The 57671-nt window shown below is 57.5% G+C and carries 49 protein-coding genes (2 of these 49 cut by a window edge); 26 read left to right on the forward strand and 23 right to left on the reverse strand.

Annotation, left to right across the window (positions count from 1 at the left end):
* Positions 1–58, reverse strand: partial view of an excinuclease ABC subunit UvrA gene (uvrA, locus tag M2416_RS13590; RefSeq protein WP_041143606.1) — the start only. Its footprint begins 2768 nt before the window's first position; only the first 58 of its 2826 coding nucleotides appear in the window; the start codon lies at positions 56–58; the stop codon falls past the left edge of the window.
* Positions 59–310: 252 nt separating this feature from the next.
* Between uvrA and ssb1 the strand changes: the two genes are divergently transcribed.
* From ssb1 to M2416_RS13610, 4 genes are all read left to right on the forward strand, one after another.
* The gene (ssb1, locus tag M2416_RS13595) at positions 311–847 is read left to right on the forward strand and encodes a single-stranded DNA-binding protein SSB1 (RefSeq protein ID WP_045853449.1); all 537 of its coding nucleotides are present in this window, start codon (positions 311–313) and stop codon (positions 845–847) included.
* Positions 848–1298: 451 nt separating this feature from the next.
* The gene (locus M2416_RS13600) at positions 1299–2387 is read left to right on the forward strand and encodes a cellulase family glycosylhydrolase (RefSeq protein WP_259224751.1); all 1089 of its coding nucleotides are present in this window, start codon (positions 1299–1301) and stop codon (positions 2385–2387) included.
* A 45-nt stretch (positions 2388–2432) separates the two neighbouring features.
* Positions 2433–3827: an MFS transporter gene (locus M2416_RS13605; RefSeq protein WP_259224755.1), complete on the forward strand. Its 1395-nt coding sequence runs from the start codon at positions 2433–2435 to the stop codon at positions 3825–3827.
* 275 nt (positions 3828–4102) lie between these two features.
* Positions 4103–5446 (forward strand): carbohydrate porin, encoded by a 1344-nt coding sequence (locus tag M2416_RS13610; RefSeq protein WP_076947862.1) that lies wholly within the window; start codon positions 4103–4105, stop codon positions 5444–5446.
* 85 nt (positions 5447–5531) lie between these two features.
* Here the strand turns inward: M2416_RS13610 and M2416_RS13615 are convergent, their stop codons facing one another.
* Both M2416_RS13615 and M2416_RS13620 read right to left on the reverse strand, forming a co-directional pair.
* Positions 5532–7082: an MltF family protein gene (locus M2416_RS13615; RefSeq protein ID WP_259224757.1), complete on the reverse strand. Its 1551-nt coding sequence runs from the start codon at positions 7080–7082 to the stop codon at positions 5532–5534.
* 83 nt (positions 7083–7165) lie between these two features.
* Positions 7166–7516 carry a helix-turn-helix transcriptional regulator gene (locus M2416_RS13620; RefSeq protein ID WP_076947860.1) on the reverse strand — a complete coding sequence of 117 codons (351 nt, stop codon included), beginning with the start codon at positions 7514–7516 and terminating at the stop codon, positions 7166–7168.
* A 649-nt stretch (positions 7517–8165) separates the two neighbouring features.
* Between M2416_RS13620 and bamA the strand changes: the two genes are divergently transcribed.
* Together bamA and iraM are read left to right on the forward strand one after the other, a co-directional pair.
* Positions 8166–10589 carry an outer membrane protein assembly factor BamA gene (gene bamA, locus M2416_RS13625; RefSeq protein WP_259224758.1) on the forward strand — a complete coding sequence of 808 codons (2424 nt, stop codon included), beginning with the start codon at positions 8166–8168 and terminating at the stop codon, positions 10587–10589.
* A 443-nt stretch (positions 10590–11032) separates the two neighbouring features.
* Positions 11033–11383: an anti-adapter protein IraM gene (gene iraM / locus M2416_RS13630; RefSeq protein WP_041143614.1), complete on the forward strand. Its 351-nt coding sequence runs from the start codon at positions 11033–11035 to the stop codon at positions 11381–11383.
* Positions 11384–11394: 11 nt separating this feature from the next.
* Here the strand turns inward: iraM and M2416_RS13635 are convergent, their stop codons facing one another.
* A complete protein-coding gene (locus M2416_RS13635; RefSeq protein WP_139339476.1) occupies positions 11395–11862 on the reverse strand; it encodes a hypothetical protein in 468 nt (155 codons plus the stop codon).
* 21 nt (positions 11863–11883) lie between these two features.
* The gene (locus tag M2416_RS13640; RefSeq protein ID WP_259224784.1) at positions 11884–12762 is read right to left on the reverse strand and encodes a winged helix-turn-helix domain-containing protein; all 879 of its coding nucleotides are present in this window, start codon (positions 12760–12762) and stop codon (positions 11884–11886) included.
* 470 nt (positions 12763–13232) lie between these two features.
* On the opposite strand from M2416_RS13640, the gene M2416_RS13645 reads away from it, so the two are divergent.
* The 6 genes from M2416_RS13645 to M2416_RS13670 all read left to right on the forward strand — a co-directional run bounded on the left by M2416_RS13645 (position 13233) and on the right by M2416_RS13670 (position 20131).
* Positions 13233–13808 carry a LuxR C-terminal-related transcriptional regulator gene (locus tag M2416_RS13645; RefSeq protein ID WP_076947857.1) on the forward strand — a complete coding sequence of 192 codons (576 nt, stop codon included), beginning with the start codon at positions 13233–13235 and terminating at the stop codon, positions 13806–13808.
* A gap of 140 nt (positions 13809–13948) precedes the next feature.
* Complete coding sequence (gene ecpA, locus M2416_RS13650) at positions 13949–14533, forward strand: common pilus major fimbrillin subunit EcpA (protein WP_076947856.1); 585 nt, start codon at positions 13949–13951, stop codon at positions 14531–14533.
* Positions 14534–14591: 58 nt separating this feature from the next.
* Positions 14592–15260, forward strand: a complete 669-nt coding sequence (locus M2416_RS13655) for an EcpB family pilus assembly chaperone (protein WP_076947855.1) — start codon at positions 14592–14594, stop codon at positions 15258–15260.
* Positions 15261–15284: 24 nt separating this feature from the next.
* On the forward strand, positions 15285–17813 hold the full coding sequence (locus tag M2416_RS13660) for a CS1-pili formation C-terminal domain-containing protein (protein WP_259224790.1): 2529 nt from the start codon (positions 15285–15287) through the stop codon (positions 17811–17813).
* Between the two features lie 40 nt (positions 17814–17853).
* On the forward strand, positions 17854–19446 hold the full coding sequence (gene ecpD / locus M2416_RS13665; RefSeq protein ID WP_076947886.1) for a fimbrial adhesin EcpD: 1593 nt from the start codon (positions 17854–17856) through the stop codon (positions 19444–19446).
* Positions 19436–20131, forward strand: coding sequence for a fimbria/pilus periplasmic chaperone (locus tag M2416_RS13670; protein ID WP_374761792.1), 696 nt, complete (start codon positions 19436–19438; stop codon positions 20129–20131). Before ecpD ends, M2416_RS13670 begins: the two co-directional genes overlap by 11 nt.
* Here M2416_RS13670 and M2416_RS13675 read toward each other — a convergent pair.
* From M2416_RS13675 to M2416_RS13685, 3 genes are read right to left on the reverse strand one after another with little or no spacing between them, the layout of a single operon-like run.
* Entirely contained in the window at positions 20128–20889 is a 762-nt protein-coding gene (locus M2416_RS13675; RefSeq protein ID WP_259224792.1) for an inositol monophosphatase family protein, read from the reverse strand. The genes M2416_RS13670 and M2416_RS13675 overlap by 4 nt on opposite strands.
* 10 nt (positions 20890–20899) lie before the next feature.
* Positions 20900–21919 (reverse strand): LacI family DNA-binding transcriptional regulator, encoded by a 1020-nt coding sequence (locus tag M2416_RS13680; RefSeq protein ID WP_259224796.1) that lies wholly within the window; start codon positions 21917–21919, stop codon positions 20900–20902.
* On the reverse strand, positions 21916–22686 hold the full coding sequence (locus M2416_RS13685) for an MBL fold metallo-hydrolase (RefSeq protein WP_259224798.1): 771 nt from the start codon (positions 22684–22686) through the stop codon (positions 21916–21918). Before M2416_RS13685 ends, M2416_RS13680 begins: the two co-directional genes overlap by 4 nt.
* Before the next feature lie 172 nt (positions 22687–22858).
* On the opposite strand from M2416_RS13685, the gene M2416_RS13690 reads away from it, so the two are divergent.
* The 4 genes from M2416_RS13690 to M2416_RS13705 all read left to right on the forward strand — a co-directional run bounded on the left by M2416_RS13690 (position 22859) and on the right by M2416_RS13705 (position 26833).
* On the forward strand, positions 22859–23908 hold the full coding sequence (locus tag M2416_RS13690) for an ABC transporter ATP-binding protein (protein ID WP_259224800.1): 1050 nt from the start codon (positions 22859–22861) through the stop codon (positions 23906–23908).
* A gap of 29 nt (positions 23909–23937) precedes the next feature.
* A complete protein-coding gene (locus tag M2416_RS13695; RefSeq protein WP_076947848.1) occupies positions 23938–25077 on the forward strand; it encodes an ABC transporter substrate-binding protein in 1140 nt (379 codons plus the stop codon).
* 68 nt (positions 25078–25145) lie between these two features.
* On the forward strand, positions 25146–25976 hold the full coding sequence (locus tag M2416_RS13700; protein ID WP_259224801.1) for an ABC transporter permease: 831 nt from the start codon (positions 25146–25148) through the stop codon (positions 25974–25976).
* A 14-nt stretch (positions 25977–25990) separates the two neighbouring features.
* On the forward strand, positions 25991–26833 hold the full coding sequence (locus M2416_RS13705) for an ABC transporter permease (protein WP_115194031.1): 843 nt from the start codon (positions 25991–25993) through the stop codon (positions 26831–26833).
* Positions 26834–26886: 53 nt separating this feature from the next.
* Here M2416_RS13705 and M2416_RS13710 read toward each other — a convergent pair whose 3' ends face one another.
* Positions 26887–27168 carry a YjcB family protein gene (locus M2416_RS13710; RefSeq protein ID WP_041143628.1) on the reverse strand — a complete coding sequence of 94 codons (282 nt, stop codon included), beginning with the start codon at positions 27166–27168 and terminating at the stop codon, positions 26887–26889.
* Positions 27169–27713: 545 nt separating this feature from the next.
* Here M2416_RS13710 and M2416_RS13715 point away from each other — a divergent pair.
* Entirely contained in the window at positions 27714–29318 is a 1605-nt protein-coding gene (locus M2416_RS13715; protein WP_259224806.1) for an EAL domain-containing protein, read from the forward strand.
* Here the strand turns inward: M2416_RS13715 and soxS are convergent.
* On the reverse strand, positions 29303–29632 hold the full coding sequence (gene soxS / locus M2416_RS13720; RefSeq protein WP_041143630.1) for a superoxide response transcriptional regulator SoxS: 330 nt from the start codon (positions 29630–29632) through the stop codon (positions 29303–29305). The genes M2416_RS13715 and soxS overlap by 16 nt on opposite strands.
* 86 nt (positions 29633–29718) lie before the next feature.
* Between soxS and soxR the strand changes: the two genes are divergently transcribed.
* The 4 genes from soxR (at position 29719) to M2416_RS13740 (ending at position 34645) form a co-directional block, all read left to right on the forward strand.
* Positions 29719–30177 (forward strand): redox-sensitive transcriptional activator SoxR, encoded by a 459-nt coding sequence (soxR, locus tag M2416_RS13725; RefSeq protein ID WP_041143631.1) that lies wholly within the window; start codon positions 29719–29721, stop codon positions 30175–30177.
* 259 nt (positions 30178–30436) lie between these two features.
* Positions 30437–31105, forward strand: a complete 669-nt coding sequence (locus tag M2416_RS13730; RefSeq protein WP_259224821.1) for a glutathione S-transferase family protein — start codon at positions 30437–30439, stop codon at positions 31103–31105.
* Between the two features lie 395 nt (positions 31106–31500).
* The gene (locus tag M2416_RS13735; RefSeq protein ID WP_045853429.1) at positions 31501–32850 is read left to right on the forward strand and encodes an NCS2 family permease; all 1350 of its coding nucleotides are present in this window, start codon (positions 31501–31503) and stop codon (positions 32848–32850) included.
* Positions 32851–32998: 148 nt separating this feature from the next.
* Positions 32999–34645 (forward strand): Na+/H+ antiporter, encoded by a 1647-nt coding sequence (locus tag M2416_RS13740; protein WP_041143634.1) that lies wholly within the window; start codon positions 32999–33001, stop codon positions 34643–34645.
* Between the two features lie 86 nt (positions 34646–34731).
* Here the strand turns inward: M2416_RS13740 and M2416_RS13745 are convergent, their stop codons facing one another.
* On the reverse strand, positions 34732–35616 hold the full coding sequence (locus M2416_RS13745) for a LysR family transcriptional regulator (protein WP_076947844.1): 885 nt from the start codon (positions 35614–35616) through the stop codon (positions 34732–34734).
* Positions 35617–35719: 103 nt separating this feature from the next.
* Between M2416_RS13745 and M2416_RS13750 the strand changes: the two genes are divergently transcribed.
* Positions 35720–36130: a CidA/LrgA family protein gene (locus tag M2416_RS13750; RefSeq protein ID WP_041143636.1), complete on the forward strand. Its 411-nt coding sequence runs from the start codon at positions 35720–35722 to the stop codon at positions 36128–36130.
* A complete protein-coding gene (locus tag M2416_RS13755; protein ID WP_041143637.1) occupies positions 36123–36812 on the forward strand; it encodes an LrgB family protein in 690 nt (229 codons plus the stop codon). The genes M2416_RS13750 and M2416_RS13755 overlap by 8 nt, the downstream gene beginning before the upstream one ends.
* A 33-nt stretch (positions 36813–36845) precedes the next feature.
* Here the strand turns inward: M2416_RS13755 and actP are convergent, their stop codons facing one another.
* From actP to acs, 3 genes are all read right to left on the reverse strand, one after another.
* Positions 36846–38495, reverse strand: a complete 1650-nt coding sequence (actP, locus tag M2416_RS13760; protein WP_076947842.1) for a cation/acetate symporter ActP — start codon at positions 38493–38495, stop codon at positions 36846–36848.
* A complete protein-coding gene (locus M2416_RS13765) occupies positions 38492–38806 on the reverse strand; it encodes a DUF485 domain-containing protein (RefSeq protein ID WP_076947841.1) in 315 nt (104 codons plus the stop codon). Before M2416_RS13765 ends, actP begins: the two co-directional genes overlap by 4 nt.
* 187 nt (positions 38807–38993) lie before the next feature.
* Positions 38994–40952 (reverse strand): acetate--CoA ligase, encoded by a 1959-nt coding sequence (gene acs / locus M2416_RS13770; protein ID WP_259224840.1) that lies wholly within the window; start codon positions 40950–40952, stop codon positions 38994–38996.
* 414 nt (positions 40953–41366) lie between these two features.
* On the opposite strand from acs, the gene gltP reads away from it, so the two are divergent.
* Positions 41367–42677, forward strand: coding sequence for a glutamate/aspartate:proton symporter GltP (gene gltP / locus M2416_RS13775; protein ID WP_076947839.1), 1311 nt, complete (start codon positions 41367–41369; stop codon positions 42675–42677).
* A gap of 966 nt (positions 42678–43643) precedes the next feature.
* Here the strand turns inward: gltP and M2416_RS13780 are convergent.
* Together M2416_RS13780 and fdhF are read right to left on the reverse strand one after the other, a co-directional pair.
* On the reverse strand, positions 43644–44327 hold the full coding sequence (locus tag M2416_RS13780; RefSeq protein ID WP_076948240.1) for a tetratricopeptide repeat protein: 684 nt from the start codon (positions 44325–44327) through the stop codon (positions 43644–43646).
* 188 nt (positions 44328–44515) lie between these two features.
* Positions 44516–46663, reverse strand: a complete 2148-nt coding sequence (fdhF, locus tag M2416_RS13785) for a formate dehydrogenase subunit alpha (protein ID WP_259224855.1) — start codon at positions 46661–46663, stop codon at positions 44516–44518.
* Between the two features lie 273 nt (positions 46664–46936).
* Here fdhF and M2416_RS13790 point away from each other — a divergent pair, with 273 nt between their 5' ends.
* The gene (locus M2416_RS13790; RefSeq protein WP_259224857.1) at positions 46937–47668 is read left to right on the forward strand and encodes a response regulator; all 732 of its coding nucleotides are present in this window, start codon (positions 46937–46939) and stop codon (positions 47666–47668) included.
* 53 nt (positions 47669–47721) lie between these two features.
* Here M2416_RS13790 and M2416_RS13795 read toward each other — a convergent pair whose 3' ends face one another.
* Genes M2416_RS13795 through M2416_RS13805 form a run of 3 tightly spaced genes read right to left on the reverse strand, consistent with a single transcriptional unit; the run spans position 47722 to position 51218 of the window.
* Positions 47722–48663 (reverse strand): ABC transporter substrate-binding protein, encoded by a 942-nt coding sequence (locus M2416_RS13795; protein WP_076947085.1) that lies wholly within the window; start codon positions 48661–48663, stop codon positions 47722–47724.
* Between the two features lie 36 nt (positions 48664–48699).
* Complete coding sequence (locus M2416_RS13800; protein WP_076947084.1) at positions 48700–49701, reverse strand: ABC transporter permease subunit; 1002 nt, start codon at positions 49699–49701, stop codon at positions 48700–48702.
* Entirely contained in the window at positions 49698–51218 is a 1521-nt protein-coding gene (locus M2416_RS13805) for a sugar ABC transporter ATP-binding protein (RefSeq protein ID WP_259224859.1), read from the reverse strand. Before M2416_RS13805 ends, M2416_RS13800 begins: the two co-directional genes overlap by 4 nt.
* 185 nt (positions 51219–51403) lie before the next feature.
* Here M2416_RS13805 and M2416_RS13810 point away from each other — a divergent pair, with 185 nt between their 5' ends.
* Entirely contained in the window at positions 51404–54010 is a 2607-nt protein-coding gene (locus M2416_RS13810) for an ATP-binding protein (protein ID WP_259224874.1), read from the forward strand.
* On the opposite strand, the gene alsK is transcribed toward M2416_RS13810, so the two are convergent.
* The 4 genes in view from alsK to alsA are tightly spaced (at most 10 nt apart) and all read right to left on the reverse strand, a layout consistent with a single transcriptional unit that may run on beyond the window.
* Entirely contained in the window at positions 53922–54869 is a 948-nt protein-coding gene (alsK, locus tag M2416_RS13815) for an allose kinase (RefSeq protein ID WP_259224877.1), read from the reverse strand. The genes M2416_RS13810 and alsK overlap by 89 nt on opposite strands.
* Positions 54853–55548: a D-allulose 6-phosphate 3-epimerase gene (gene alsE, locus M2416_RS13820; protein ID WP_041143651.1), complete on the reverse strand. Its 696-nt coding sequence runs from the start codon at positions 55546–55548 to the stop codon at positions 54853–54855. The genes alsK and alsE overlap by 17 nt, the downstream gene beginning before the upstream one ends.
* Before the next feature lie 10 nt (positions 55549–55558).
* Positions 55559–56539 (reverse strand): D-allose ABC transporter permease, encoded by a 981-nt coding sequence (gene alsC, locus M2416_RS13825; protein ID WP_041143652.1) that lies wholly within the window; start codon positions 56537–56539, stop codon positions 55559–55561.
* Positions 56518–57671, reverse strand: the 3' portion of a protein-coding gene (gene alsA, locus M2416_RS13830; RefSeq protein ID WP_123709964.1) for a D-allose ABC transporter ATP-binding protein AlsA. Its footprint extends 379 nt past the window's final position; the window shows 1154 of its 1533 coding nt (coding positions 380–1533); its start codon lies beyond the right edge, outside the window — the gene reads right to left on this strand; it ends in the stop codon at positions 56518–56520. Before alsA ends, alsC begins: the two co-directional genes overlap by 22 nt.

Here is a 57671-nt window from a genome sequence, read left to right on the forward strand (position 1 = left end):
CGAGGTTGATGTTTTTGAGATTATGGGTGCGGGCGCCCCGAACTTCGATCTTATCCATTCACCTTTCCCGGTAGGTAGATACACGGATTGCCTGGTTTGTATGAAGAACAAACGGCGGAAACGGCTAATTATGGCACAATCCGACCTGTTTGAATATACAGTATTGGAATGGCAGCCGGGGTTGATGGTGAAAAATTGTATAGCGATAAGATGTTTACTGGAATCGACGTCCCAGCTATCTAAAAGGGCCTTTGTGGTGTTAGAATTACCGGTTTACACTTATTAAGAAACGTATTCAGGAGATTCGATCATGGCCAGCAGAGGCGTAAACAAGGTGATTCTCGTCGGTAATCTGGGGCAGGACCCGGAAGTACGCTACATGCCAAGTGGCGGCGCCGTCGCCAACTTCACGCTGGCGACTTCCGAATCCTGGCGCGATAAGCAGACCGGCGAAATGAAAGAACAGACCGAATGGCACCGCGTTGTGCTGTTCGGCAAGCTGGCTGAAGTGGCTGGCGAATATCTGCGTAAAGGTTCGCAGGTTTATATCGAAGGCCAGCTGCGTACCCGCAAATGGACCGATCAGTCCGGCGCTGAGAAGTACACTACTGAGATCGTGGTCAACGTTGGCGGCACCATGCAGATGCTGGGTGGCCGTCAGGGCGGCGGTGCTCCGGCAGGCGGCGGCCAGCAGCAGGGCGGTTGGGGTCAGCCTCAGCAGCCACAGCAGCAGCCGCAGGGTGGCAACCAGTTCAGCGGCGGCGCGCAGTCTCGTCCGCAGCAGCAGGCTCCGGCAGCACCTTCTAATGAACCGCCGATGGATTTCGACGACGACATCCCGTTCTAATCAGTACGTATTGAGAACGGTCGTCTCAGAATCATAAACCCTGCTTCGGCAGGGTTTTTTTATATGACCGTGGCCCGCCTTCCTGCCCTCTGTTTCCCATTTCCCGTTTCCTCTACTCTGCTTTCTGCTTTCTGCTTTCTGCTTTCTGCTTCCCGCTCCCATTTCCGGACTGAACAGACCGCCGCGCCTGACGTCAGGTGTAAATAAATTAGGTTTAATAAACAATAGATTAACCATTTTTCCTTCGTTCAGCCGCTTTCCCGTCCTCTGCCCACCGTCTTGCGAAACAGCCTTCCTATCCGGCCAGCGTCTTCTGCGCAGTCGATCACGTTTCATCGATGTCAGCGCGCCAGGTTTGTGAGAATTATCTCTTTTCTGCATGCCGCTATTTGCTCATTTATGCCAAAACTAATATTTATTAGCTAATTATTATCAGCAGTAAGGAGCAGTGATGAAACAGCAGTGGAGCAAAGAGCAGGCGCAGGCGTGGTATCAGCAGCAGGGTTGGCTTTGCGGGTTTAACTATCTGCCTTCGACGGCGGTTAACTGGACCGATATCTGGCAGGAGGAGACGTTCGATGCGCCAACCATCGAACGTGAACTGGGCTGGGCGGCGGAGGCGGGCTACAACACGCTGCGCATCAACCTGCCGTTTATCGTCTGGGAGGCCGATCGCGATGGCCTGATGGCGCGCATCGAGCGTTTCCTGACGATTGCCGATAGCCGTGGCTTTAGCACCATGCTGACGCTGATGGACGACTGCGGCTTTTCGGGCGACGAACCCTACCTTGGGCCGCAAAAACCGCCGGTACCCGGCAAGCATAACAGCCAGGCGGCGGCGAGCCCCGGGCGGGACAAGGTTTGCGACCGCGACAGCTGGCCGCAGATCGAATGCTATATCCGCGACGTTATCCGCCAGTTCCGTGACGATAAGCGCGTTCTGCTCTGGGATCTCTATAACGAGCCGGGCAATCGCGGCATCTTTGCCACCGGCACGGTTGAGGTGCTGTACGACGAAAAGCTGGAAACCTATGCTCAGGAGCTGATGGAGCTTGCCTTCCGCTGGGCGAGGGAAGAGGACCCGACGCAGCCGCTCACCGTCTGCGCGTGGCGCCTGCCGGAGGAAGTTGAAGGAGAGGTGTTCTACCAGCATCCGCTGGATCGGGCCGCGCTGGCGCTTTCGGACGTAATCAGCTATCACGCCTACACCAATACCGCCCGCATGACGGCGATTATCCAGCAGCTTCAGCAGCTGGAGCGGCCGATTTTTTGCACCGAATGGCTGGCTCGCCACGTCGGCAGCACCATCGAAGAGCAGCTGCCGCTGATGTATATAGCGAACGTTGCGCCTTATCAATGGGGTCTGGTGCGCGGGAAAACCCAAACCTGGCTGCCGTGGCCGGTGGTGATGAAGGAGTCTGCCGATTACTGCCGCCTCTGGTTCCACGACGTCTTTGAAGAGAACGGGATCCCGTTCTCCCGTAAAGAGATTGCGCTCATCCGCAGGCTTCGTCACATCGCCCAGCCGTCACGGGCATAATAATAATATATCCGGCGGTACGCCGCCGGGATTAGGGTACGCACTATGGCAACGACAATGAAAATACCGTCTCGGGAGTTGTGGTCTTATTTTGGCTATGGTTTAGGTCAGTGTTTTAGTTTTGGTTTAGTGGGCTCGTTTATTAACTATTTTTATACCGATGTGCTGGGGATCTCGGCGCTGGCGGCGAGTACGATTTTCCTTATCGCACGCGCGTGGGATGCGGTTCACGACCCGCTGTTCGCCAGCATCATGGATACTATTAACAGCCGCTTTGGCAAGTTTCGTCATTTCCTGCTGATTGCGCCGCTGTTAATTACCGGGGTCACGCTGCTGGCGTTTTATAAAATCGAAGCCGATATGACCACCATGATTATCTACGCCGGGGTGACCTATATACTGTGGGGCACGCTGTACGCGATATCAGATATTCCGTTCTGGTCGATGTCCTCGGTGATGACCAACGACTCCGGCCAGCGCACCCGTGCGGTGACGGCGGCAATGCTCGGCGTCAATGCCGGTATCGCCTGCGCCAATATCTTCTTCCCCAAGCTTGCGGCCTTCTTTGCCCAGTACAGCAACGATAAGGGCTATTTTATGGCGGCGCTGGTGATGATGATGGTCGGCCTGCCGCTGATGCTGAACGGCTTTTTCCAGATTAAAGAGCGCGTGCAGGCCGGACCGGAAAAGGTCACCATGCGCGATACCTTCCATAATCTGCGGCAAAATAAGCCGCTATTTATCGTCCTGCTGTCGTTCTTTTTCTGCGTATTCCACAACGTCGCCGGCGGGATTTATATCTATTTCTTTATCTACAATATGGGCGACGGCGGGCTGCAGATGGCGATCGGTATTATGGGGATTGTCGCCGCGGTGCTGTGTCTCGTCGCCCCGATGCTGACGCGCAGAATGCAGAAGCGAAAGCTGTTTATGATCCTTTGCGGGCTGGATATCGCGGTGCGGGTGGTGATGTGGTTCGTTGGCTATCAGCACGCGGCGCTGCTCTTTATTCTGCTGGGCCTCAGCACGCTGTTTATCATGATGAGCAATATCCTGACCTCATCGATGATTGCCGACACCATTGAATACGCCGAATATCACACCAACAAGCGCTGTGCGGCCATCACCTTCTCCGGACAAACGTTTACCGGAAAAATGTCGGTGGCCGTCGGCGGAGGCTTAATTGGCGTATTTCTGACCCTGATAGGCTACGTGCCGCAGGCGGCCAGCCAGAGCGAGAGCGTGCTGAACGGGCTGTTCTTCGGTATCTGCCTGCTGCCCGCATTTGGCTCGCTGATCAGGATGGGCTGTATGTCGCGCTATACCTTTACGGAAGAAAAGCATGCGGAGATTTGCGCGTTACTGGCGGAGCGCCGACAGGTTGCGCGTCCGGAAAACGATAGTGAGGACAATCTGAAGCAGCCGCTGCCGATAAACTAGCTACGCCGATAAAATATACCGTCCGGGGAATCATTGATGATATTCCTGTGCGGAGATAGATCCCCAGGAGAAAATAGACAGGCAGGCCTGAATAGCCCTGAGATTATATCGCCGTGGGGTGCTGGCGCCGCCGTCCGGTCGCGAGAATAATATTGTTACTGTTGTTAATAACCCGTCCGTGACGATGGGCGGGTTATTATTGTCACTATCGTCATGCTTTATTCATAAACCCTAAAAATAAACTCTAGTTAATTAAATAATAAAAGGCTCTACCGATGAATAAATTCTGGGTCGGCTGTTTTTTGACGTCTTTATTTACCCCTGTGGTCAATGCGCAGGCGCCGTTATCCCTTGAGGAGCGTCTGGCACAAATGGAACAACGGCTGAAGGCGACCGAGCAGCGGGCGGCCAGCGCGGAGGCGGAGATCGACGAGTTAAAACGTCAGGATACGCCCGCGGCGGTCGCCAGCGCCGCGCCGGCTAAACCCGCGTTACAGCTTAATGATTATGGCGATATCAAATTCTACGGCGACGTTGAGTTTAATATGGACGGCGCCAGCCGCACCGGCAGCCTGACCTCGATAAAAACCAGCGCCAATAAAAACTGGGCTCCGGGAGATAAAGAGCGCTGGGATATTAACGGACGGATTCTGCTGGGCTTTGATGGATTGCGGAAAGGCGCTAACGGTAAATACGCCGGGTTTAGCGTGCAGCCGCTGGCGGATATGAACGGCAAAATGAATCTTGATGACGCGGCGTTTTTCTTTGGTCAGGAGGATGACTGGAAAATTAAAATCGGTCGCTTCGAAGCCTACGATATGTTCCCGCTTAATCAGGATACGTTTATTGAATATTCCGGCAACACGGCCAACGACCTGTACAGCGACGGCTACGGCTATATCTACATGATGAAAGAAGGGCGCGGGCGCAGCAGCAGCGGCGGCAACTTCCTGCTCAGCAAAAACCTTGATAACTGGTATTTTGAAGTCAATACGTTGGTGGAGGACGGCAGCTCGCTGTTTGTTGACCAGAGCTACCACGGCAATGCGCTGGATAATCGGAAAAACGCGGTTTACGTCCGTCCGGTGGCGGCGTGGCGTTCCGGCGCCTGGTCGGTCGCGGCGGCGCTGGAGAGCAACCTCGTGAATAACGCCTACGGTTACCAGAACCAGGAGGGCCGCTGGGTCGATCAGTCCAGCCGTACCGGCTACGGTATGACCCTCAGCTGGAATACGCAGAAGGCCGACCCGCAGGATGGGGCGGTGGTCAATCTGAGCAGCGCCTATCTGGATGCGGCGGACGAAAAGGACTTTAGCGCCGGTATTAATGCGCTATGGCATCGCGTGGAGCTCGGCTATATCTACGCGCACAACAAAATCGACCAGTTCAATATGTCCGGCGTGAGCGCGGAGTGCGACGGCGACTGCGCGATTCTGGCGCCGGGACGCTATGATATCCACACCCTTCACACCTCGTGGCAGCTGCCGAATATCATGGATATGCCGAACTTTAATATCTACCTCGGGGCCTACGCGTCGTGGCTGGACTCGTCGGCAGCCAAAACCGGCAATACCGATGAGCGCTACGGCGCGCGGGTGCGTTTCAAGTACTTCTTCTGATCGGGTAAAGGGCGCGCGTTGTGGAATGCGCCGTCCCGGCTGACGAAAACCCCGCTCCGGCGGGGTTTTTTGGTACCTCAGCGCCTTACTGCATCGCAGGGACGTCGCCCGTCTTGAGCGGCGTCTCCTCGCGCCGGGCGTCGGCGGTGGCCTTCTGCTTGCGCGTCATCTCATCGATAATCAGCCGATAGGCGATGTAGTACTTATAGATATTGCTGACATAGGTGACGGTCTCGGAGCCGATTTTCTCCGCGGCCAGGTACTCCACGTTGCCAAACCAGATATTAGGGTCAAAGCCGCGCTTTTTGGTTTCAACCCGCAGGCGGGCGATCCTCGCCGGTCCGGCATTATAGGAGGCGAAGGAGAACAGCGCCTTATCGAGTTGGGTCATCGGCTCGTCGCCGTAGTACTGGTCTATCATCCAGCGCATATACTTCACCCCGGCGTGGATGTTGGGATCGAGCTTGCTGATATCACCGACCTTCAGCTCCTTACCGGTGCGCGGCATAACCTGCATCACGCCTATCGCCCCGACGTGGCTGCGCACCGACTGATTGAGGCGCGACTCCTGATAGCCCTGGGCCGCCATCAGCAGCCAGTCGACGTCATAGCGATCGCCGTACTTACGGAAGATCTCCACCATCGCTAAAAATTTCTGCCGCTCCTTTTTCGCCGCCGCATTTTTGACGTATTTAGCGTCTTTCAGGTAGCGCAGCAGGATGGTATTCCCCAGCCTGCTGCCCTGGCTATTCGTCTTCACAAACTGATTAAGCGAAGCGAGCAGCTGGGGGCTATCTTTGCGCACCGCCCAGGCGATGCTGCCATCGTCGCGCAGGACGATATTCTGGTGTACCTCGATTTTAGGGAATACCTGTTTCCAGAACAGCGCCTTATGGCGATCGACCACGGTCAGGGGGATAAGGCCGGCGTTGAGCATCTCAATCAGGTCCTCATCCTCAAGCGATTCCGGAGCGGCATCAACGATCACCGGCTGGCGCGACTCTTTGATAAAGCGCGCGTTTAGTGCGATCAGACTCTGGTAATAGCTTGAGGAGCGGCGCACGAACACCGTCTTGCCCGAAAGCTGGTCGATGTCGGCGACCGCGGGAGAGCCCGGCCCCGAAAGCAGCAGCTCCTGAACGTGGGTATAAATCGGCGCGCTGAAGGCGACCTGCTGCTGGCGCTCGGGGGTGATGGTGAGGTTCGCGGCGACGATATCTCCCTTACCGGCATTGAGGGCCTCGATCAGCTGGTCGCGCGCCACCGGAACGAAAACGATCCGTACCTTGAGGTGACGGTGCCGGAGCTTTTTCTCCTTCATCAGCTGACGATTCAGGTCGCGCTCGTACTCCATGAAAATGTCGTGGGTGGCGCCGCGCTGGGTGCCCTTATCGATAAAGAAAAAGGTTTTGCTGTAGGTGGTCAAAACCCGGATGGTCCGCCGGTCGAGCATGCCGGAGAGATCCCCCTGCCAGGGTTTTAGCATCTCTTCGGTATTGACCTCCAGGGTCTCCCGTGGCTCGGGCGCCGGAGGTTTTTTCTCAGCGGAAGCGGCATAAACGAAGCCAACAAACAGCATCGCGAGGAGGCAGGTAGACCAGGCGATAAATAATCGCGGCAAACAGAGGATGTTCATGGCGCGGCGCTCCGCAGGGACATCCTTTTATTTTAGTCAACTCTGCCGGGTTAGCGTGTCGGCCAGGCGCCAGGACTGTGGTTTTATGCCGCTGAAATTTTACGGAACTGGCTGGGCGTGACCGAATAGTATTTTTTAAAGGTCCGGTTAAATGCGCTGATATCCTCATAGCCGGCCATAATGCAGATATCGACGATGCGAAAGGCCGGTTTTATCTGCAGCAAATCCCGGCACAGCAGCATCCGCTGTCGCCTGATGTATTCCATCGGTGACATCTGGAAGTATTGCTGGAAGAGGCGAAACAGGTGCCACTCTGAATAGCCGGAAAAAACGCTTAGCGCATTGACGGTAAGTTTTTTCTCAAGATTATTTTTTATCCAGCGCACCAGTTCGTGCAGCACGGCCTGTTGGATCCCATTTTTACGCTGATTCATGCCGGTTCCAGAACGATGGCGCCCGTCGCGTCATGGCGCGGGCAGAGGGTGACGTCACGGCCAGGTCGCCGCCCGGCATGGCTCTTTGCCCGGCCTCGGTGTCCAGCGCCGCCGCGGGAAAATGCCTTACCGTCCCTGGCAAGGCGCCACTACTTTGCTTTTGGATATCGCAATCGGCTTTCGATGATGCTCCCATAAGCCTCTGCGACCATATCCTGTCATTTTGAGGAAAATATGAAGAATCTGGATTAAGATCCCTGCTGATATATTTTGCGCATACGTGATGGTCGCTCTGCATAATTTTTTCAATATCTCTTCATTTTATCTGCGGTATTTTAAGCTAACTTTTGCGTGTTCCTGGTCAACCCCAGAGAGCATCATTCCTAACAAGATCTTTCCCCCTTTCAACCAATGCGAAAGGGGGCTTTTTGTTTTTTTGATTCATTAAAAGTGCGCTATATATTACTACCTGACCCTCTCAGACCGAAAAAACAGGCGCGAGTTCCGCTGATAAATGTTTTTATTTACGGTTCTTTAAGATCCATTTTTTCTCCATTGTTTCACCATAATTAAGTGCAATTCTGCGCCTCGCTTAGGTTAATCCCAGCAGACTCCTGCTATTTCTAAATCTCTTTTAAATAAAACGCCCATGCTAAAGAAAACAAATATCATTGCCGGATTATTGATTTCACCCTTAACGCTTTATGCCGCGACTTCGTACACTATTGATGATATTCGCTTTGAGGGCCTGCAGCGCGTTACCGTAGGAGCGGCACTGTTGAACATGCCCGTTCACCCGGGAGAAGAGGTCTCGAACGACGATATCAGCGACGCGATACGCGGCCTGTATGCCAGCGGCAACTTTGAGAACGTGCAGATCCTGCGCGATGGCCGTGCGCTGGTGGTGCAGGTTAAAGAGCGTCCGACCATTGCCAGTATCAGCTTCGCCGGCAATAAATCGGTGAAGGACGAGATGCTGAAAGAGAACCTCACCGCCAGCGGCGTTGATGCGGGTAGCGCGCTGGATCGTAACGCTCTCAGCGAAATAGAAAAGGGGCTGCAGGATTTCTATTACAGCGTTGGGAAATATAGCGCCACGGTCCATGCGGTGGTGACGCCGCTGCCGCGCAACCGCGTGGATTTAAAATTTGTCTTTCAGGAAGGGAAGTCGGCAACCATTGCCCAGATTAATATTATTGGCAATAAAGCGTTTAGCGAGGAAACGCTGCTCGACCAGCTTCAGCTCCGCGATCGGGTTCCGTGGTGGAACGTTATCGGTGATAAAAAATACCAAAAACAAAAAATGGCGGCGGATCTTGAAACGCTGCGCAGCTATTATCTCGATCGCGGCTATGCGCGTTTTGCCATTAATTCCAGCCAGGTCAGTATTACCCCGGATAAAAAATCGCTCTATCTTACGATCGACCTTGCAGAGGGAGAACGCTACAAGGTCAGCCGCACCGTGGTGACGGGTGAGATGGCCACGCACGGCCAGGAAATTGAGGCGCTGGCCCAGCCGCTGTCCGGCAGGGGATATAGCGGAGCCGAGATTACCGCCGTCGAAAATGCGATTAAAAAGCGCTTCGGTAAATATGGCTATGCCTGGCCGCAGGTGACGACGCACGCCGACATTGACGATCGGCAGAAAAGCGTCACGCTGCGTATTAGCGTCGATGCCGGGCGCCGCTACTCCGTACGCCAGATTCGTTTTATCGGCAACGATACCTCGCGCGATGCCGTGTTACGCCGCGAAATGCGGCAAATGGAGGGCGCGTGGCTCAACGATGAAAAGGTGCAGCAGGGAAAAGAGCGTCTTGACCGCACGGGCTATTTCGAGAGCGTTGATAAAGAGATAACCCCGGTTGCCGGCAGCCAGGACCAGGTTGACGTCGTCTATAAGGTGAAAGAGCGCAATACCGGCTCATTTAACGTTGGCCTGGGCTTTGGTACCGATAGCGGCGTCAGCTACCAGCTGGGAGTGACCCAGGATAACTGGCTGGGTACCGGCAACAGCGTCAGCTTTAACGGCACCCGCAATAGCTATCAGTCCTACGTTGAGCTCGGCGCGACTAACCCCTATTTCACCGTCGACGGCGTGAGTCTGGGCGGCAAGATTTTCTATAACAGCTATGACGCCTCCGATGCCGACTCCGGCAGCTATAACCAGCAAAGCTACGGCCTTGGCAGTAATCTCGGCTTCCCGATTAGTGAAAATAACTCGCTGAATCTGGGCGTTGATTATGTCCACAACCGCCTGACCAATATGGATCCGGAGCTCACGACCTGGAATTACCTTAACTCGCGGGGAATTTATCCGCAGGTGGTGACCAAAGATGGCGACAGCGGGGCGGAATACAGCGCCAACGATTTTTTTGTCAGCCTCGGATGGAGCTATAACGATCTCGATCGCGGGTTTTTCCCCCGCTCCGGCAATAAAAGCAGCCTGAGCGGCAAAGTGACCGTCCCGGGATCGGATAACCGCTATTACAAGCTCACCCTTGATAGCACCCAGTATGTGCCGCTAAATGAAGGCCAAAGCTGGGTATGGATGGAGCATCTGAAAGCGGGCTATGCCGGCGGCCTGCAGGGGAGCACGGTGCCCTTTTACGATAATTTCTACGCCGGGGGATCGTCATCGGTGCGCGGCTTCTCCTCAAATACTATCGGCCCGAAGGCGGCCTACTATCGCTGTAATGGCTCCGAAAGCAGCTATAGCGGCTGCCCGCTGGAGAGCTCTTCCGACGCGGTTGGAGGAAATGCGATGGCGGTGCTGAACAGCGAGTTTATTATTCCTACGCCGTTTATTAGCGACAAATATGCCGACAGTTTGCGAACCTCGCTCTTTGTCGACGCCGGCACGGTATGGAGCACCTCGTGGCAGAATAACGCCCAAACCCTGGCGGCGGGGATCCCGGACTATAGCGATCCGCTGCATATCCGAATGTCGGCGGGGATAGCGGTACAGTGGATGTCGCCGCTGGGGCCGCTGGTTTTCTCCTGGACTGAGCCCTTTAAAAAGTACGATGGCGATAAGGCCGAGCAGTTCCAGTTTAATATCGGCAAAACCTGGTAAGCGGGGGTCAGGAACCGCGCTACTACCGTCGCGCCGCCGCGTGAGAGATGACGCTCTGATGGCTATCATTCACGCAGTGGGCGCCGGGGCCTTTCTACTCCCATAACCCCCGGCGGCGAGCTGCCCGCCAGGGAAAAATACGCGCATAGACGGCAAAATAGTCTATTTTGCCGTTATGTCGTTGTTTAATCTGAATTCCATGATGATACTTTTTTGTAAAGTTATTTAGGGTTATTTTATGGTTTTCTGGCTTTACATATAAATATGTATTTTCAGCATCCATATCTACGTATTAAATATTATGGCGATTACTTATAAATAGCTAGATCGATTGTAAGCGATGTCCGTCTCATATCACATTATTGCGTTGAGGACTTGCGATTAATTATAATGTTTGCTATTTCTGAAGTCATGATTGCTGGCCAGGGATACAAGGATGAAACATGAAATGGACGGTGCTTAATACAATCATATGCCCGCATTCTGGCGTCGCATTCTCCAGTATTTGCGGACTGCGTTTTTTAAAGTTTATCATCTGGTATGAAGCGGATATTCTGTTGATTCCCGGTGAGTCAATGAAGCTGTACTCATCTAAGGTTCTGATAAATAATAAATATCATTTCTTTAAGGTTTACAATATTGCGACCTACAGCGATACGCAGTGGGAGTCGCTGAGAGAGCGGCCATCCTGCCCTCATGACTTTAGCGCAACCACCGCAGAGGGGTGCTGCTACCAGCCGCACTGCGTCATTAAGCGATGCCCTGGTAGCTATCATCGCCACGCCTTATGCTAAATGAGCGGCGATTAAGAACGGGTGTTTTCACAGACAAAGTAGGGCGTGTTTGTCGACATAAATACCCACGAATCTGGCTTTATTTTTATTATTTTAATAATAAAGTTATCTTCTTTGCTAATTTCAGTAAAGAACGGCGGGAGAATATCATCGAACTTTTCAGAGAATGCCGGTGAGCTGGTTCGCATGTTAGAATCATTATTTTTAAAAATATAGATATTGCTCTTGTTTTTAGTATAGGAGAAATATTTGCGAATGCTGATGTTATCCTGAGTATTTCCGGAATTGCCGGTAAAGGTGATCAGGCCATTGCCATTTTTAGTGAAAAAGGTAACTGAAAATGAGAAGGTTTCGTCATCATTGATTATCGAAAAGGCCGACGTACAGTCAATACTATCATCCTCTTCGCGGAAGTGAGTGTAATATACAGCACCGACGATGATAAGAACAATGATGATGAGGGTTATTATTTTCTTCATTTTATATGCCGAGATTGTCTTTTATTTTAAGTAGTAGGAGGAGGTACAGAATGATTTCTTGCTTGATTTGATCGGATAGCGACAAACAATCAGCGACGTTCTGCTCGATGGATAGTGATTGGTAATATATACCGTTTGGCCATCGGAACAGCTGATGTGCTTCTCCTGCATAAAATTAATAAAAAATTCATCAAATCTTAAGTCATCATTACGCAACACCTTGCAGGTACCGGGAGTGGCCAGCTCGGTATAAGAAGAGAAAGGCGTGCTGGTCTGTGGAAAATAATAAACATAGACCAACAGAACGATCGCCAGCAGGCTGGCGAAACCTGCAACTCTACAGGTTCCTTTTTCACTGTTAGCGAACCTGATGCCGGAAAGTATCCGCGGGACGAACGGGTCTTCGTTCACCGGCGGCGACGCCGATAGGTTATCCCGCGGCGGTTCCGGATCTGGCTGCTGCGGTTCGATACTTTCTACTGCCGGAGGTTGCTGTGGGTTATTAACCTTTTCCTCAACATTCGGCCCACTATCGTCTTCGGACCCCGGGTCGCTTTCAATATGCCGGGCCAAAATGGTGGTGTCATCGGCAATCATAAATCCCCGTTTCGGGATTGTTTGAATTATGCTGCCGTTAACGTGCAGGCGATTTAATGATTTACGCAGCAGAGAGATGTTTTGGTGTAGGGTATTTGGCGTAACGTTCATCCCTCTTTCTCCCCAGGCGTTATGCAACAGCTCTGCCTGGGTGACTATTCTGCCCTGGTTTTTAATTAATAAAATAAAGCAAAGGCTTGCTGGTATTGCCAGAGTGATACGCTCATTGCTTTCTATAGAATGGAGAGTATGCGCCGTAGGATTGAACCTGAGCGTGTTCTCGATAACGTAAATAGTGTCCATATATCGTGTCTTATCGTGAGAATAGTTACCGCTGCTGAAATTTATCTAAGATTTGATATTGAGATACTAGCATTAAAGCTTACTCCCGGCATTCATTCATAACTAAGAATTATCTTAATCCAATAGGATGTTTGTTATAAAAAGTCTCTTGTTTGTTAATTTTTTGGTATTTATATCATTAATTTCAGTTAGTTATGTTTTTACATAAAACCAACAAATGTGATTTCTTTACGCTTCATAACTTTATGAGTAATAAAATATGAGCACTACGATTATTATTGCTGCAACAAAATGTTACGGCCGTGACGTAACAAGATTAATAAAAGGATGTGGTTGTCCTGCGATAACAATGTTAATGAATGGCAGGGGCGTATCAGGCTATTGTTACGTACCGGTCATAATCAGTAACGAAGGCATCGTGGAGGTGTTTTTTCCGGACAGGTGGCCCAATGGAATAAAGGCTGGTTATTATGGCGGTACTGATTGTAACTGATAATTATTTCTTTATACAAGGCCTGAGCCATATGGCCGATGACTTCTGTTATATCGGTTGCGCCGGCAGTTTTGATAGCGAGTTGGCCCGTAGGCAATGTGCGGCGCTGAGCGCTGACGACTATGTGATTATCCATTTTGCACATTTAGATCATATATTATGTTTCTACCGATACTATCTGTCTAACAGCCTGGCGAAAGTTATTGTCGCCCCGGATGCAAAGTTTGTTAGCGACGTGTCGGACATTAATGATATTTATTTTCTCTCAGCCAATGCCAGCGTTAAATCGGTAGAGAATATGTTTAAGCTTAAAAAATATAAAATTAGAAAGCGAAGCCTGACTCCGCGCGAAGAAAAAATAATGTCATTAATGATTATCGGTAATTTGATTAATGATATTTCTCAGACGCTCGGCTTAAGCATTAAAACGGTTAGTTTACATAAAAGCAATACCAGCAATAAGGTCGGTTTGCTTAATAATAACAATATCACGATGCTGGCCCTGATGCGTTTTATTCTGCCGGCATCAAAAAACGGCCTGCGGCTTATTTAATCTGCCGCGGCAGCGCATTGTATCGATTTATTCAGGTATTTGTTTTTAAGGACTCAGGGTTCTTAAAGGCGATCATTCCATAAAGAACTATGGAACAGTACGGGCCATAAAAAGCCTCTTATCTTTATCAGGTGATAAATATGAAATTGAAAATGTTGGCAGCAGCTCTGATGACGACTCTCTGTGTTGGCGCTGTTCAGGCCGCTGATGTTACGGCTCAGGCAGTAGCGACCTGGTCAGCAACCGCTAAAAAAGATACCACCAGCAAGCTGGTCGTCACTCCGCTGGGCAGCCTGGCGTTCCAGTACGCTGAAGGGATCAAAGGCTTTAACTCGCAGAAAGGCCTGTTTGACGTTGCGATTGAAGGCGATGCTACCGCAACGGCCTTTAAACTGACTTCCCGTCTGATCACCAATACCCTGACTCAGCTGGATACCTCTGGCTCTACGCTGAGCGTTGGCGTTGATTACAACGGCGAGTCCGTAGAAAAATCGGCTGACACCATCATGATCGATACCGCTAGCGGCAAGCTGGGCGGCAACCTCAGCGCGCTGGCTAACGGCTACGACCAGGCCGGCCGTACCACCGCTCAGGATGGTTTCAACTTCTCTATCGTTAGCGGCACCACCGACGGTACCACGGCTGTAACGGATTACAGCACGCTGCCGGAAGGGATCTGGAGCGGCGACGTCAGCGTACAGTTCGACGCGACCTGGACCAGCTGATTTCCCTGTAGCACAAAGCAGGGGTTTCCCCCTGCTTTCTTTCACGGATTGAATTCCCATGAAAAACCACATTCTGGCTATTGGCCTCTGTTTATGCGCCATCATGCCGGCCCGGGCGCTGGACGTTGGCGATATCTCCTCGTTTATGAACAGCGACAGCAGCGTGCTCAGCAAAGAGATAAAAAATACCACCGACAGTGGACGCCTGATCAATATCCATATGGAGCGCCTCTCCTCGCCGCTCGATGGCGGTAACGTCATTGCGATGGAGAGCCAGGACGAAGTTTTGCTCACGCCTGCCAGCCTGCTGCTGCCGGCGAAAAGCAGCGATGTTATTCGCTTTTTCTATAAAGGCCCGACGGATGACAGGGAGCGTTATTACCGCATCGTCTGGTTCGATCAGGCGCTAAGCGACGCCCAGCGCAATGGCGCAGCCCGCAGCGCGGTGGCGACGGCATCCGCCCGTATTGGCACCATTTTGGTCGTGGCGCCCCGCAAGGTGAACTACCGCTATCAGTACGCCAACGGCACGCTGGTGAACAGCGGAAACGCCACGCTGCGCATTCTCGCCTACGGCCCATGCCTCAAGGCGGCGGATGGCAAAGAGTGTAAAGAAAATTATTACCTCATGCCCGGTAAAGAGCGCCGATTCACGCGCGTCAACGTTGCCGATAAAAAAGGACGGGTCGCGCTCTGGCAGGGCGAGCAGTTTGTTCCCGTAAAATAACAATTGTGCTGACGGGATAAGGTTATGCCGCGACTACGGATTTCCCCGGAGCTGAAAGCGCTCCTGGCCTACGGTATGGTTATTTTTTCTGTTCCGCTCAGCGTCAGCGCGGCGCCGGAGCAGATACCGCAAATCGGCGGCGTAATTATTCCCCAGGCGTTTAGCCAGGCCCTGCAGGACGGGATGAGCATCCCGCTCTTTATTCATCTGGAAGGCAGTACGGGCAACGGGGACGATCAGCGCCTCGGCAACGCCTTTATCTGGCTGGATGGCGGCGTGCTGCGCGTGCGCCAGATCCGCCTGGAGGAGAGCGATAATAATGCCACCGTGAGCGCCCAAACCCGGCAGACGCTCGCCTCCCTGGCGAACGAATCCTTCGACAGCGACCTGCGCATTAAGATCTCCGCCGACGCGCAGCTGCAGCTCAGCCTGCGCCAGCTTCTGCTCCAGCTGGTGGTGAAAAAAGAGGCCCTGGGCACCGTACTGCGATCGCGCAGCGAAGATATCGGCCAGTCCAGCGTTAACGCCCTCAGCAGCACCCTGAACTATAACCTCGGCGTCTATAACAACCAGATGCGCAACGCGGGGAACAGTACCTCCAGCTATCTGTCGATGAACAATGTTACCTCCCTGCGCGAGCATCATCTGGTGCTCGACGGCTCGCTCTACGGCGCCGGAACCAGCAATCAGGACAGCGAGATCTATAAGGCGATGTACGAGCGTGACTTCGCCGGTCACCGCTTTGCGGGCGGAATGCTCGATACGTGGAACCTGCAGTCCCTCGGGCCGATGACCGCTATTTCGGCAGGCAAAATTTACGGCGCCTCCTGGGGCAACCAGGCCAGCTCGACGGTCTTTGATAACTCCCAGTCGGCGACGCCGATTATCGCGTTCCTGCCTTCCGCCGGTGAGGTGCATCTGTCGCGCGACGGCCGCCTGCTGAGCGTGCAGAACTTCACGATGGGCAACCATGAGGTTGATACCCGCGGCCTGCCGTACGGGATTTACGACGTGAATGTTGAAGTTGTCGTCAACGGCCGGGTGGTCAGCAAGCGCACTCAGCGGGTGAACAAGCTGTTCACCCGGGGACGCGGCGCCGGCGCGCCTTTGGCCTGGCAGGTCTGGGGCGGAAGCTTCCATATGGACTGCTGGTCAGAGGGCGGCAAAAAGGCGCTCCCCGCCAAAGAGAGCTGGCTGGCCGGGGCTTCGGCGACGGGCTCGCTGGGCGCCTTCAGCTGGGCCGCAACCGGCTACGGCTACGATAACAACGCCGTCGGCGAGACCCGGCTAACCCTGCCGCTGACGCAATCTATCAACGTGAACCTGCAAAACATGCTGGCCAGCGACAGCTCGTGGAGCAGTATCGGCAGCGTCAGCGCCACGCTGCCCGGCGGCTTTAGCTCGGTTTGGGTCAACCAGGAAAAGACCATAATCGGCGACAGGCTGCGGCGCAGCGACGCCGATAACCGGGCGATTGGCGGGACGTTGAACCTCAGCCCGCTGTGGTCAAAGCTGGGCACCTTCAGCATCAGCTATAACGACGATCGCCGCTATAGCAGCCACTACTACACCGCGGATTACTATCAGACCCTCTACAGCAACGCCTACGGTTCGCTGGGCCTGCGCGCCGGGATCCAGCGCTTTAACAACGGCGACAGCAGCGCCAGCACCGGGAAATATATCGCGCTCGACTTTTCTCTGCCGCTCGGCAACTGGTTTAGCGCCGGGATGACCCACCAGAACGGCTACACCATGGCCAACCTGGCGGCGCGCAAGCAGTTTGAGGAAGGGAGCACCATTCGCACCGTCGGCGCCAATATCTCCCGGGCCATCTCCGGCGACACCGGGGATGACAAAACCCTGAGCGGCGGCGCCTATGCCCAGTTCGATACCCGCTACTCCAGCGGGACGCTGAACGTGAACAGCGGCACCGACGGCTACGTGAATACCAACCTCACCGCTAACGGCAGCGTGGGCTGGCAGGGGACAAATATTGCCGCCAGCGGGCGTACCGACGGTAACGCCGGGGTGATTTTTAATACCGGTCTTGAAGATGACGGCAAGCTCAGCGCCAGGGTAAACGGCCGGGTATTCCAGCTCTCGGGCAAACGCAGCTATCTGCCGCTCTCGCCCTACAGCCGCTACGAAGTCGAGCTGCAGAACAGCAAAAACTCGATCGACAGCTACGACATCGTCAGCAGCCGCAAAAGCCGTCTGACGCTCTATCCGGGCAACGTGGCGGTGATCGAGCCGGAAGTGAAGCAGATGGTGACCGTCTCCGGGCGTATTCGCGCCGAAGACGGCACGCTGCTGGCCAATGCGCACATTAATAACCACATCGGGCGTACCCGCACCGATGACAAAGGCGAGTTTGTGATGGATGTAGATAAAAAATTCCCGACCATCGACTTCAGCTACGGCAACAACCAGCGCTGCGAAGTGGAGCTTGAGATTAACAAAGCGCGCGGGGCGGTATGGGTCGGCGATGTGACCTGTAACGGCTTGAAAACCTACGCCAGCAACCTGGCGACGGGAGAGAACTATGCAGGCTAAATGGGGTGCGTTATTGGCGATTGTGCTCGCCCTGGGCGCAATGACGCGGGCCTCTGCGGCGGTGACCAAAACGAACTGGCCCGACGCGGCGGCGATGCAGTATGTGTTTGTGGAAAACAACTCTGACGATAACTACTTCGTCACCCCTGGCGGCGCGCTCGACCCGCGCCTGACCGGCGGCAGCCGCTGGACCGGGCTGAAGTATACCGGTACCGGCACTATCTATCAGCAGAGCCTGGGCTATATCGATAACGGCTACAACACGGTGCTAAACGCCAACTGGCAGTTCGACATGTGGCTGGAGAACTCGCCGGTATCCAACCCGCTGAGCGGCCTGCGCTGTATAAACTGGTACGTTGGCTGCGATATGGCAACCAGCCTGATTCAGGCGCCGGCGCTGGATGCGAGCGGTTTCTACGGCGTGACGGTGACCTCCGGCGGGGCTAAATGGATGCACGGGATGCTATCCGACGCCTTCTATCAGTATCTCCAGCAGATGCCGGTAGGCGGCAGCTTCTCGATGACCATCAACGGCTGTCAGACTTCCGTTAAGTACGATGCCAGCAGCGGGGCGCGCTGCAGGGATCAGGCTTCGGGGAGCTGGTATACCCGCAAGGTCACCCATACCAAGGCCGCCAACTTAAGGCTGCTCAATACCCACTCCCTTACCGAGGTGTTTATCAACACCGACGGAGTGCCGACGCTCGGCGAGGGGAGCACCAACTGCCATGCCCAAACCATCGGCACCCGCTCCGGCCTGAGCTGCAAGATGGTTAACTATGCTCTGGAAAACAACGGCCTGAGCAATACCTCTATCCATATTTTCCCCGCCATCAGCAATTCGTCGCTGGTCTCTGCGGTGGGCATCTATGATATGCAGTTCAGCCTCAACGGCAATTCGTGGAAGCCGGTAAGCGGCATCTCCTACTACTACAATTTCAATGAGATGAAGTCCTCTGACTCCATTTACATCTTCTTCTCGAATAACTTCTTTAAGCAGATGGTTGCGCTGGGGATCAGCGATATTAATACCAAAGATTTGTTTAACTTCCGCTTCCAGAACATTACGTCGCCGGAGTCCGGCTGGTATGAGTTTTCTACCTCCAACTCGCTGGTTATCAAGCCGCGTGATTTCAGCATCAGCATTATTTCCGACGAGTACACCAGCGCGCCGAGCCGCGAGGGCTACGTCGGCCAGGGCAAGCCCTCGCTGGATTTTGGCTATATCGTCACCACCAGCGGCAGGACCGCCGCCGATGAGGTGCTGATCAAAGTTAACGGCCCGGCGCAGACCATCGGCGGGCGTTCATACTGCATCTTCAGCTCCGCGGACAATACGACGAAAGTCCCTTTCCCGGCGACGCTGACCTTCACGACGCAAAGCGGCGGCAACAAAACCTACGATGCCGGCTGCGACGATAGCTGGCGCGACATGACCGATGCGCTGTGGATGAGCACGCCGTGGAACGACGCCTCCGGCGATCCGGGAGTGATGAATAAAACCACGGTCAGGTTCTCTATCCCGATGAATGACGCGATCTCGCTGAAAACGATCGACGATGACGGCTGGTTCGGTGAGGTGAGCGCTTCAGGTGAAATTCGGGTTCAGGCGACGTGGCGAAATGTTAACTAATACGATACGCGCGATGGCGTGGCTGCTGGCCCTCTGCCTGCCCGCGGTCGGAGAGGCCATATCGGTCGGTAACCTGACCTTCTCGCTGGGGGCGGAGGAGAGCTTTGCCGCCAAGCGGGTGCTGAATAATAACAAGAGCGCGCGCCTGTATCAGGTCTCGGTGGTCGGTATCGACCGTCCTGGCGGGAAAGAGGTTCGCTCCCGCCCGGCGGACGGCGAGCTGCTCTTTGCACCGCGCCAGCTGACCCTGCAGGCGGGGGAGGGGGAATATTTTAAGTTCTACTATCACGGGCCGCAGGACAACCGCGAGCGCTACTATCGGGTCTCGTTTCGTGAAATCCCTACCCGCAACCGCGTCGAGCGCAATACCGCCGGGGCGGCGGTGAGCATCGACCCGGTGGTGGTGGTAGAGACTATCCTGGCGGTGCGTCCGCGTCAGGTCGATTTTAAATGGGCCTTTGACCGCCAGGCGGGCACCGTCAGCAACAGCGGCAACACCTGGTTTAAGCTGCTGATTAAGCCCGGATGCGGGGCAACGGAAGAGGACGGCGACGCCTGGTACCTACGCCCTGGCGACGTGGTGCGCCAGGCTGCGCTACGCCAGTCTGGCGACAAGTACATAATTTACAACGATCAATTTATCAAAATATCCAACGACTGCCCGTCGCCATCGGCGGGCGGTTAGCTCTCGGTCAGGGCCATCAGGCGCGACTGAACCTCAGGGCAGCCGGCCAGCACCAGGTTACCGCTGAGCAGGCCGTCGTTGGCCAGAAAATCGCTGCTGCTCCCGCCCGCTTCGACGATCAGCAGGATACCCGCCAGCGCATCCCAGCTGTTCATATGCGCCTCATAATAGGCGTGCACCTGGCCGGCAGCGACGTGGGCCAGCATCAGCGCCCCGGCGCCAAAGCGGCGGTACTCCATGCCGGCGTCAATCACCCGCTCCAGCATGCGGGCGTAGTTTGCGGCAGGCGCCCGGCTGGAGCGCCCCATGCCAATCACCACCGTTTCCGGATCCGGCTCGCGTAGCGTCAGGCGCTTATCGTTGAGAAATGCGCCTTCGCCGCGGCGGGCAAAGAAAAACTCATTGCGATCCGGGGCGTAGATAATTCCCAGCTCCAGCGCGCCCTGGCTGACCCAGGCCAGAGAAATACACCAGTAATCCATGCCCAGAATATAGTTGGTGGTACCGTCGATAGGATCAATGACCCAGGTTCCCTGCTTCCCGGCCCGCAGGCCGCTCTCTTCGCCGAGAAAACCGTCCTCCGGGCGATGGGCCTCCAGCCAGGCCTTGATCTCCTGCTCGACGAAAACGTCGGCCTGGGAAACAAAATCCTGGCGCGCTTTTTTATCCACCTGCAGTCCCGCATCGCGCAGCTCCTGCGCGCGCGTCCCCAACTGGCGAATCAAACTGCATAGCGACTGCTGCTGTTCTTCGGTCATAGCCTGGCTCTTATGTGGTTGATGGCGACGTGCGCCGGTGAATTAAATCGACCTTCACCCACGTGGTGCGTGAAGGCTGGAGCGGATCGCTGGCCCTCTCCAGCAGGCGGGTGAGCGCCTGGCGGGAGATCTCCGCTACGTCCTGATGCAGAGTGGTGAGCCGGTAGCTGTACTGCGCCGTTTGCGGCGTGTTATCAAACCCGATGAGCTGAAAATCCGCCGGGGCCTCTTTGCCACGCTGGCGCATGCCGTCAAGAAAGCCGCAGGCCAGCTGCGCGTTGGCGCAAAAAATCCCCTCCAGCGCATCGTCGGCATCGGCGGCGGCCTGCAGCCCGCCCTCGTAGCCTTCGAGGGTGGCAAAAAGAGGCTGAAGATCGCGCCGCGTATCCACCCCAAGTTCGCTGAGCGCCTGATAGAACGCTTCCCCGCGCATTTGTCCGGCCCAGGTCGAGTGGCGATGGTTTAGCCAGCCAAAGCGGCGGCAGCCGGCGGTTACCAGCTGCTTCGCAGCCAGCGCCGCCCCGGCTGCATTATCCGAGCAGACGTAATCGACGCCGGGAATATTGGGCTGGCGGTTAATGCCGACGACCGGAATTTGCTGCTGGGCGAACTCGTAGACCAGCGACTCGGGCGGCTGGCCGGAGGTGACGATCGCCCCGGAGACGCGAAACTGCGCGAAGCGGCGAAGGGTCTGGGCCAGATCCTGCTCGCTGCGGATCTCGCTGACCAGCGCCTGAAAATCGTGGCGCTGGATCTCGCTCAGCAGCCCGTCGAGCAGGCTGCTGCGAAACGGATCGTTGATGCGGGAAACGATCACCCCGATCAGGTGGCTGCGCCGGCGGTTAAGCCCCTGGGCGAGGAAGTTGACCTGATAGCCCAGCTCTTCTGCGGCGCGCAGCACCCGCTCGCGGGCGGCGGGCGAGATGCTGCCGTTATTGCTCAGCGCGCGGGAAACGACCGCGCGCGAGACCCCGGCGCGGCGGGCAACGTCCTCGGCGGTAATGCTCTGTTTTCGGGGAAGTGCGCTCATGCCGGGCTTTCCTCGCCGCTGCGCGGTGGCTGATGAAGATCGTATTGTAAGCCGTCCTGGCTGACGAACAACCCGTTCCACGGCCGGCAGGCTACCCGCAGCGCCGGCAGGATCGCGTCGTAGCAGTGATAGAGCCCCATGGCGGGCAGCGCCAGCCTTTGAAACAGCGCCAGGCAGGCCGGGAAATCGCCGTGGGAGGCGTCGTCGCTCAGGGCGGTGAGCGAGGCGCACTCCTGGAACGCCAGGTCTGCCCCCGCCATCAGCGCGATCGACTGCGCCGTCGGCCGGCCGTCGCCGCTGTAGAACAGGCTTTTCCCGGCTAGGGTGATGCGAATTGCGCGATTGCTGAGCTCATGCTGGGTTTCGGCGGTGCGGATCTGCCAGTCGTGCCAGGTCCACGTCGGGGTGACGTCGCGCCACTCAATCGCAAAGCACAGCGCGGTGTCCGGCCAGTTTGCCAGCTGCGCCAGCTGCATCAGCACCGGACGCTGCTGCGGCTGGCTGTAGATAATCAGCGGCTTGTGGCGGGAAAAGCTTTTCCAGTAGTTGAGCAGCGCCGTCAGGCCGGTACAGTGATCCGGATGGACGTGGGTGAAGTAAATGGCATCGATATCGTTAATATTGCCCCCGCGCTGCCACAGGGCGCGCGGGATAGTGGGGCCGCAATCAATCAGCCACTGGCGATTGTTATTATCAATCACGCGCAGCGCAGAGGTATTTTGGCTCTCTGAGAAGGCGCTGCCGCAGCCGAGAACGTCTATTTTCATTTACCCTCGCCAAAAAATTTTCGCACTTAATTAAATTGTCACAAATACCCGACAAAGTAGGCTCACATCATGTCGAGTTAAAGTTGCATTTTTTTTACAGCCAAATGAACACGTGTTCATACCGGCGCGAATAAATAAAAAAATGCCTACAGAAGAGTTTTGGATACCGAATATGAGCTATCTGCACATTGCCAGCCTGAGAATTCGCTACGGCGATAAGGTTGTCCTGCATAATATCGACCTGGCGGTAGAGAAGGGGGAGATGATCGCCCTGCTGGGGCCATCGGGCTGCGGGAAAACCACGCTGCTCAATGCGCTCTGCGGTTTTATCCCGGCGCAAAGCGGGGAGATCGTCGTCGCCGGCAGGGATATTACCCATAGCCCGCCGGAGCAGCGCAATATTACGATGGTTTTTCAAAGCTATGCGCTGTGGCCGCACCTGACGGTGGCCCGCAATATCGGCTACGGCCTGAAGCTGCGCCGGTGGCGGCGCGACGATATCGACCGCCGGGTGGCGGAGCTGCTGCAGATAGTCAACCTCTCGGGGCTGGCGGAAATGAAGGTGACCGAGCTTTCCGGCGGCCAGCGTCAGCGGGTTGCCCTGGCGCGCGCCCTGGCGATTGAACCGGACGTGCTGGTGCTGGATGAACCGCTCTCCAACCTGGATGCCAAAGTCCGCCTTAACGTCCGTCATGAAATAAAAGCGCTGCAAAAGAAGCTCGGCTTTACCTCATTAATCGTCACTCATGACCAGCAGGAAGCGCTGGTGATGGCTGACCGTATTGCCGTATTAAATAACGGCAGGATTGAGCAGTTAGGGACGCCGGAGGAGATATATCAGCGTCCGGCCACGCCTTTTGTCGCCGATTTTATGGGTGCCGATAATAAAATAAATAGCCGCGATATCCGCACCCTCGACGGTATTCACTGGCGTAGCCCACCGGCATATTCCACTGCTGATTCTGGCGAGCAGATCATTTATTTCCGCAGCACCGACGCGGCGCTCCTTTCAGTCGCGGATAGCGCGCCGCAGGAGGGGCTGACCCTCGACGGCATCGTCGAACAAAGCGCCTTCCTCGGCCATTTATATCGCCACAGCGTACGCTGCCGCGATCGCCTGCTGCTGGCGGATTCTACCCGCTGCTGGCCCGCCAGCTCCCCGGTCAGGCTGCACGTGCCGACACCGGCGCTGCATATTTTTCCTTCATCTCATGCAAGTTGACATCATCGTGTTCATTCTGGGGATAAACCATGTTTACTAAAACAAACGTTGCGCTAGCGACCGCCGTACTCCTGAGCTACGGCGCGCAGGCCGATACCATCCTGAACGTCGCGACGGCGGGCGATCAGAATATGGTGGATTACGTAAAAACCTGGCTGGGGCCAAAGTTTGAGGCCGCGCATCCGGGCGTCAAGGTGCAGGTTATCGGTACCGGGCCGGGGGACGCGGGCTCGAACAAAATTATCGAAAAGCTGACGGCGCAGAAGGAGAGCGGCGCCAGCAGCTGGGATATTGACGTCGCCGTAGTGCATCAAAAAGCCGGCGGCGAGCTGGTGGAGAAGGGGCTATTAGAGAAGTACCGCCCGCAGATTAAGACCGCCAGCCTGGTCAGCGCCGATAACGCTAAAAATGCCCTCGGGGTGAACGTCGACGGCTACGTGATGCCGATGTTTTTAAGCCAGACCGCCATTGCCTGGAACAGCGAGACGATCAAAACCCCGCCGGCCTCCTACGATGAGCTGGTGGCCTGGGCGCAGAAAAACCCGCAGGCCTTCGGCTATAACGGGATTAAAAACGGCATGTCCGGGGTCAGCTTCGTGGTGGGCTGGATGTACGCCTACGGCACCGACGCCCAGCGCCTCTCCTCCCTGCCGTACGATAAAGGCGTGGAGAAAAACTGGGGCCAGGCCTATGAAAAGCTGAAGGCTTTTAATAAAAACGTCACCTTCACGCCGGGCAACGCCGGGACGCTCGATATGCTGACCCGCGGGGAGATCGCGATGGGGCCGGTGTGGGTGGACATGTTCTACAGCTGGAAGGATCAGGGCAAGCTGCCGCCGTCGATCAAGCTCTCCCTGCTGGCGCCGGGGATGCCGGGTCAGCCGATGTATTACGTGACCCCGGCGAAGGCGGCGAACGCCCAGCTGGCGCACGAGTTTATCGAGCTGGCGACCAGCCCGGAGGTGCAGGCGCAGGGGATCGTGAAGCAGTTTAACTGGTATCCCGGCATCGATGCGCAGCACGTTAAGCCGCAGCTGGACGCGGGGACGTGGCAAAAGCTGTTTGCTGAGATCTCGCCGCAGGCGCTGGCGGAATACGGCAAAAGCTTCCCGATTAGCGCCTATTTTGACGATATTAAAGAAGGCTACGAAAGCCAGGTCGCCAACTAATCTTCGTCGATGCCCGGGGCGGCTGCGCGTCGACCCGGGCGTTTCTCCTTGCTGATATCAGGTTTGCTATGCGTATTTCGCTGAAATATCTGCTGCTGGTGGCTCCCGCCGCGCTGACCATCGCCGTGCTGTTTTTATATCCGCTGGGCTTCTCGCTGATTGCCGCCTTTACCGACGATGCGCAGCGGCTGACCCTGGCCCACTTTCGCAAAGTCTATGCGCTCTACTCCAGCGATATCCTGTTTACGCTGATCGTCGTGCTGAGCTCCGTGGCGCTGCTGGCGCTGATTTCCATTACCCTTTCCGCGGTGATTACCCTGTCGTCCTGCCGGCCGATCGTACAGATGCTGGCATTTTTATATCGGCTGCCGCTGTTTATTCCCTTTATCGTTGCGGCGCAGATGATGCGTACCTTTCTGGCCAAAAACGGCTTAATGAACAATGCGCTGATTGCCAGCGATCTGCTCACGCCGATGGAGACTCTCTCCTGGCTGGGCTGGAAGGGCATTATTATCACCTTCGTCTGGAAGCAGCTGGCGTTCGCCACGCTGCTTATCTGCGGCGCAATGGCGGCGCTTGAGCAGTCGCAAATTCTGGCGGCGCGCAATCTGGGCGCCTCTCGTCCGCGGATCCTGTTCGATATTATTCTGCCGCAGGTGCTGCCCGCTATCGGCGTGGCGCTGGTGCTCTCGACCGTCACCATGATGTCGGTGCTGTCGGTGCCGCTGATGATAGGCGTCGGTACGCCGACGATGATCACCGTTGATATGGCGTTTCGCGTGAACTCCTACGGGGATTACGCCGTGGCTAACGCCCTCGGCGTCGTGTCGCTGCTTATCTGCGGCGCGCTGTCGTGGTTTTATCTGCGCCACAGCCTGCGGCAAAAAGGGGGAGAATAATGAAGGAGGTTACGATGACGTCACCCGCGACGCTGCTGGCGAAAGGGCGGAGAAAGCTGAACGCCAGCCTGCCGCTGCAGACGCTGCTGCTGGTTCTGATGCTGCTGGCGATGTTTGGCCCGCTGCTGAATCTGCTTATCTGGACGGTGGCCGAAAGCTGGTTCTTTCCCCACAGCCTGCCCAGCCAGTGGGGGCTGAAATACTGGTATCAGGTGTTCAGCCCCTATAGCGATGTTTCGGGCTCTCTGCTGACCAGCGTGCTGATTGCCGTGCTGTCGGTGCTGGTGTGCCTGCTGGTTTCGATCCCCGCCGGCTATGCGTTATCGCGGCGAGGGATGCCGCTGCGGGTGGGCTTTATGCTGCTGTTTCTTATTCCGCAGGCGTTCCCTAACCTGACGGTATATATGAATATTGCCCGGCTTTTCTATCAGTGGGGGCTCAACGGCACCGTGGCCGGCGTGGTGCTGGTGCACAGCGTGCACGGGCTGATGTATTCGGTATGGATTTGCGTGGCGGCGTTCTCGGCGGTCGATCCGCTGCTGGCAAGAGCGTCGCGCAATCTGGGGGCCGGGGCGGTGTATACGTTTTGGCATATCGTTTTGCCCCAGGCATCGCCGGGGATTATTGCCGCCAGTATTTTTGTCTTTCTGGAGTCGCTGGACGAGTTCACCGGCACCTTTTTTGTCGGCGCGCCGGATATCACCACGCTGCCGCTGCTGCTATACAACGCCAGCATGTCGGGAAACTATCAGGTGTCGTCTATTACCGCGCTGATTTTATTACTGCCGTCGCTGCTGTTTATGCTGGTTATTCATAAATTTATGCGCCCGGAAATGCTGGCAAAAATGGGCAAATAGCGTTCAGGCTACCCGCCAGTAAAAACGCTTCCCGGTGGGAAGCGTTTTTACTATCAGGTCATCATCATCGGCCACTCTGGCGGCGTCTGGCTCATCACCTCAACCATGACGTCTTTAATGTTGCCCCAGATTTTGGCAACGTCGATCAGCGTGATACCGAGCAGGCCGGTGGCAAACCAGCAGGCGGCGACCAGCCCCAGGCAGCTGCAGATGACCGCTAAGCCGGCATAGTCGCTTTTACGCAGCTGAATATTCATCGAGCTGGCTAAAAACATCAGCACTGCGCTCACCAGCGGCCAGCGCAGGAGTATGACACTGGTAGTAATGGAAGCCATTAACCTGATCCTCAAAGAAAGTCGGGGGCCTTTGACAACCTGGCGAGACTAACGATGACGTGGCGCTCTGGCTATCGACGGGCAAAGAAACGTATAATGAAACAATGTTTCCGTTTCATTAGGATGTGTGAACTATATCACACTTGTTCTTTTATTCACCAGCCAAAAATTGCGTTTTTTATGTACTTATAAACCATTTTAATATTGTGGTTAATGATGCCGTGCGCCATAGCCATGCCCGCCATGTTGCTGAAGCTAATGTATTAATACGATGGATTGTTTTTTTGCCTGGCTTATATCTACGGGTTTTATTACCTGTTCGCGGTAATCATACGGATAAACCGAATCAGAAAGCGCTGCCGCTCTCATTATGTCGAGAATGTTTCTCGATTGTTCTATAAGTTAGTATTATTCATCATTATCAGCTGTGGGGTTTTTACCCTCACTAGCCGAATGCCTAAATGACCGGCGCTGTATAGGCGCAGGCATCTGCCATTGTGGACTGTTACCGTGATTAAGGCGTATCGCATGGATAAAAAGCGGAAATGAGTCGTAGCGCGCCGCATAAGGCGTTGAAAATATTCGGTATTACCCTGGTTATCCTGCTGCCAGTGGTGCTGGCATTGTGGCTTGCCCAACACCGGGCCAGGGTGGAAACCAACGACCAGCTCCGCTCGTTTTCTCAACTGGCGCTGCAGAAAACCGAAATGGTTATTCATGAGGTCGAGCAGGCGCGTAAAAAGGCCATGCAATATCAGGGGATAATATGTTCGCCGCAGCACCAGCGATATATGCTGGATATTGTTCGCAGCCTGCTTTACGTCGAAGATTTAGTCTATGCGGAAGGCGCTGATTTCTTTTGCTCAACCGCCGTTCATCCCGATACGGTCTGGCATGTTGAGACGGCTAATTATATAAAAAAGCCGGATGTCGCCATCTATTACTATCGCGATACGCCGTTCTATCCCGGTTTTGCCATGACCTATATGCAGCGCGGTCACTATGTCGCGGTTATTAATCCGCTTTCCTATAGTGCGTTAATATCCAGCGATAGAGATTTAGCCTACGGTCTGTTCGATACCAAAACGAATCAGTTTTTCTCCGTCAGCAAAAATACCGACGCCGCGGCGCTGCGCCCGCTGATCCGCAGCAAAGACACCTTTTTCCAGCAGGATCGCCGGGTATACACCGTTGCCCATTCGGCGAACCGCCCTATCGCGGTGATCATGTCCACTTCGCGCGTGGGCTACTATAAAAATTTATACGATCAGATCATGCTTACTCTGCCGCTGGGCCTGATTGGTAGCGGGCTGATGTTAATGCTGTGGCTACGAACCCGGCGGCAGTACCACTCCCCGCGCAGCAGGCTGCAGCGCGCGCTGAGCCGTCGCCAGCTGTGCCTGCACTATCAGCCGATCGTCGATATTAAAAATAACCGCTGCGTCGGGGCCGAAGCGCTGCTGCGCTGGCCAGGATGCAATGGCCCGGTGATGAGCCCGGCGGAGTTCATTCCGCTGGCGGAGAACGAAGGGCTGATTGCGCAGGTGACGGACTACGTCGTGGATGAGGTGTTTGCCGATCTGGGCGAATTTCTCGCCAGCCATCCGCAGCTGTACGTCGCGATTAACCTCTCGGCCACGGATTTCCACTCTGCGCGGCTGATTAGCCAAATTAGTGAAAAGGCGCAAAGTCACGGGGTATGCATCAGCCAGATTAAAATCGAAGTGACCGAGCGCGGGTTTATTGACGTGCAGAAAACGACGCCGGTGATTCAGGCCTTTCGCGAGGCGGGATATGAAGTCGCCATCGATGATTTCGGCACCGGCTACTCCAACCTGCATAACCTCTCTTCGCTCAACGTCGACATTCTCAAGATCGATAAATCCTTTATCGATACGTTGACGACGCACGGCACCAGCCACACGATCGCCGAGCATATTATTGAGATGGCGCGCAGCCTGCACCTGAAAACCGTGGCCGAGGGCGTCGAAACGCTGGACCAGGTGAAGTGGCTACACAAGCGCGGCGTCCGCTACTGCCAGGGCTGGCATTTTGCGAAGGCGATGCCGGTGCAGGAGTTTAAGCAGTGGCTGGTTAAGGCGCCAGCGCTGCTTAACGCCTGTGCGCAAAGCCGTCAGGCGGAAATCTGATGGCGATAGTCGCTGGGCGTGCGGTCATACTCCCGGCGGAACACCCGTGAAAACGTCTGCTGCGAGACGTAGCCCAGATCCATCGCGATATCGAAAATCGGGCGCTGGGTGGTTCTGAGGGCTTCAGCGGCCAGTAACAGCCGACGTTGGCGAATGTAATCACCCAGCGTCTGATGCGTAACGGCGCGGAACATCCGCTGGAGATACCACTTCGAGTACCCCGATTTTTTGGCGACTACATCAATGTTAAGTGGTTGATCGATATGTTCATCAATCCATTCAATAAGCGTTTGGATAATATCCTGATGGGACATAAAGCGGCCTCTCTCTCAATTCTCGATTCGTCGTTTTGTCTGCGGGCGAGTATAATTCCTCAAGTTAACTTGAGGTAAAGCGCTTTATGGAAAAGAAATCACCCCGTATCAAAATGCTGTTGACCCCCGGCGAAGTGGCAAAACGTACCGGCGTTGCCGTCTCGGCGCTCCATTTCTATGAAAGCAAAGGGCTGATTCACAGCCAGCGCAATCCGGGTAATCAGCGGCGCTACCGTCGTGACGTGCTGCGTGCGGTGGCGATTATCAAGATTGCGCAGCGCATCGGCATTCCGCTGGCGACTATCGGCGACGCCTTTGGCGTGCTGCCCGAAGGCCACAACCTAAGCGCCAAAGAGTGGAAGCAGCTATCGTCGGTGTGGCGGGAGGAGCTGGATCGGCGCATTCATACGCTGACCGCGCTGCGCGATCAGCTGGATGGCTGCATCGGCTGCGGCTGCCTGTCGCGACGGGACTGCCCGCTGCGTAACCCGGGTGACAAGCTGGGTGAAGAGGGGACCGGCGCGCGGCTGCTGGAGGATGATTAAAAAAACTAAAGCGCCACAACAGGGCGCTTTAGTTGTTTTCCGGTCTTTGTCTTTCGCTCTATCCCGCTGGTTCACAGGAGGGTTTCCCCCGACATCGGCTCCCCTCAGTATTGCGCAACAAGTTGATGGAGGTTCCGGATTGCGCCGACACCTTAATTGTGGCACATCCCCTTAAATCCACCCGCTTATTTTGGCGAATTTTTCCCGTCATTCACCGCCAGTTCCTATAGTTAATTTGAACAAACGACGGGAGAGACCCATGCTGACGGTACATCACCTTAATCAATCGCGATCGCAGCGCGTGCTCTGGGCGCTGGAAGAGCTGCAGCTGCCCTATCAGATTGTCTGCTATCCGCGGCAGAAAAATATGCTGGCACCGCCGGAGTTAAAAAAAATTCACCCGCTGGGCAAATCTCCGGTGGTGGAGGACAACGGCTACGTGCTGGCGGAGTCCGGGGCGATCCTTGAATATCTGCAGGAAACCTACGATAGCACGCAGCAGCTGCGGCCGCAGGCGATGGCGGACAGGCTGCAGTACCGCTTTTGGCTGCACTATGCCGAAGGCTCGCTGATGCCCCTGATGCTGATGAAGCTGGTCTTTTCCAGCCTCGGCAAGGCTCCGGTGCCGTTCGGCATGCGCACGCTGGGCGGCGCGCTGGGGAAGGGGGTGCAGAAGGCCTGGCTGGACCGGCAGATTGCGACCCACGCCGGCTTTATCGAAGATCACCTCTCCCGATGGCCGTGGTTTGCGGGCGAAAACCTGAGCATGGCCGATATCCAGATGAGCTTTCCGCTGCTGGCGCTGCAGTCGCGCGGCGGAATTGACGGGCTTGCGCACATCGCCCGCTGGACGCAGCGTATCGAGCAGCGTCCGGCCTGGCAGCGCGCCATTGAACGCGGCGGCCCCTTTACGCTACCGGGTGCCTGAGGCATCACCTTTTACGATGGCCGAGGCGAATTGCTATCAGCGCAATACAAAAATGTTAGCAGATTGCGCATAGACGATAACGTTTGCGCATCGGCTGGTTATTTCCTGAACGTCATAAGCGAAATTTAGCGAAATACGACAAACTTCAGTTGAAAAGGGCCATCTAAAGGCTGGATAATCGTTTGCCTTATTATTTTGCTCGCTATTTATCCTGCTAACAGGGGGTGAGTAAAGTAATTTTGACCACCGTATTGTATGCGCGGAGTTAAACGTTTGCTTTTTTTGCAGCCCCCCTGGCGCTGCGATATATAGCACAAGGAGATCGCGTTGAACTGGCAGTGGATGGTCCACCACGCATACCGACGAATGATAAAAATTCTCAGGGGAAGTTTTCTATGTCTACGCCTTCAGCGCGTACCGGCGGTTCATTAGACGCCTGGTTTAAAATTTCGGCTCGCGGCAGCTCCGTGCGTCAGGAAATTCTTGCAGGTTTAACTACTTTTCTCGCCATGGTGTACTCGGTAATCGTAGTACCGGGCATGCTGGGTAAAGCCGGGTTCCCACCGGCAGCGGTGTTTGTCTCCACCTGCCTGGTGGCGGGCGTGGGCTCTCTGGTGATGGGGCTGTGGGCCAACCTGCCGCTGGCAATCGGCTGTGCTATCTCGCTGACCGCCTTTACCGCCTTCAGCCTGGTGCTGGGGCAGCAGATCAGCATCCCGGTTGCGCTGGGCGCCGTGTTCCTGATGGGCGTGCTGTTTACCATTATCTCGGCGACCGGCATTCGTAGCTGGATCTTACGCAACCTGCCGCAGGGCGTTGCGCACGGTACCGGTATCGGTATCGGCCTGTTCCTGCTGCTGATCGCTGCCAACGGCGTGGGCCTGGTCATTAAGAACCCGCTGGACGGTCTGCCGGTGGCGCTGGGTAACTTCGACAGCTTCCCGGTGATTATGTCGCTGGTGGGGCTGGCGGTGATTATCGGCCTCGAAAAGCTGAAGGTGCCGGGCGGCATCCTGCTGACCATTATCGGCGTGTCGATCGTCGGCCTGATTTTCGACCCTAACGTGCACTTCTCCGGTATTTTCGCCATGCCGTCGCTGAGCGACGATAAAGGCAATTCGCTGATCGGCAGCCTGGACATTATCGGCGCGCTGAACCCGGTCGTTCTGCCGAGTGTACTGGCGCTGGTGATGACGGCGGTATTTGATGCCACCGGCACCATCCGCGCGGTCGCGGGGCAGGCGAACCTGCTGGATAAAGACGGGCAGATCATCAACGGCGGTAAAGCGCTGACCACCGACTCCCTGAGCAGCGTCTTCTCCGGCCTGGTCGGCGCGGCGCCTGCGGCGGTGTATATCGAATCGGCTGCGGGTACCGCTGCCGGCGGTAAAACGGGCCTGACCGCGGTGACGGTTGGCGTGCTGTTCCTGCTGATCCTGTTCCTCTCTCCGCTCTCCTATCTGGTGCCCGCCTACGCCACCGCTCCGGCGCTGATGTATGTCGGCCTGCTGATGCTGAGCAACGTGGCGAAGATTGATTTCAACGATTTTGTCGATGCGATGGCGGGGCTGATTACCGCGGTCTTTATCGTGCTGACCTGCAACATCGTTACCGGCATCATGATTGGCTTCGCGTCGCTGGTTATCGGACGCCTGGTCTCCGGGGAGTGGCGCAAGCTGAACCTCGGCACCGTGATCATTGCCGCAGCGCTGGTTATCTTCTACGCCGGCGGCTGGGCAATTTAAGCGATTTATGCTGACAGCGGGCGGCTCAGGCCGCCCGTTTAATTTTTAAGCCACATCCTGTTTCCTTTTGCGTTAATCTGGGTAGCGTATCATTTCGAGACATGACGCCTCAGATGTAAAAAAAGAAAACGCAGCAAACAGGGAACACATGGAAATATTCTTTACCATACTCATCATGACCCTCGTGGTCTCTCTCTCCGGGGTGGTTACACGCGTACTGCCCTTTCAGGTTCCACTACCTTTAATCCAGATTGCCATCGGCGCGCTGTTGGCCTGGCCTACCTTCGGGCTGCACGTCGAATTCGACCCCGAGCTCTTCCTGGTCCTCTTTATTCCGCCGCTGCTTTTTGCCGATGGCTGGAAGACGCCGACCCGCGAGTTCATTGAGCACGGGCGAGAGATTTTTGGCCTCGCGCTGGCGCTGGTGCTGGTGACGGTGGTGGGCATCGGCTACCTCATCTACTGGATTGTCCCGGGCATTCCGCTGATCCCGGCCTTTGCGCTGGCGGCGGTCCTGTCGCCAACCGATGCGGTGGCGCTCTCCGGGATTGTCGGCGAAGGGCGGATCCCGAAAAAAATTATGGGGATACTGCAGGGCGAAGCGTTGATGAACGACGCCTCCGGCCTGGTCTCGCTGAAGTTTGCCGTCGCGGTGGCGATGGGCACGATGGTCTTTACCGTTGGCGGTGCGACCGTCGAGTTCTTCAAGGTGGCGATAGGCGGCATCCTCGCCGGTTTTGTCGTCAGCTGGCTCTACGGGCGCTCGATGCGCTTCCTCAGCCGCTGGGGCGGCGATGAGCCGGCAACGCAGATTGTGCTGCTGTTCCTGCTGCCGTTTGCTTCCTACCTGATCGCTGAACATATTGGTTTTTCCGGGATTCTGGCCGCGGTCGCGGCGGGGATGACCATCACCCGTTCCGGAGTGATGCGCACCGCGCCGCTGGCGATGCGCCTGCGCGCCAACAGTACCTGGGCGATGCTGGAGTTCGTGTTTAACGGCATGGTCTTCCTGCTGTTAGGCCTGCAGCTGCCGGATATTCTGTCGAGCTCGCTGGTGGCGGCGGAGGCGGATCCCAACGTCGAAACCTGGATGCTGTTTACCGATATAATCCTGATTTACGCCGCCCTGATGCTGGTCCGTTTTGGCTGGCTGTGGACGATGCGCAAGCTCAGCCAGCGCTTCCTGAAGAAGAAGCCGATGGAGTTTGGCTCCTGGACCACCCGCGAGCTGCTGATCTCCTCGGTGGCCGGGGTGCGCGGGGCGATTACCCTCGCCGGCGTGCTGTCGATACCGCTGCTGCTGCCAAGCGGCGACGTTTTCCCTGCGCGCTATGAGCTGGTGTTCCTTGCCGCCGGGGTCATCCTGTTCTCGCTGTTTGTCGGCGTGATTGCGCTACCGATCCTGCTGCGCCACATCGAGTCGACCGACCATGTCCAGCAGCGTAAAGAGGAGCGCCTGGCGCGCGCCGCAACCGCGGACGTGGCGATCGTGGCGATTCAAAAAATGGAGGAGCGGCTGGCGGCGGATACCAAAGAGAATATCGATAACCAGCTGCTGACGGAGGTCAGCTCGCGGGTGATCGGTAACCTGCGCCGGCGGGTCGACGGGCGCAACGACGTGGAAACATCCATCCTCGAAGAGCAGCTTGAGCGCCGCTTCCGCCTGGCGGCGCTGCGTTCAGAGCGCGGTGAGCTGTACCACCTACGCGCCACCCGCCAGATCAGCAACGAGACGCTGCAGAAGCTGCTGCACGACCTCGACCTGCTGGAAGCGCTGCTCATCGAAGATCAATAGCCGCCGCCGCTCCCCGCCGGGGAGCCGTGCGGCTGAACTATCTACAGAGCTCGCCCGGACCGGCGCAACGCGCCGCCTCCGGGCGCTTACTCATTGAGCCAGAAGCTTTTACTGCACGCCAGCCACGCCTGGGCGCTATGCGACAGATAGACTCCCTCCCGCCAAATCATCCCCAGCTCCCAGCGCAGCTCGCTCTGCAGCGGGATCGTGCAAAAATGCCGGGCGTCGAGGCGCTCGCAAATCGGCTGCGGCAGGATAGCCACGCCAATTCCCGCCTGAACCATCGCGGCGAGGAAGTCCCACTGTCCGCTGCGCACCGCGATGCTGGGCTTGACGTCATGGTCGGTAAACAGCTGCATCAGCTGCTGGCTGAGGGCGAAATCTTCGTTATAGATAACCAGCGGATGGCCGGCGAGCGCCTGCGGCGATAGCGAGCTCATCGCCTCCCACTGCGCCGTTCTCGGTGCCAGCACGCACAGCGGATGGTTGAACAGCGGCAGCGTCGCGAGGCCGCTCTCCTCATCGACCGGCAGCGCCGTCATGGCCAGATCCAGCTCGCCGTCGCTGACCGCCTGCTGCACGGTCAGGCCGCCGAACTCGGCAATTTTTAGCTCCACGCCCGGATAGCGCTGACGAAACAGGCCGATCGGCTCGGCCATCAGCATCCCGACCATCGGCGGGATCCCCAGCCGCAGAATGCCCTTATGCAGGTGGTTAATATCGCTCAGCTCGGATTCCAGCTGGCGGAATTCGCCCAAAATCGCCTGCCCGCGCTCGAAAACCACCCGGCCGGTATCGGTCAGCAGCAGCCGGCGGCCGTCGCGAATTAGCAGCGTACAGTTGAGCTCATCTTCGAGGTTTTTTAGCATCTTGCTGATGGTGGGCTGCGTGACGAACAGTTTCTCCGCCGCGCGGGTGAAGCTCTGCTGACGGACGACTTCGACAAAATAACGCAGCGTGCGGATATCCATAATTATTCCCTGAGACTATACCTGTGATGATTTTAATTCATTTCTGTCCAACCTGGCGGCTCACTATACTGCTCGCCTGGCTTCTTTTTCAGGAATATCGCTCATGGCCTTCGCGCCAGCTCGCGTTACCCCCTTCGTTATGCAACGCCTGCAGGTACCGGTTCAGGTACTGGTTTATGCCGGACTCTTTGTCTGCGCTCAATATCTGGTTAACTGGCTGCACCTGCCGCTCCCGGCAAATCTGGTCGGCATGCTGATGCTGCTGGCGCTTATCGTCTGTCGGATTATCCCGCTGAAGTGGGTGCGCGCCGGCGCCCGCTGGCTGCTGGCAGAAATGCTGCTGTTCTTCGTGCCGGCGGTGGTGGCGGTGGTCAACTACACCCAGCTGCTGATGGTCGACGGCTGGCGTATTCTGCTGGTGATCGCGCTGAGCACGACGCTGGTGCTGGGCGCCACGGCGTGGGTGGTGGATAAAGTTTATCGCTATGAAATCAGCAGGATGAAGCATGAGTGATCTCCATCTGAGCATCCTGTGCCTGATCGTGACGCTGGTGCTCTATTTTGCCAATAAGCGCCTCTATCGCCGCTTTCACAAGCTGCCGCTGATGCCGCTGGTTTTTACCCCGATCCTGCTGGTGCTGATTCTGGTCTTTGGCCATATTTCATACCAAAGCTATATGGGAGAGGCCCACTGGCTGCTGTGGCTGCTGGGGCCGGCGACGATCGCTTTCGCCGTGCCGGTGTATGACAACCTGGCGATTATTAAACGCCACTGGATGTCGCTGAGCGCCGGGGTGGTGACGGCCTCAATCGTGGCGGTCTGCAGCTCGGTCTGGCTGGCGCGCCTGTTCACCCTTTCCGATGAGATTCAGCGCAGCCTGGCGGTGCGTTCGGTCACCACGCCTTTTGCGCTGGCCGCGGCCCGGCCCCTCGGCGGTCAGCCGGATCTGGTCGCGCTATTCGTGGTGGTCACCGGGGTATTTGGCATGGCGATCGGCGATGTGTTGTTTTTGCGCCTGTCGATTCGTGAAGGGATGGCGAAAGGGGCGGGATTTGGCGCCGCCTCGCACGGTGCCGGGACCGCGCGCTCCTACGAGCTCGGGCCGCAGGAGGGCGTTGTCGCCAGCCTGGTGATGATGCTGTCTGGCGTGGTGATGGTGCTGGCGGCGCCGCTGGTGCGCCTGCTGATGTTCTGATGAACCCCGGCCGTTCGGCCGGGGTTAAGTGGCTTAATGCGCCTGGCCGCGTTCGATACCGATACCGGTTTGTGAACGGATAAACTGGGCGCGGAACCGCTCGCGTTCGCGCAGCCCTTCCGCCGAGTTATCGGTGGCGGAGAAGAACCAGATACCAATAAAGGCAACGGCAATCGAGAACAGCGCCGGGTACTCGTACGGGAAGACCGCCTTCGCATGGCCGAGGATCTGCACCCAAATCGTCGGGCCGAGGATCATCAGGATAACGGCGGTCAGCAGCCCCAGCCAGCCGCCAATCATCGCCCCGCGGGTGGTCAGCTTCGACCAGTACATCGACAGCAGAATGATGGGGAAGTTACAGCTGGCGGCAATCGAGAACGCCAGTCCGACCATAAAGGCAATGTTCTGATTTTCGAACAGGATCCCCAGCAGAATGGCGACCACGCCGAGGATCAGCACGGTGATTTTCGATACCCGCAGCTCGTCGCGCTCGCTGGCACCCTTACGGAAGACGTTGGCGTACAGGTCGTGGGAGACCGCCGAGGCCCCGGCCAGGGTGAGGCCCGCAACCACCGCAAGAATGGTGGCGAAGGCCACAGCCGAAATAAAGCCGAGGAACAGATTACCGCCCACCGCGTCAGCGAGGTGCACCGCCGCCATGTTGTTGCCGCCGATAAGCGCGCCCGCAGCGTCTTTAAACGCCGGATTTGCGCCAACCAGCATGATGGCGCCGAAGCCGATAATAAAGGTCAGGATGTAGAAATAGCCCATAAAACCGGTAGCGTAGAATACGCTTTTACGCGCTTCGCGCGCATCGCTCACGGTGAAGAAGCGCATCAGAATATGCGGCAGGCCGGCGGTACCGAACATCAGCCCCAGCCCCAGCGACAGCGCCGATATCGGGTCTTTCACCAGTCCGCCAGGGCTCATGATCGCCACCCCTTTTGGATGGACCGCCATCGCTTCGCTGAACAGGTTATTGAAGCTGAAGCCGACGTGCTTCATGACCATAAAGGCCATAAAGCTGGCGCCGCACAGCAGCAGAACCGCCTTAATGATCTGTACCCAGGTGGTTGCCAGCATGCCGCCAAACAGCACGTACAGCACCATCAGCACGCCGACCAGCACCACCGCAACGTGGTAGTTAAGGCCGAACAGCAGCTGGATAAGCTTGCCCGCGCCGACCATCTGCGCAATCAGGTACAGCGCCACCACCACCAGCGAACCGCAGGCGGAGAGGGTACGGATTGGCCCCTGCTTCAGGCGATAGGAGGCGACGTCGGCAAAGGTATAGCGTCCGAGGTTGCGCAGGCGTTCGGCAATCAGGAACAGAATAATCGGCCAGCCGACCAGGAAGCCGAGGGAGTAAATCAGCCCATCGTAGCCGGAGGTATAAACCAGCGCGGAAATCCCGAGGAAGGACGCGGCGGACATAAAGTCGCCGGCAATTGCCAGCCCGTTCTGGAAGCCGGTGATATTCCCCCCGGCGGTATAGTAATCGCTGCGCGAGCGTACCCGTTTTGACGCCCAGTAAGTGATATAGAGCGTCAGGGCGACGAAGATCAGGAACATGATAATCGCCTGCCAGTTTGTCGGCTGGCGCTGGACCGCGCCGGCGATCGTATCGGCCGCGTTTGCGGCAGCCGGGAGCGTGGCGGCAAGCGCCGTCAGAACTTTCTTCATGATGCCTGCACCTCTTTGAGAATGCTTTTCGTCAGACGATCGAATTCGCCGTTGGCCCGCCAGACGTAAACGCCGGTGAGCAGGAAGGAGATAACGATGACGCCAATGCCGATGGGGATGCCGCGGGTGACGCTGGTTCCCGCATGCAGCGGCGTACCCAGCCAGCCGGGGGCAAAGGCGATAAGCAAAATGAAGCCGACATAGATAACCAGCATGATCAGTGACAAGATGGCGGCAAACCTTTGCCGGGTTGCAACTAACTCCCTGAAATGCGCACTATTTTCTATCCGCTGACAAATTTGATCATTCATCTTAGCGTCTCCAGAGGTATTCCTTTCGTCATCCACGCGCGAGACGTCGGCAGCACGCGTCCGCCCGACGGTAAACCGTCGGGAATCTGCCTGCTTACCGCTTTCCTGCTGCCTGGAATCCTTAGGAAGGTTTTATGTTTATCTCCTCTCCCCGATTGGGGAGAGGGTGTAGGGATTCAGTAAGTATTTACGACGGCATTGCGATGGACTGCTTCTCTTCGAGCAGTTTTTCCACCACGCCAGGATCGGCGAGCGTTGAGGTATCGCCGAGGTTGCTGGTGTCACCGGCGGCAATCTTGCGCAGGATGCGGCGCATGATTTTACCGGAGCGGGTTTTCGGTAACGAATCGGTCCAGTGCAGCACGTCCGGGGTGGCCAGCGGGCCTATCTCTTTACGCACCCAGTTGCGCACTTCCGCGTACAGCTCCGGCGTCGGCTCTTCACCATGATTCAGCGTCACATAGGCGTAAATGGCCTGACCTTTGATGTTATGCGGGATGCCGACCACCGCCGCTTCGGCGATTTTCGGGTGTGAGACCAGCGCCGATTCAATTTCGGCGGTGCCCAGACGGTGGCCGGAAACGTTCAGCACGTCGTCCACGCGGCCGGTTATCCAGTAGTAGCCATCCTCGTCACGACGCGCGCCGTCGCCGCTGAAGTACATGTTTTTAAAGGTGGAGAAGTAGGTTTGCTCGAAGCGCTCGTGGTCGCCGAACAGGGTACGCGCCTGGCCAGGCCAGGAGTCGGCGATGGCCAGGTTGCCCTCGGTGGCCCCTTCCAGCGGCGTGCCTTCGTTATCGACGATGACCGGCTGAACGCCGAAGAATGGACGGGTGGCGGAGCCGGCCTTCAGTTCAATCGCGCCCGGCAGCGGGGTGATCATAAAGCCGCCGGTTTCGGTCTGCCACCAGGTGTCCATCACCGGGCATTTCTCGTTGCCGATTTTCTTCCAGTACCACTCCCAGGCTTCCGGGTTGATCGGCTCACCGACGGACCCCAGAATGCGCAGAGAAGCGCGGTCGGTGCCTTCGATAGCCTTATCGCCCTCGGCCATCAGCGCGCGAATCGCCGTTGGTGCGGTATACAGGATGCTGACCTGGTGCTTATCCACCACCTGGCACATGCGCGCCGGAGTCGGCCAGTTTGGTACCCCTTCGAACATCAGCGTCGTCGCGCCGCAGGCCAGCGGGCCGTACAGCAGGTAGCTGTGGCCGGTTACCCAGCCCACGTCGGCGGTGCACCAGTAGATATCGCCAGGATGATAGTCGAATACGTATTTGAAGGTCGTTGCCGCATACACCAGGTAGCCCCCGGTGGTGTGCAGGACGCCTTTCGGCTTGCCGGTTGAGCCTGATGTATAGAGGATAAACAGCGGGTCTTCGGCGTTCATCTCTTCCGGCTGGTGCTGGTCGCTGGCGTTTTCCAGCAGATCGCTCCACCACAGGTCGCGACCCTCGTGCCATTCCGTTTTGCCCCCGGTGCGCTTGAGGACGACCACGTTTTCAATGGTGGTCACGTTAGGATTTTTCAGCGCGTCATCGACGTTTTTCTTCAGCGGAATGGCGCGACCGGCACGCAGGCCCTCGTCGGCGGTGATCACCAGCCGCGAGCTGGAGTCGATGATGCGTCCGGCCACCGCTTCCGGCGAGAAGCCGCCGAAAATAACCGAGTGGATGGCGCCAATGCGGGCGCAGGCCAGCATAGCGACCGCCGCTTCGGGCACCATCGGCATATAGATAGCCACGACGTCGCCTTTTTTAATCCCGAGGCCGAGCAGGGCGTTGGCAAAGCGGCACACGTCGCGATGCAGCTCGCGATAGGTAATTTTCTTGCTCTGGCTGGCGTCGTCGCCTTCCCAGATGATGGCCGTCTGGTCGCCGCGCTCTGCGAGGTGGCGATCGAGACAGTTAGCCGCCAGGTTCAGCGTTCCGTCCTCATACCATTTGATAGAGACGTTGCCCGGGGCAAACGAGGTGTTCTTCACGCGCGTATAGGGTCGAATCCAGTCGAGAATTTTACCCTGCTCGCCCCAGTACGCGTCGGGATCGGTCACGGATTGTTGATACTGCGCCTTGTACTGTTCCGGGTTAATCAGGCAGCTGTCCGCAATATTTGCGGGAATAGAGTGTTTATGTATTTGGCTCATGGCTTTTTTTCTCCTGTAGGTTGTTAAATATATGTCAAATAAACGTTAATAGTAGGGGCTTTGCGCGCTTTGTTTGCTATTTGGGGGACAGATCACGCATTAATTCAACTGAATGAAAATCAATCAAATGAAACTTTTAAGTGCAATAATTCCGGTAATGAATTTATAGAAATAGAAGTGATTAAAATTTTTTTATAACAAATACTTATGCAATATAAGTGGGGGGAATGAGCGACTTTATGCATAAAACCAGAGTAAAGGCCTGTTCTTAAAGGCTTGCGCAGCATGCCGTGCAAATGATACTCATATCGCGCGTTAAAAAACCCCATAGAGCAACGCAACACAATTCATACCCCTTTCAGTGGGTATCATTACCTGCGGTAATGGTGCCTTTCATTGAGGAAGTCTGTAGTGATGAAAAAAACAAAAGTCAGCCTGGCCTGGCAAATTTTGCTGGCCCTGGTGCTGGGCATACTCCTGGGCAGTTATCTGCATTACCATGCCGAAAACCGTGATTGGTTAATCTCGAACCTCCTGACGCCGGCGGGCGATATCTTTATCCACCTGATCAAAATGATCGTGGTGCCGATTGTGATTTCGACGCTGATTGTCGGGATTGCCGGCGTCGGCGACGCTAAGCAGCTGGGGCGCATTGGCGCCAAAACGATTATCTATTTTGAAGCGATCACCACGGTGGCGATTGTGCTGGGGATCACCCTGGCCAACGTTTTCCAGCCGGGCACCGGCATTGATATGTCGCAGCTGGCGGCGGTCGATATTTCGAAGTACCAAAGTACGACGGCGGAAGTGCAAAGCCACGCGCACGGCCTGATGGGGACGATTTTGTCGCTGGTGCCGACCAATATCGTCGCCTCGATGGCCAAGGGCGATATGCTGCCGATTATCTTCTTCTCGGTGCTGTTTGGTCTCGGCCTCTCCTCGCTGCCGGCAACGCATCGTGAGCCGCTGGTGACCGTTTTCCGCTCTATTTCCGAGACCATGTTCAAAGTGACGCACATGGTGATGCGCTACGCGCCGGTCGGGGTGTTTGCGCTGATCTCCGTGACCGTCGCTACCTTCGGCTTCGCCTCCCTGTGGCCGCTGGCCAAGCTGGTGATTCTGGTCTATTTCGCGATTCTGTTCTTTGCGCTGGTGGTGCTGGGGCTGGTCGCACGTTTCTGCGGCCTGAGCATCTGGATCCTGATTCGCATCCTGAAGGACGAGCTGATCCTCGCCTACTCTACCGCCAGCTCCGAGAGCGTGCTGCCGCGTATTATTGAGAAGATGGAGGCCTACGGCGCGCCGGCCTCAATCACCAGCTTCGTGGTACCGACCGGCTACTCCTTTAACCTCGACGGTTCGACGCTATACCAGAGTATTGCGGCGATCTTCATTGCTCAGCTGTACGGGATTGACCTGTCGCTGTGGCAGGAGATTACGCTGGTGCTGACGCTGATGGTGACCTCGAAAGGGATTGCCGGCGTGCCGGGCGTCTCCTTTGTGGTGCTGCTGGCGACGCTGGGCAGCGTCGGGATCCCGCTGGAAGGTCTGGCCTTTATTGCCGGCGTTGACCGCATCCTCGATATGGCGCGTACCGCGCTGAACGTGGTGGGGAATGCCCTGGCGGTGCTGGTTATCGCCAAGTGGGAGCACAAATTTGACCGTAAGAAAGCGCTGGCGTACGAGCGTGAGGTGCTGGGTAAATTTGATAAGACCGCGCAGTAAGCGCGCGGTGAAACAGCAAGCCCGGCGTCCTGCGCCGGGCTTTTTTTATCGTGAGGCAGGGGATTTCAGATAACGGTGGTTTGGGAGAAAGCTGTTTTTTTAGCATGTCCTGCAATCTACGAAACGTTCCGTTCATATTCCGTGGAATGTTCCGTTCACCATTGGTCCCGCATACTTCTGTTTACTGCGGCATAGGTGAACGGCCCAGGGCCGGTTTCGCCCGGCCCTGGGGACCCGGCATCCCGGCAAGAAAAATCGTCGCTGCGCGATACCTTCGTCTCCGCCGTCTGGCTATTCGGGGACGGCAAGAGGTAACCTCCCTGTAAGGCTTGCCTCCGCCAGCATCCATGCTGGCGGCCCCGGCCAGCCGCCTGCGCCTCAGCGATTTTTAGCCGGCCCAACCCCCCTGCTGCACGTCCCGATGCCTCATGTCTGCATGGTCATTGCTGAAAAAGCCTTCAGCAATGATTTGGCTGCTGGTATCTACGGGCTGACAGCGCGGGGGTTAAGGCGCATCAAGAAAACTGGCGGGAACGCAGGCGCGCATCCAGGACTGACCGCCAGGACAAAAACGCCGGGAGCGTTTTTGAACGACGTTAACGTCGGCCCCGAAGGGGTGAGTCCCATGGATGGGACGAATAAGGCGGTCAGAGAGGCAGGTCGAGACAGGGACGTCGAGTCCTGCCCGGTCCGCCAGATGAAGCCGGAGTGGAGCGTACCGCGCAGCGGCAGTTTTCAGCGCCATGCCGGGGGCCACGGGGGGCGGGCGAAACGCCCCCCGTGCCGTTCACCCGCAGCGGGTGTGAGAAAAGCGCTGGATTCATCGTGAACGGAACATTCCACGGAATATGAACGGAACATTCCACGGAATGTGAATGGAACATTCCGCCGTAGCCTGGCATAGCGCATATCAGCGATCCGCCCTTCGCCCAAACCACCGTAAAAAGCCATTCGGGCGCGAAGAGGCTACCCCTTGGTTATCCGCTCAAACTCCTCGCATCCGGTATCAAACCCCTCCTGGCAGCTGACGTTCAGCCAGTGCAGGGCCTTCTGCTGATTGGGCTCGATAAAGCCTTTCTCCCCCTGCTGGAATATCATCCCCGCCCAGTACTCGGCGTAGCCGGTGCGGGACAGCGAGGAGCTGCGTTTAAAATAGAGCGAGGCCGCGGCGTCATCTTCCGCAATCTGCACGCCGCTGGCGTAAATCAGCCCGAGCAGCATCTGCGCGTCAACGGCGGAGTCGCTTTCCGGATCCTGGGCCGCGTCCTGTAGCAGGGTGATGGCGTGCGAATAGTCCGGCTTGCCGGCCTGATGATTGACCAGCACCCGGGCAAGGACGATCTCCCCGGCCTTGCTTCCCGCCTGGACCGACTTTTCCGCCAGCTGCCTGGCCTGCTTGTAATCGGCGTTCTGCGGGTTGCGGATCTTCAGCTGGGCCAGCAGCGCCAGCGCGTCGCCATCGCCGTTTTCCGCCGACTTCTGCGCCCAGTATTCGGCCTGCGGGTAATCGCCGGAGCTGACGTAGGTATCGGCGAGATAGTACTGCGCGCGCGGGTCGCCCGATTCAGCCTGCTGTTTGTACTGACTGCCTGGTTCCATGGCGCCTGCGGCGAGGGAGACCAGCGCCAGCAATAAATAGAGGTATTTCATTTTTTATTATCTATTAGGGATACAGCTAACAGTATAAAGGGAGGCGTAAGAGAAGAAAATGACAGGCGCTAAGCGAGCGTGATGAAACCGGGGCGATAAACGTGTCCCGCCGCTGAGCGTTGCGCCAGCGGGGGACCGATCCGTCGCCCGGAAAGGCGCGGCGCGCCCCTCCGGGAAAGCGGTCTGACTTAGCCCATCGCGCTTTCGCGCAGGCGGGCTTTTAGCTTACTGTACTCATCAATGACGTACTGTTCGGCGGCGCGCTGGTCGGCAATCCGCTCAACGTTAACCGCGCAGTACTTGTACTCCGGCGTTTTGGTTATCGGGCTCAGGTTCTCGGTCACCAGCTCGTTGCAGGCGCCAATCCACCACTGGTAGGTCATATAGACCGCTCCCTTATTCGGCCGATCGCTAACCTGCGCACGGGTGATGATGCGGCCCTTACGCGAGTTAACCCACACCAGCGCCTCATCCTCGATACCCAGACGCGCGGCGTCGGCGGTATTGATTTGCGCATAGCCCGGCTCGTCCGCCAGCGCCGCCAGCGCCGCACAGTTACCGGTCATCGAGCGGCACGAGTAGTGGCCGACTTCGCGCACCGTTGAGAGCACCATCGGATATTCCCCGGTGAGCCTGTCGATCGGCGCAACCCAGTCGCAGGTGTAGAACTGCGCCAGCCCGTTGGGGGTATCGAACCTCTCTTTAAACAGATAAGAGGTCCCCTGGTCGGCGGCGGATTCGTCGCGGCACGGCCACATGATGTAGCCCAGCTCGCCCATCTTCTCGTAGGTGGCGCCGTAAAAGTCCGGACACAGATGGCGCAGCTCGTCCCAGATCTCCTGGGTGTTGCTGTAGCGCATCGGGTAGCCCATCCGGGTGGCGATCTCGCTGATAATCTGCCAGTCGGTTTTCAGATCCCACTGCGGCTCCACCGCTTTAAAGAAGCGCTGGAAGCCGCGGTCCGCCGCGGTATAGACGCCTTCATGCTCGCCCCACGAGGTGGAGGGCAGGATGACGTCCGCCGCCGCCGCGGTTTTGGTCATGAAAATATCCTGCACGATAACCAGCTCAAGCTCTTCAAAGGCTTTACGCACCGCCGAGAGCTCGGCATCGGTCTGCAGCGGATCTTCGCCCATAATATAGGCCGCCCGTACTTCGCCGTGCGCCGCCCGGTGCGGCAGCTCGCTGATGCGGTAGCCGGCGTGCGCCGGCAGGCTCTCCACGCCCCAGGCTTTGGCGAATTTCTCCCGGTTTTCCGGGAACTTAACGTACTGGTAGCCCGGATAGGTATCCGGCAGGGCGCCCATATCGCAGGCGCCCTGGACGTTGTTCTGCCCGCGCACCGGGTTGACCCCGACGCTCGGCCTGCCGAGGTTACCGGTCATGATCGCCAGGCTGGTCAGCGAGCGCACGGTTTCCACGCCCTGATAGAACTGGGTGACGCCCATGCCCCACAGGATGGCCGCGGATTTGGCGCTGGCGTACATCCGGGCGCAGGCGCGGATCTCCTGCGCGCTGACGCCGGTTATCTCTTCCACCGACTCCGGCGTATAGCCTTCAACGATTTTGCGATACTCCCCGAAGCCTTCCGAGCGGCTGGCGACGAAGGATTTATCGTAGAGATCCTCTTTAATAATGACGTGGCCGATGGCGTTGAGCAGGGCAATGTTGGAGCCGTTTTTCAACGCAATATGCATATCGGCAATGCGCGCGGTTTCAATTTTGCGCGGATCGCAGACGATAATCTTCGCCCCGTTGCGTTTGGCGTTAATCACGTGATTCGCCACGATAGGGTGCGAATCGGCCGGGTTATAGCCGAAGATAAACACGAGATCGGTATTATCAATCTCGGTGATGGCATTGCTCATAGCGCCGTTACCGACCGACTGGTGCAGACCTGCAACCGATGGGCCGTGTCAGACGCGAGCGCAGCAGTCGACGTTATTGGTGCCAATAACGGCGCGCGCGAATTTTTGCATCACATAGTTGGTTTCATTCCCGGTGCCGCGGGAGGAGCCGGTGGTCTGGATGGCATCCGGGCCGTACTTGGCCTTAATCGCGCTGAGGCGCGTGGCAACGTAGTCGAGGGCCTCATCCCAGGAGACGGACTCCAGCCTGCCGCCGCGCTGGCGGCGGATCATCGGGGTTTTCAGGCGCGGGGTGAGGATCTGGGTATCGTTAATAAAGTCCCAGCCGTAGTAGCCCTTCAGGCACAGGGTTCCCTGGTTGGTTTTCCCCTGTGCTGCCTCAGCCCGGACGATTTTACCGTTATCGACTACCAGGTTGATTTTGCAACCTGATGCGCAATACGGACAAACCGTGACGACTTTTTTCATCGGTCTTGCTCCCGTTAATCAGTTGGCGCATATGCGCTATCACGCCGTCACTATGCATCTTCTATGCCATATTTTCATTGTGGGTATTTCCCGATAATACGCCGGTTTTTTGGGCGAAGTGCTGACGAAAAGCAGGGCGTCGTCAGTTTTGACGTGTCGAAGCGGGCGGAGTTGTGACATGGGTTGAAGAAACGCTATCCGGCAATGGATTTGTCGGTGGTGGTTTGCTGAATTAATCATACAGAGATCATCCCCGGCGGGCAGAGGCAAGCTATGAAACCGGTCATTTTGGTTGTTGATGACGACAGCGCAATCTGCGAACTGCTGTGCGACGTGCTCAGCGCGCACGTTTTTGACGTGCTGGTGTGCCAAACCGGCGGCGAAGCGCTGGCGGTAGCGGCGCAGCGGGCAGATATTTCCCTCGTCCTGCTGGACATGATTTTGCCCGATACCAACGGCCTGCTGGTGCTACAGCAGCTGCAGCGCAGCAGACCCGAGCTGCCGGTGGTGATGCTGACCGGTCTCGGGAGCGAAGCCGACGTCGTGGTGGGGCTGGAGATGGGCGCCGATGACTATATCGGCAAGCCGTTTAACTCCCGGGTAGTGGTGGCGCGAGTGAAAGCGGTGCTCAGACGCAGCGGCGCGCTGGCGGCGGAGAGCAGCAGCGGCGGCGGTGCGGGACTCATTTTTAACGGCTGGCGGCTGGACACCGGACGCTGTGAGCTGTTTAACCCCCAGCAGCAGCCGGTGCCGCTGACCCAGGGCGAGTACGGCCTGCTGCTGGCGCTGGCGCAGAACGCCCGGCGGGTACTGAACCGCGAACAGCTGCTGACGTTGACCCACAGCGAGAGCATTGAGGTGTTTGACCGAACGATTGACGTGCTGATCATGCGCCTGCGGCGCAAAATTGAGCTTAATCCGCATCAGCCGGCGCTGATCAAAACCATGCGCGGCCTGGGCTATGTGTTCGCCGCGGACGTTATCCACGGCGATAAGGCGGCGTAGCCGCGAAGGGGCTAACCCCGGGGCTTCCCGGGGCATCGCCTGACCGATGGCGCCTACTTCACGGTCCAGCCTTTATAGGTACCAATGTTGTTTTTATCGATCATCGTCACCGGGATCAGCACCGGGGCCGTTGGCGCCGCTTTGCCCTGCAGGATGTCGTAGCCAATTTCTACCGCCTTCGCCGCCATCACCTGCGGGTCCTGGGCCGGGGTGGCGACAAACAGCGAATTCTTACGCTTCAACGCTTCTTCCCCGTCCGGACTGCCGTCGACGCCAACGATAAAGAACTCGCGGCGCTGGGCCTGTTTGGCCGCCAGGTCCGCCCCGATGGCGGTCGGGTCGTTAATGGCAAATACGCCGTCGATTTTCGGATTGGCGGCCAGCAGCGAGGTCATAATTTCCAGTCCGCCTTCGCGGCTGCCCTTGGCGTTCTGGTTATACGACAGCACTTTGATATCCGGGTGGCGCTTGAACTCCGTCTGGCAGCCTTCGACGCGGTTCTGCACCGCAGAGACCGGCGGCCCGTTGATAATCACCACGTTGCCTTTCCCTTTCAGGCGGTCGGTGATGTATTTACAGGCCATTTCGCCCGCCTGGGTGTTATCGGAGGTAATCGTCGCGTCCGCGCCTTCGGCGGCCACGTCCACCGCCACCACCACGATGCCCGCGTCTTTCGCCCGCTTCACCGCCGGGCCGATGCCCTTCGAGTCGGCGGCGTTAAGGATAATCATGTCGACCTTCGCGGCGATAAAGTTATCGATCTGCGCGACCTGCTGACCGAGATCGTAGCCGCTGGAAACCAGCGTCACTTTGACATTATCTCCGGCCAGCTTGCGGGCTTCCAGCTCGGCGCCTTTGGTTATCTGGACGAAGAACGGGTTGGCCAGATCGCCGACCGTCACGCCGATAGATTTGAGTTCTTTAGCCTGGGTGAACGGCGCTGCGGCAAGCAGCGTGCCGGCACAGAGCGCGATCGCTAACGGTTTCAAACGCATATTGTCTTCCTCACTCGTAGGGTATTGGTATTGTTGTTATGCACTTTGATGGTGTCGGGTACGGTATTTGTCGATCAGTACTGCAATGATGATCACCGCCCCTTTGATCACCAGTTGCCAGAAATAGGAGACGCCCATCAGCGTCATACCGTTATTGAGGGTGGCGATAATCAGCGCCCCCACCAGGGTACCGGTGATGGTGCCGATACCGCCGACGAAGCTGGTGCCGCCGAGGATAACCGCGGCGATGGCGTCCAGCTCATAGCCCACGCCGAGGTTGCCGTTGGCGCTGTAGAGCCGCGAAGCGCTCATCACCCCGCCCAGCCCCGAGAGCAGCCCGCTCATGCCGTAGACGAACAGCAGCACCAGCCACACCTTGATGCCGGTGAGCCTGGCGGCCTGCATATTGCCGCCCACGGCGTAGATATGCACGCCGAGCGTGGTGCGGCGCAGAATGAACCAGCACACCGCGATCACCGCCAGGGCGATCACTACCAGCCACGGCACCGGCCCGAGATAATCGTTGCCGATCCATTCGAAGCTGATATCGGAGTTAATCACCGTGGTGCCGTCCGCCAGCAGATAGGCGGCCCCGCGCAGCGCCGTATAGGTGCCTAGCGTAACGATAAACGGCGGCAGTCCGGCGAAGGCGACCAGCGCACCGTTGAACAGGCCCAGCAGCAGGCCGAGCATCAGCGCCGCCGGAATGGAGAGCAGGGAGAGCTCCGGTATCAGCGAGACCACCATCGCCGCCACCGCGGTGGTGCCGAGGATAGAGCCGACCGACAGGTCAATCCCGCCGGTCAAAATGATAAAGGTCATACCCGCCGCGAGCACGATGTTGATGGAGGCCTGGCGGGTAATGTTCAGCAGGTTGCTTTCGGTAAAGAAGTTCGGCGCGATAAAGCCAAATACCGCGACAATCAGGATTAAAATCGGCAGGATGCCGACCGTTTGCATCAAATCGCCCATCAGCATTTTTTTCGCCGATGCTGATTTTGCCACCGGCCGGGCGGCGGTCTCTTTTTGCGTTGTCATGGTTGTTCCGCCTTAAGGTGAGAGTCGTTAACGCCGGTGGCCAGCGTCATAATGCTTTCCTGGCCGATCTCGTCGGCCTGCAGTTCGCCGACGATTGCGCCTTCGCGCATCACGTAGACCCGGTCGCTCATGCCGACCACTTCCGGTAGTTCGCTGGAGATCATCAGAATGGCCACGCCCTGACGCGCCATCTGGTTCATGATGCGGTAAATTTCGCTTTTGGCGCCGACGTCAACGCCGCGCGTGGGTTCATCGAGGATCAGAATACGCGGGCCGATCGCCACCCAGCGGGAGATCAGCAGCTTTTGCTGGTTGCCGCCGGAAAGGCCGCCCGCCCGCACCTGCGAATGCGGGACGCGAATATTGAGCAGCGAGATGGCGTCATCGGAGATGGTCTGCGCCTTCTTGCGGTTGAGCATTCCCCAGCTGGCGTCGCGTTCCAGCGTCGCCATGGTGATGTTTTCCTGCGCCGCCAGTTCGAGAAACAGCCCCTGCTCCTTGCGGTTCTCGGTAAGGAAGCCGATGCCGAGATCGATGGCTTCGCGCGGCGAGTGGATGACCACCGGCTCGCCGTCGACTTCAATCACGCCGCCGCTCGCCTTGCGCACGCCGAAAACCAGCTGTGCCAGCTCGGAGCGGCCAGCGCCGACCAGCCCGGCGAGGCCGACGATCTCCCCGGCGTGCACCACCAGGCTGCTTGGCTTCACCTTGCTGCCGTCGGTGAGATCCTGCACCCGCAGGCGCGGCTTGCCGAGCGGGATATCGCGCTCTTTATTGAACAGATCGCTGAGCGGGCGGCCCACCATCATGCGCACCAGCTCGGAGGCGTTGAGCCTGTCGCGGGTCAGGCTGCCGACGTACTGACCGTCGCGCAGGACGCTGACGCGATCGGACAGCTCATAAACTTCCGCCATGCGGTGGCTGATATAGATAATCGCCATGCCTTCGTCGCGCAGGCGCAGAATCAGCTCAAACAGGCGCTGGGTTTCACGCGAAGAGAGGGCGGCGGTCGGCTCATCCATCACCAGAATTCGGCTGTTACGGTGCAGGGCGCGGGCGATCTCCACCTGCTGCTGTTCGGCGATGGTCAGCTTCATCACCCGATCGCTGGCCTTAAACTGGGCGCCAAGACGGTCAATCACCGCCTGGGCCTGGTTCTGCATCTCTTTGCGCTGCACCAGCCCGCCGCGCGCCAGCTCGCTGCCGAGGAAAATATTTTCGGCGACGGTGAGATTAGGCGCCAGCTGCATCTCCTGATAAATCAGCGTGATGCCTGCCGCCAACGCGTCTTTTGGCCCTTTGATGGCGTGCGGTTTACCGTCGATCAGGATCTCGCCGCTGGTGGCGGTATAGGCGCCGGCGAGGATCTTCATGAGCGTGCTTTTCCCGGCGCCGTTCTCGCCCATCAGGGCGTGGATCTCGCCTGGCCAAACCGTCAGATCGACGCCTTTCAGCGCATAAAATTTGCCGAAGGCTTTGGCAATATTGCGCATGGATAGTACCGGCGTTGCTGGCATACAGGGTCTCCTGCGAGAGCGGTCGATAGCAGCAGTGGACCACGGGTTGATAAATGCAAAATGTCAGAAGCCGTTCATATTTGTCATATTGATGAATAGTTAATCTTGATCACAATTACGCAACGTTACTCTCCCCGTTGCTGCCGCCAGCCGCCAGGATAAACAAAAATAGCGCGGAGCCGACTATGCCATCCCATCGTTATCCGTTTTTCACCAGCGCCCGCGGACGCCTGCTGTCGTTTAACCTGCTGATGGTGGCGGTGACGCTGATGGTCGCCGGGGTGGCGATACTGGGTTTTCGCCACGCCAGCCTGCTGCAGGAGCAGGTGCAGCGGCAGACGCTGGACGATATGACCGGCAGCATGAACCTGGCCCGCGATACCGCTAATGTCGCCACCGCGGCGGTTCGGCTCTCGCAGGTGGTGGGCGCGCTGGAGTATAAAAGCGAGGCCGAGCGCCTGCTGGAGACGCAGCAGGCGCTGAAGCACTCGCTGTCCCAGCTTGCCGCCGCGCCGCTGGCGCAGCAGGAGGTGACGCTGGTCGCCAGCATTACTCGCCGCAGCAACGAGCTGCAGCAGAGCGTAGGCGGAATGCTGGTGCGCGGCCAGCGGCGCCATCTGCAGCGCTATGAGCTGCTCAGCTCGCTGTATCAAAATCAGAGCTATCTGCTCCATCTACAGGATCTTAGCGATCGGCCCGGCGCGCCGGCGATCGCTCCGCAGCGGCTGGTGGAGATGGATCGGCTGATTACCGCCGCCATCCACACCTCAACGCCGCGTTCGATAGTGCAGCAGCTGGATGAGGTGATGGGCTTCCTGCCGTCGACCAGCGCCGACCCGACGCAGGCCGCAATCCTCGCGGATTTTAAGGCCGAGCTTGCCCGGCTGGAGCCGCTGTCGGCCCAGCTGGAGGAGAGCGATCTGGCGATCGGCTGGTATATGTTCCATATCAAGGCGCTGGTGGCGCTGCTGAACAGCGATATTAATCAGTATGTCGCCAGGGTGGCGCAGGCGTCGGAGCTGCGGGCGGCGCAAAGCCATCAGGAGCTGCGCTCCATCAGCATGTTTATTCTGCTGTCGGCGCTGCTGGCGCTGGCGATCACTGGATGCGCCGGCTGGTATATCTACCGCAATCTTGGCTCCAACCTGACCGCTATTTCACGCGCCATGTCGCGGCTGGCCCACGGCGAGAACCACGTCTCGGTGCCCGCGCTGCAGCGGCGCGATGAGCTGGGCGAGCTGGCGCGCGCCTTCAACGTTTTCGCCCGCAATACCGCCTCGCTGGCCCACACTTCCCAACTGCTGAAGGAGAAAAGCACCCTGCTGGAGACCACCTTCCACGCGATGCGCGACGGCTTTGCCCTGTTTGATAATCAGGGGCAACTGGTGGTGTGGAACCCGCAGTATCCGCTGCTGCTCGGGCTGGCGGCACAGGATCTGCAGCGCGGCATGCACTACCAGCAGCTGCTGAGTCGGGCGGCGCCGCTGGCGGAGCACGTGCGGGCCAACCTCGCTTCACCGCTGCCGAAGCCGCAGGAGCTGCAGCTGGCGAACGACCGGACGATTGAGCTGCGCTTCAGCCCGGTGCCGGGGCGTGGGCTGGTCAACGTGGTGCTCGATCGCACCGAGCGCAAGGGGCTGGAGCAGGCGCTGGTCCATAGCCAGAAAATGAAGGCCGTCGGCCAGCTGACCGGCGGCCTGGCGCATGATTTTAATAACCTGCTGGCGGTGATTATCGGCAGCCTTGAGCTGGTTCAGCCCCATGAGGGCGACGCGGCGCGCATCTCCAGGGCGCGCAAGGCTGCCGAACGCGGCGCGCTGCTGACCCAGCGGCTGCTGGCCTTCTCGCGAAAGCAGTCGCTGCACCCGCACGCCGTTGAGATGAAGCCGCTGCTGGAGAACCTCGGCGAGCTGATGCGCCACTCTCTGCCCGCGGCGCTGAGCCTCGAGATTGAGGCGCAGTCCCCCGCCTGGCCGGCGTGGATTGACGTTGGCCAGCTGGAAAACGCCATCATCAACCTGGTGATGAACGCGCGGGACGCGATGGAAGGGCGGCCCGGCGTAATAAGAATTCGCAGCTGGAACCAGCGCGTGGCGCGCAGCGACGGGCGGCGGCAGGATATGGTGGCGCTGGAGGTGGTCGATCACGGCTGCGGGATGTCGCTGGAGGTGAAAGCGCAGGTCTTTGAGCCCTTCTTTACCACCAAACAGACCGGCAGCGGCAGCGGCCTCGGGCTGTCGATGGTGTATGGCTTTGTACGCCAGTCCGGGGGAAGGGTGGCCATTGAGAGCGCGCCCGGTCAGGGGACGACGGTACGCCTGCAGCTGCCGCGCGCGGCGGTACAGGCGACGGCCTGCGGGCTGCTGCCCGAGGCCGAGCAGGAAACTGGCGCCGAGCGGCTGGCGCTGGTGCTCGAGGATGAGGCGGACGTGCGCCAGACCCTGTGCGAGCAGCTGCACCAGCTTGGCTGGCTGACGCTGGAAACCGCCAGCGGCGAGCAGGCGCTGCAGATGCTGGAGGCTTCGCCGGATATCGCGCTGCTGATAAGCGATCTGATGCTGCCGGGAAGGCTGAGCGGCGCGGAGGTCATTAACGAAACGCAGCGCCGCTTCCCGACGGTGGCGCTGCTGCTGATCAGCGGCCAGGATCTGCGCCCGGCGCATAATCCCGCGCTGCCGGACGTCGAGCTGCTGCGTAAGCCCTTCACCCGCGCCCAGCTGCAGCAGGCGCTGCGACAGGTTGCGGTAAATAGTGGTAGCGAGCCAGCGCCGCCGCCCCCCGGGCACCGTTAAACGCCGAGGAGGATGCCGCAATAAACCGCACCGCCTGGTAAGGCAAGGGACGGCGAATATGCGTTTTTATCATGGCGATCAGCGTCTCGCGCGGAAAGGCGGGCATATCTATCACGCCGCCGCCGAGGATCACCGCATCCGGGTCGAAGAGGTTGATGCTGGTAGCGATGGCGCGGGCGGCATGGTGCAGAAGGGCCTGGACAAAGGGCTCCTCTGCGGCGTGAACAAACAGCTCGCCAAGCTCATAGCCGCGCGGCTGCAGTTCATACCAGCGCCTGAGCGCGATACCTGAACAGACGGTCTCCAGGCAGCCGGGATTACCGCAGCCGCAGGTGAGCGCGGCGTCGCCCTGCGGAATGTGCCCCAGCTCTCCCGCCACGCCGTGGGCGCCGGTCCACGGCCCGCCGTTCAGCCAGATGGCAAAGCCCATACCGGTGCCGAGATACGCGGCTAAGACCTGCTGCGCCTGCAGGCCGTTTTCCTGCACGTCGAAAGAGAGCTGCAGATTGACATCGCGGGAGAACTCGACCGGGCAGGCCAGCGAATGTTCCAGCTCATCGGCCAGCGTCCGCACTATTTCTGGCGGTAGCGGCAGGTTGGGGGTGGAGATGATCGTCCGCTTATCCTTGCCGACCAGCGCCGGTAGGCCCATCACCAGACCGCAGCAGCGTGCCTGATAGCGATCGAGCAGCTGCTGGATCAGCAGGGTGATGCCGCTGACCAGGCCTCTACCCGCCAGCACGTCGGCGGTGCGAAGCTTCTCGCAGTGCAGCGCCTCGCCCTGTGCGGTCTGCAGGCAAAAGCGGATATGGGTTGCCCCCATATCCACGCCCGCGACGACGTTAAGCCGTTTTTGCATGAGGGAATACCTCGTTCTTTGCCGCCAGAATTTGCTCAGCCATAACCTGCCACGCCTCGTGAATGTTATCGGCATGGTTAAACAGCCCGGAGGTGCCGACGATAAAGACGTCCGCCCCTGCCGTCATGAGGCTGTCATAGGTCGCCTTATTGCATGAACCGTCGATCTCAATTTCGTAATCCAGCCCTTCGCGTTCGCGCCAGGCTTTTAGCTCGCTGATTTTAGCCAGCATCTCCGGGATAAACGGCTGTCCCGCGAAGCCCGGATCGACGGTCATCACCGTGATTTTGTCGGCTTTATGAATGTAGTACTTCATGGCCTCGACCGGCGTTTCCGGGTTGAGGATCAGCCCGACCTTCATACCGTGGCGGCGGATCTCCTCTATCAGGCGGAAAGCCTGACCGTTAATGGTCTCCGGATGCAGGGTGATAAAGTCCGCCCCCGCCTGCGCCAGCTGGCTGATGTAATCCTGCGGCCGGGTGACCATCAGATGACAATCGAGCGGTTTGCTGGCCAGCTTCTTCACCTGGCTGACGAAGAATGGCGATAGCGTCAGGTTAGGGACAAAGTGGCCATCCATAATGTCGATGTGAAAGTAATCTGCATGCTGGTCGATAAACTCAATCTGTTCTTTGAATTTCAGCAGGTCCATACACATTAAAGAGGGGGAAATTTTCATCATAAATTCCTTACTTACTGATAAGACGGTCGAGGGCGACAGCCGCGATAATTAATCCACCCATCACCACCAGCTGGTAGTAGGTTTGTACCTGGAGAATGTTCAGTCCGTTGTTGATGGTGCCGATGATCAGACCGCCGATCACCACCGAGAAAATGCGTCCCTTGCCGCCGAAGAAGCTGGTGCCGCCGATAATGGCGCTGGCGATGGCGTAGGTTTCAAAACCCATGCCGGCCAGGGGCTCAGCGGCGCCGAGGCGCGCCGTTGAGACCACGCCCGCCAGCCCGGCGCAGACGCCGGAAATAATGAATACCAGCAGCATGTGGAACTTGACGTCGATGCCGGAATAGAAGGCGGAGTTTTTGTTACCGCCGAGGGCGTAGATGTTGCGGCCCAGCCGCATGCGGGTGGTCAGGAACCATAAAATGACGGCCACGATGAGCGAGAAGATGACCGGCACCGGGATCCCCAGCACGCTGGCGGCAAAGAAGTTAACGAAATCAAATGAGAAGCCGTATACCGAGTTGGCGTCGGAGATAACCAGGGTGATGCCGCGGAAAATGGCGTTGGTGCCGAGGGTAATAATGAACGGATGCAGGCCTGTCCAGTTGACCAGGCAGCCGTTAATCGCTCCCAGCGCGCCGCCGACCAGCACGCCGCCAATCAGCGCCGCGAGGAACGGATCGACCCCCGCCAGCATCAGCTTGGCGGTGACCATCCCGGAAAGCGCCAGAATCGCGCCGACGGAGAGGTCGATGCCGGCCACCAGGATCGCGAAGAACTCGCCCATGCCGATAAGCACCGTGACCGAGCTCTGGACAAATATTTGCGTGATGTTGTTGGTGGTCAGAAAGTATTCCGGCGACAGCGTGCCGAAAATCGCGACGATAATCGCGAGGATAAAAAAGGTGCCGTATTTATCCCAGAACAGCGCGAAGTTAAACGGCTTTTTGCCATCGGTCTCGCCTTTTACTCTTGCGGCAGTGCCCATACCATAATCTCCTCTTCGCTCATGTCGTCGCGATTGGTCAGAATTTGCGTCAGTCGCCCTTCGCAGAACACGGCAATGCGGTCGCAGACGGTGATAATTTCAGGAAGTTCGGATGACACCATCAGAATGACTTTTCCGTCATCGGCCAGCTGGCGCATCACTTTATAAATTTCGGCTTTCGCGCCGACATCGATGCCGCGCGTCGGCTCATCAAAAATGAGGACTTCGGGGTTGCAGCACAGCCATTTGGAAATAAGGACCTTTTGTTGGTTCCCGCCGGAAAGCTCGCCAATGTTCTGATCGACCGAATGGCACTTCAGCGCCAGCAGCCTGCGCTGCTCTTCCGCCGTCTTGCGCTCGTCTCCTTCGCGAAATAGCCCCATCGCGCCTTTGTAGCCGCCATGCTTCAGGCTCCGGCTGACCGCCATGTTCTGGGCGATGGAGAAATTGCCGAAGAAGCCGTTATCGCGACGGCTCTCGGTGATGTAGCCCATGCCTTTCTTCAAGGCGTCCAGCGGCGAGCGAGGGGTGATCGCTTTGCCGTTGAGGAGGATTTCACCGCCGCTACGCCTGTCGACGCCGAACAGGCAGTCCATCAGCTCCGTGCGTCCGGAGCCCACCAGACCGGCGAAGCCGAGGATTTCGCCGCGGCTCACGCTAAAGGAGATATCGCGGACCTTTTTCTTGTCCCGGCTGGTGACGTTTTTGACCTCGAAAACCGTTTCGCTTGCGACGTTTCCGGCGCTCTCCTTCATCGCGTTAAAACGGTTTTGCAGCTCGCGGCCGACCATCAGGCGGACGATCTCTTCGTTGTTGACCTCGCTGACCATTCCGCTGCAGACGCTGCTGCCGTCCTTCATCACCGTGTAGCGGTCGCAGATGCGGCGGATTTCCGCCAGCTTGTGCGAGATATAGACGATGGCGGTGCCCTCTTTGCGCAGCTGGTTCATGATCAGGAACAGGTAGTCGACCTCCTTGTTGGTCAGAGAGGAGGTCGGTTCGTCCATAATCAGCACTTTGGCATCCAGCATCAGCGTTTTGGCAATTTCCAGCATCTGCTTGTGGCTGATCGAGAGATTCGCCACCTTGTGGTCTAAATCGACTTTTAATCCGATGCGCAGCAGCATCATTG

It is taken from the genome of Klebsiella sp. BIGb0132 (assembly GCF_024810075.1).
Classification (GTDB): Bacteria; Pseudomonadota; Gammaproteobacteria; order Enterobacterales; family Enterobacteriaceae; genus Klebsiella; species Klebsiella terrigena.

Bases quoted from the DNA above. Each gene is read 5' to 3' on its own strand.
- iraM (WP_041143614.1), top strand. From the start codon at position 11,033: ATGAAATGGACGGTGCTTAATACAATCATATGCCCGCATTCTGGCGTC.
- alsK (WP_259224877.1), bottom strand. From the start codon at position 54,869: ATGCAAAAACGGCTTAACGTCGTCGCGGGCGTGGATATGGGGGCAACC.
- ecpA (WP_076947856.1), top strand. From the start codon at position 13,949: ATGAAATTGAAAATGTTGGCAGCAGCTCTGATGACGACTCTCTGTGTT.
- M2416_RS13805 (WP_259224859.1), bottom strand. From the start codon at position 51,218: ATGCCAGCAACGCCGGTACTATCCATGCGCAATATTGCCAAAGCCTTC.
- M2416_RS13745 (WP_076947844.1), bottom strand. From the start codon at position 35,616: ATGGATATCCGCACGCTGCGTTATTTTGTCGAAGTCGTCCGTCAGCAG.
- M2416_RS13705 (WP_115194031.1), top strand. From the start codon at position 25,991: ATGACGTCACCCGCGACGCTGCTGGCGAAAGGGCGGAGAAAGCTGAAC.
- M2416_RS13655 (WP_076947855.1), top strand. From the start codon at position 14,592: ATGAAAAACCACATTCTGGCTATTGGCCTCTGTTTATGCGCCATCATG.
- ssb1 (WP_045853449.1), top strand. From the start codon at position 311: ATGGCCAGCAGAGGCGTAAACAAGGTGATTCTCGTCGGTAATCTGGGG.
- alsC (WP_041143652.1), bottom strand. From the start codon at position 56,539: ATGGGCACTGCCGCAAGAGTAAAAGGCGAGACCGATGGCAAAAAGCCG.
- M2416_RS13620 (WP_076947860.1), bottom strand. From the start codon at position 7,516: ATGAATCAGCGTAAAAATGGGATCCAACAGGCCGTGCTGCACGAACTG.
- M2416_RS13755 (WP_041143637.1), top strand. From the start codon at position 36,123: ATGAGTGATCTCCATCTGAGCATCCTGTGCCTGATCGTGACGCTGGTG.
- M2416_RS13670 (WP_374761792.1), top strand. From the start codon at position 19,436: ATGTTAACTAATACGATACGCGCGATGGCGTGGCTGCTGGCCCTCTGC.
- soxS (WP_041143630.1), bottom strand. From the start codon at position 29,632: ATGTCCCATCAGGATATTATCCAAACGCTTATTGAATGGATTGATGAA.
- M2416_RS13780 (WP_076948240.1), bottom strand. From the start codon at position 44,327: ATGAAATACCTCTATTTATTGCTGGCGCTGGTCTCCCTCGCCGCAGGC.
- ecpD (WP_076947886.1), top strand. From the start codon at position 17,854: ATGACGCGGGCCTCTGCGGCGGTGACCAAAACGAACTGGCCCGACGCG.
- M2416_RS13735 (WP_045853429.1), top strand. From the start codon at position 31,501: ATGTCTACGCCTTCAGCGCGTACCGGCGGTTCATTAGACGCCTGGTTT.
- M2416_RS13680 (WP_259224796.1), bottom strand. From the start codon at position 21,919: ATGAGCGCACTTCCCCGAAAACAGAGCATTACCGCCGAGGACGTTGCC.
- M2416_RS13810 (WP_259224874.1), top strand. From the start codon at position 51,404: ATGCCATCCCATCGTTATCCGTTTTTCACCAGCGCCCGCGGACGCCTG.
- M2416_RS13765 (WP_076947841.1), bottom strand. From the start codon at position 38,806: ATGAATGATCAAATTTGTCAGCGGATAGAAAATAGTGCGCATTTCAGG.
- M2416_RS13790 (WP_259224857.1), top strand. From the start codon at position 46,937: ATGAAACCGGTCATTTTGGTTGTTGATGACGACAGCGCAATCTGCGAA.
- M2416_RS13690 (WP_259224800.1), top strand. From the start codon at position 22,859: ATGAGCTATCTGCACATTGCCAGCCTGAGAATTCGCTACGGCGATAAG.
- M2416_RS13800 (WP_076947084.1), bottom strand. From the start codon at position 49,701: ATGACAACGCAAAAAGAGACCGCCGCCCGGCCGGTGGCAAAATCAGCA.
- M2416_RS13640 (WP_259224784.1), bottom strand. From the start codon at position 12,762: ATGGACACTATTTACGTTATCGAGAACACGCTCAGGTTCAATCCTACG.
- M2416_RS13675 (WP_259224792.1), bottom strand. From the start codon at position 20,889: ATGACCGAAGAACAGCAGCAGTCGCTATGCAGTTTGATTCGCCAGTTG.
- M2416_RS13700 (WP_259224801.1), top strand. From the start codon at position 25,146: ATGCGTATTTCGCTGAAATATCTGCTGCTGGTGGCTCCCGCCGCGCTG.
- M2416_RS13635 (WP_139339476.1), bottom strand. From the start codon at position 11,862: ATGAAGAAAATAATAACCCTCATCATCATTGTTCTTATCATCGTCGGT.
- bamA (WP_259224758.1), top strand. From the start codon at position 8,166: ATGCTAAAGAAAACAAATATCATTGCCGGATTATTGATTTCACCCTTA.
- M2416_RS13610 (WP_076947862.1), top strand. From the start codon at position 4,103: ATGAATAAATTCTGGGTCGGCTGTTTTTTGACGTCTTTATTTACCCCT.
- gltP (WP_076947839.1), top strand. From the start codon at position 41,367: ATGAAAAAAACAAAAGTCAGCCTGGCCTGGCAAATTTTGCTGGCCCTG.
- M2416_RS13695 (WP_076947848.1), top strand. From the start codon at position 23,938: ATGTTTACTAAAACAAACGTTGCGCTAGCGACCGCCGTACTCCTGAGC.
- soxR (WP_041143631.1), top strand. From the start codon at position 29,719: ATGGAAAAGAAATCACCCCGTATCAAAATGCTGTTGACCCCCGGCGAA.
- M2416_RS13600 (WP_259224751.1), top strand. From the start codon at position 1,299: ATGAAACAGCAGTGGAGCAAAGAGCAGGCGCAGGCGTGGTATCAGCAG.
- M2416_RS13645 (WP_076947857.1), top strand. From the start codon at position 13,233: ATGGCGGTACTGATTGTAACTGATAATTATTTCTTTATACAAGGCCTG.
- M2416_RS13660 (WP_259224790.1), top strand. From the start codon at position 15,285: ATGCCGCGACTACGGATTTCCCCGGAGCTGAAAGCGCTCCTGGCCTAC.
- M2416_RS13715 (WP_259224806.1), top strand. From the start codon at position 27,714: ATGAGTCGTAGCGCGCCGCATAAGGCGTTGAAAATATTCGGTATTACC.
- M2416_RS13615 (WP_259224757.1), bottom strand. From the start codon at position 7,082: ATGAACATCCTCTGTTTGCCGCGATTATTTATCGCCTGGTCTACCTGC.
- M2416_RS13605 (WP_259224755.1), top strand. From the start codon at position 2,433: ATGGCAACGACAATGAAAATACCGTCTCGGGAGTTGTGGTCTTATTTT.
- M2416_RS13795 (WP_076947085.1), bottom strand. From the start codon at position 48,663: ATGCGTTTGAAACCGTTAGCGATCGCGCTCTGTGCCGGCACGCTGCTT.
- M2416_RS13685 (WP_259224798.1), bottom strand. From the start codon at position 22,686: ATGAAAATAGACGTTCTCGGCTGCGGCAGCGCCTTCTCAGAGAGCCAA.
- alsE (WP_041143651.1), bottom strand. From the start codon at position 55,548: ATGAAAATTTCCCCCTCTTTAATGTGTATGGACCTGCTGAAATTCAAA.
- M2416_RS13740 (WP_041143634.1), top strand. From the start codon at position 32,999: ATGGAAATATTCTTTACCATACTCATCATGACCCTCGTGGTCTCTCTC.
- actP (WP_076947842.1), bottom strand. From the start codon at position 38,495: ATGAAGAAAGTTCTGACGGCGCTTGCCGCCACGCTCCCGGCTGCCGCA.
- M2416_RS13710 (WP_041143628.1), bottom strand. From the start codon at position 27,168: ATGGCTTCCATTACTACCAGTGTCATACTCCTGCGCTGGCCGCTGGTG.
- M2416_RS13730 (WP_259224821.1), top strand. From the start codon at position 30,437: ATGCTGACGGTACATCACCTTAATCAATCGCGATCGCAGCGCGTGCTC.
- M2416_RS13750 (WP_041143636.1), top strand. From the start codon at position 35,720: ATGGCCTTCGCGCCAGCTCGCGTTACCCCCTTCGTTATGCAACGCCTG.
- acs (WP_259224840.1), bottom strand. From the start codon at position 40,952: ATGAGCCAAATACATAAACACTCTATTCCCGCAAATATTGCGGACAGC.